At 68.1% G+C, this 56,863-nt stretch carries 52 protein-coding genes and 4 pseudogenes (1 of these 56 running past the window's edge); 16 read left to right on the forward strand and 40 right to left on the reverse strand.

What is annotated here, in order from left to right; translation table 11 throughout:
- A pseudogene (locus tag H7I57_RS30460) lies at positions 1 to 309 on the forward strand (hypothetical protein); the annotation flags it as partial.
- A 17-nt stretch (positions 310 to 326) separates the two neighbouring features.
- On the opposite strand, the gene H7I57_RS30465 reads toward H7I57_RS30460, so the two are convergent.
- Positions 327 to 1,340 carry a uroporphyrinogen decarboxylase/cobalamine-independent methonine synthase family protein gene (locus tag H7I57_RS30465; RefSeq protein WP_264028267.1) on the reverse strand — a complete coding sequence of 338 codons (1,014 nt, stop codon included), beginning with the start codon at positions 1,338 to 1,340 and terminating at the stop codon, positions 327 to 329.
- Positions 1,341 to 1,376: 36 nt separating this feature from the next.
- On the opposite strand from H7I57_RS30465, the gene H7I57_RS30470 reads away from it, so the two are divergent.
- On the forward strand, positions 1,377 to 2,015 hold the full coding sequence (locus H7I57_RS30470; RefSeq protein WP_264028268.1) for a sensor domain-containing protein: 639 nt from the start codon (positions 1,377 to 1,379) through the stop codon (positions 2,013 to 2,015).
- A gap of 12 nt (positions 2,016 to 2,027) precedes the next feature.
- Here H7I57_RS30470 and mnmA read toward each other — a convergent pair whose 3' ends face one another.
- The 6 genes from mnmA to H7I57_RS30500 all read right to left on the reverse strand — a co-directional run bounded on the left by mnmA (position 2,028) and on the right by H7I57_RS30500 (position 8,158).
- Positions 2,028 to 3,101: a tRNA 2-thiouridine(34) synthase MnmA gene (gene mnmA / locus H7I57_RS30475; protein WP_264028269.1), complete on the reverse strand. Its 1,074-nt coding sequence runs from the start codon at positions 3,099 to 3,101 to the stop codon at positions 2,028 to 2,030.
- 154 nt (positions 3,102 to 3,255) lie between these two features.
- Positions 3,256 to 4,446: a cysteine desulfurase family protein gene (locus H7I57_RS30480; protein ID WP_264028270.1), complete on the reverse strand. Its 1,191-nt coding sequence runs from the start codon at positions 4,444 to 4,446 to the stop codon at positions 3,256 to 3,258.
- Positions 4,447 to 4,490: 44 nt separating this feature from the next.
- A complete protein-coding gene (locus tag H7I57_RS30485; RefSeq protein WP_264028271.1) occupies positions 4,491 to 5,357 on the reverse strand; it encodes a lysophospholipid acyltransferase family protein in 867 nt (288 codons plus the stop codon).
- Complete coding sequence (locus tag H7I57_RS30490) at positions 5,354 to 6,199, reverse strand: GNAT family N-acetyltransferase (protein ID WP_264028272.1); 846 nt, start codon at positions 6,197 to 6,199, stop codon at positions 5,354 to 5,356. The genes H7I57_RS30485 and H7I57_RS30490 overlap by 4 nt, the downstream gene beginning before the upstream one ends.
- Positions 6,200 to 6,354: 155 nt before the next feature.
- Positions 6,355 to 7,311: an electron transfer flavoprotein subunit alpha/FixB family protein gene (locus tag H7I57_RS30495; protein WP_264028273.1), complete on the reverse strand. Its 957-nt coding sequence runs from the start codon at positions 7,309 to 7,311 to the stop codon at positions 6,355 to 6,357.
- Positions 7,312 to 7,366: 55 nt separating this feature from the next.
- Positions 7,367 to 8,158 (reverse strand): electron transfer flavoprotein subunit beta/FixA family protein, encoded by a 792-nt coding sequence (locus H7I57_RS30500; RefSeq protein WP_264028274.1) that lies wholly within the window; start codon positions 8,156 to 8,158, stop codon positions 7,367 to 7,369.
- Between the two features lie 207 nt (positions 8,159 to 8,365).
- On the opposite strand from H7I57_RS30500, the gene H7I57_RS30505 reads away from it, so the two are divergent.
- From H7I57_RS30505 to H7I57_RS30515, 3 genes are read left to right on the forward strand one after another with little or no spacing between them, the layout of a single operon-like run.
- Positions 8,366 to 9,175: a class I SAM-dependent methyltransferase gene (locus H7I57_RS30505; RefSeq protein ID WP_264028275.1), complete on the forward strand. Its 810-nt coding sequence runs from the start codon at positions 8,366 to 8,368 to the stop codon at positions 9,173 to 9,175.
- Entirely contained in the window at positions 9,172 to 10,767 is a 1,596-nt protein-coding gene (locus H7I57_RS30510) for a 1,4-alpha-glucan branching protein domain-containing protein (RefSeq protein WP_264028277.1), read from the forward strand. Before H7I57_RS30505 ends, H7I57_RS30510 begins: the two co-directional genes overlap by 4 nt.
- Positions 10,768 to 10,769: 2 nt before the next feature.
- Entirely contained in the window at positions 10,770 to 11,996 is a 1,227-nt protein-coding gene (locus H7I57_RS30515) for a glycosyltransferase family 4 protein (RefSeq protein ID WP_264028337.1), read from the forward strand.
- A gap of 27 nt (positions 11,997 to 12,023) precedes the next feature.
- On the opposite strand, the gene H7I57_RS30520 is transcribed toward H7I57_RS30515, so the two are convergent.
- Positions 12,024 to 12,761 carry an acyltransferase gene (locus H7I57_RS30520; RefSeq protein ID WP_264028278.1) on the reverse strand — a complete coding sequence of 246 codons (738 nt, stop codon included), beginning with the start codon at positions 12,759 to 12,761 and terminating at the stop codon, positions 12,024 to 12,026.
- A 105-nt stretch (positions 12,762 to 12,866) separates the two neighbouring features.
- Between H7I57_RS30520 and H7I57_RS30525 the strand changes: the two genes are divergently transcribed.
- Both H7I57_RS30525 and H7I57_RS30530 read left to right on the forward strand, forming a co-directional pair.
- Positions 12,867 to 14,156: a BamB-related PQQ repeat family beta-propellar protein gene (locus H7I57_RS30525; protein WP_264028280.1), complete on the forward strand. Its 1,290-nt coding sequence runs from the start codon at positions 12,867 to 12,869 to the stop codon at positions 14,154 to 14,156.
- A 127-nt stretch (positions 14,157 to 14,283) separates the two neighbouring features.
- Complete coding sequence (locus H7I57_RS30530; RefSeq protein WP_264028281.1) at positions 14,284 to 15,831, forward strand: alanine/glycine:cation symporter family protein; 1,548 nt, start codon at positions 14,284 to 14,286, stop codon at positions 15,829 to 15,831.
- Between the two features lie 11 nt (positions 15,832 to 15,842).
- On the opposite strand, the gene H7I57_RS30535 is transcribed toward H7I57_RS30530, so the two are convergent.
- The 9 genes from H7I57_RS30535 to H7I57_RS30575 form a co-directional block, all read right to left on the reverse strand.
- Complete coding sequence (locus H7I57_RS30535; RefSeq protein ID WP_264028282.1) at positions 15,843 to 16,547, reverse strand: esterase; 705 nt, start codon at positions 16,545 to 16,547, stop codon at positions 15,843 to 15,845.
- Between the two features lie 67 nt (positions 16,548 to 16,614).
- Positions 16,615 to 17,817: a THUMP-like domain-containing protein gene (locus H7I57_RS30540; RefSeq protein ID WP_275081928.1), complete on the reverse strand. Its 1,203-nt coding sequence runs from the start codon at positions 17,815 to 17,817 to the stop codon at positions 16,615 to 16,617.
- Complete coding sequence (locus H7I57_RS30545) at positions 17,775 to 18,773, reverse strand: class I SAM-dependent methyltransferase (RefSeq protein WP_264028284.1); 999 nt, start codon at positions 18,771 to 18,773, stop codon at positions 17,775 to 17,777. Before H7I57_RS30545 ends, H7I57_RS30540 begins: the two co-directional genes overlap by 43 nt.
- A 48-nt stretch (positions 18,774 to 18,821) precedes the next feature.
- Positions 18,822 to 19,475: an enoyl-CoA hydratase gene (locus H7I57_RS30550; protein WP_264028285.1), complete on the reverse strand. Its 654-nt coding sequence runs from the start codon at positions 19,473 to 19,475 to the stop codon at positions 18,822 to 18,824.
- Positions 19,472 to 20,317 (reverse strand): NUDIX hydrolase, encoded by an 846-nt coding sequence (locus tag H7I57_RS30555; protein ID WP_264028286.1) that lies wholly within the window; start codon positions 20,315 to 20,317, stop codon positions 19,472 to 19,474. Before H7I57_RS30555 ends, H7I57_RS30550 begins: the two co-directional genes overlap by 4 nt.
- Positions 20,314 to 21,168, reverse strand: coding sequence for an ABC transporter ATP-binding protein (locus H7I57_RS30560; protein ID WP_264028287.1), 855 nt, complete (start codon positions 21,166 to 21,168; stop codon positions 20,314 to 20,316). The genes H7I57_RS30555 and H7I57_RS30560 overlap by 4 nt, the downstream gene beginning before the upstream one ends.
- Positions 21,169 to 21,224: 56 nt before the next feature.
- The gene (locus H7I57_RS30565; protein WP_264028338.1) at positions 21,225 to 21,899 is read right to left on the reverse strand and encodes a nucleoside/nucleotide kinase family protein; all 675 of its coding nucleotides are present in this window, start codon (positions 21,897 to 21,899) and stop codon (positions 21,225 to 21,227) included.
- Complete coding sequence (yczE, locus tag H7I57_RS30570; RefSeq protein WP_264028288.1) at positions 21,853 to 22,542, reverse strand: membrane protein YczE; 690 nt, start codon at positions 22,540 to 22,542, stop codon at positions 21,853 to 21,855. Before yczE ends, H7I57_RS30565 begins: the two co-directional genes overlap by 47 nt.
- Positions 22,539 to 22,688, reverse strand: a complete 150-nt coding sequence (locus H7I57_RS30575) for a hypothetical protein (protein ID WP_264028289.1) — start codon at positions 22,686 to 22,688, stop codon at positions 22,539 to 22,541. The genes yczE and H7I57_RS30575 overlap by 4 nt, the downstream gene beginning before the upstream one ends.
- A gap of 62 nt (positions 22,689 to 22,750) precedes the next feature.
- Here H7I57_RS30575 and yczR point away from each other — a divergent pair, with 62 nt between their 5' ends.
- Positions 22,751 to 24,193 carry a MocR-like transcription factor YczR gene (gene yczR / locus H7I57_RS30580; RefSeq protein WP_264028290.1) on the forward strand — a complete coding sequence of 481 codons (1,443 nt, stop codon included), beginning with the start codon at positions 22,751 to 22,753 and terminating at the stop codon, positions 24,191 to 24,193.
- Between the two features lie 82 nt (positions 24,194 to 24,275).
- Here the strand turns inward: yczR and serB are convergent, their stop codons facing one another.
- Positions 24,276 to 25,481, reverse strand: a complete 1,206-nt coding sequence (gene serB, locus H7I57_RS30585; protein ID WP_264028339.1) for a phosphoserine phosphatase SerB — start codon at positions 25,479 to 25,481, stop codon at positions 24,276 to 24,278.
- A gap of 101 nt (positions 25,482 to 25,582) precedes the next feature.
- A complete protein-coding gene (locus H7I57_RS30590) occupies positions 25,583 to 27,412 on the reverse strand; it encodes a cytochrome c oxidase subunit I (RefSeq protein ID WP_264028291.1) in 1,830 nt (609 codons plus the stop codon).
- A 222-nt stretch (positions 27,413 to 27,634) separates the two neighbouring features.
- Between H7I57_RS30590 and H7I57_RS30595 the strand changes: the two genes are divergently transcribed.
- Positions 27,635 to 28,780 carry an iron-siderophore ABC transporter substrate-binding protein gene (locus tag H7I57_RS30595; protein ID WP_264028292.1) on the forward strand — a complete coding sequence of 382 codons (1,146 nt, stop codon included), beginning with the start codon at positions 27,635 to 27,637 and terminating at the stop codon, positions 28,778 to 28,780.
- A gap of 115 nt (positions 28,781 to 28,895) precedes the next feature.
- Positions 28,896 to 29,942, forward strand: a complete 1,047-nt coding sequence (locus tag H7I57_RS30600; protein WP_264028340.1) for an NAD(P)-dependent alcohol dehydrogenase — start codon at positions 28,896 to 28,898, stop codon at positions 29,940 to 29,942.
- Positions 29,943 to 29,975: 33 nt separating this feature from the next.
- Here the strand turns inward: H7I57_RS30600 and nrdF are convergent, their stop codons facing one another.
- From nrdF to H7I57_RS30615, 3 genes are all read right to left on the reverse strand, one after another.
- Positions 29,976 to 30,938 carry a class 1b ribonucleoside-diphosphate reductase subunit beta gene (nrdF, locus tag H7I57_RS30605; protein ID WP_275081933.1) on the reverse strand — a complete coding sequence of 321 codons (963 nt, stop codon included), beginning with the start codon at positions 30,936 to 30,938 and terminating at the stop codon, positions 29,976 to 29,978.
- 73 nt (positions 30,939 to 31,011) lie between these two features.
- The gene (locus tag H7I57_RS30610; RefSeq protein ID WP_264028294.1) at positions 31,012 to 32,586 is read right to left on the reverse strand and encodes a flavin-containing monooxygenase; all 1,575 of its coding nucleotides are present in this window, start codon (positions 32,584 to 32,586) and stop codon (positions 31,012 to 31,014) included.
- A 46-nt stretch (positions 32,587 to 32,632) separates the two neighbouring features.
- Positions 32,633 to 33,373 carry a TetR/AcrR family transcriptional regulator gene (locus H7I57_RS30615; RefSeq protein WP_264028295.1) on the reverse strand — a complete coding sequence of 247 codons (741 nt, stop codon included), beginning with the start codon at positions 33,371 to 33,373 and terminating at the stop codon, positions 32,633 to 32,635.
- 152 nt (positions 33,374 to 33,525) lie between these two features.
- On the opposite strand from H7I57_RS30615, the gene H7I57_RS30620 reads away from it, so the two are divergent.
- Together H7I57_RS30620 and H7I57_RS30625 are read left to right on the forward strand one after the other, a co-directional pair.
- Positions 33,526 to 34,710, forward strand: a complete 1,185-nt coding sequence (locus tag H7I57_RS30620; protein ID WP_264028296.1) for an NAD(P)/FAD-dependent oxidoreductase — start codon at positions 33,526 to 33,528, stop codon at positions 34,708 to 34,710.
- A 114-nt stretch (positions 34,711 to 34,824) separates the two neighbouring features.
- The gene (locus H7I57_RS30625) at positions 34,825 to 37,179 is read left to right on the forward strand and encodes a hypothetical protein (protein ID WP_264028297.1); all 2,355 of its coding nucleotides are present in this window, start codon (positions 34,825 to 34,827) and stop codon (positions 37,177 to 37,179) included.
- Here H7I57_RS30625 and H7I57_RS30630 read toward each other — a convergent pair.
- Positions 37,176 to 38,321 (reverse strand): patatin-like phospholipase family protein, encoded by a 1,146-nt coding sequence (locus tag H7I57_RS30630; RefSeq protein ID WP_264028299.1) that lies wholly within the window; start codon positions 38,319 to 38,321, stop codon positions 37,176 to 37,178. The genes H7I57_RS30625 and H7I57_RS30630 overlap by 4 nt on opposite strands.
- Positions 38,318 to 42,496, reverse strand: a complete 4,179-nt coding sequence (locus H7I57_RS30635) for an nSTAND1 domain-containing NTPase (RefSeq protein WP_264028300.1) — start codon at positions 42,494 to 42,496, stop codon at positions 38,318 to 38,320. The genes H7I57_RS30630 and H7I57_RS30635 overlap by 4 nt, the downstream gene beginning before the upstream one ends.
- 236 nt (positions 42,497 to 42,732) lie before the next feature.
- Between H7I57_RS30635 and H7I57_RS30640 the strand changes: the two genes are divergently transcribed.
- Complete coding sequence (locus H7I57_RS30640; RefSeq protein WP_264028301.1) at positions 42,733 to 43,053, forward strand: DUF732 domain-containing protein; 321 nt, start codon at positions 42,733 to 42,735, stop codon at positions 43,051 to 43,053.
- Positions 43,054 to 43,095: 42 nt separating this feature from the next.
- Positions 43,096 to 43,512: a VOC family protein gene (locus H7I57_RS30645; protein ID WP_264028302.1), complete on the forward strand. Its 417-nt coding sequence runs from the start codon at positions 43,096 to 43,098 to the stop codon at positions 43,510 to 43,512.
- Positions 43,513 to 43,535: 23 nt separating this feature from the next.
- Here H7I57_RS30645 and H7I57_RS30650 read toward each other — a convergent pair whose 3' ends face one another.
- The 6 genes from H7I57_RS30650 to H7I57_RS30675 form a co-directional block, all read right to left on the reverse strand.
- On the reverse strand, positions 43,536 to 44,210 hold the full coding sequence (locus H7I57_RS30650; RefSeq protein ID WP_264028303.1) for a helix-turn-helix transcriptional regulator: 675 nt from the start codon (positions 44,208 to 44,210) through the stop codon (positions 43,536 to 43,538).
- Between the two features lie 12 nt (positions 44,211 to 44,222).
- A complete protein-coding gene (locus H7I57_RS30655; protein ID WP_264028304.1) occupies positions 44,223 to 45,041 on the reverse strand; it encodes a class I SAM-dependent methyltransferase in 819 nt (272 codons plus the stop codon).
- Positions 45,034 to 45,846, reverse strand: coding sequence for an ABC transporter permease (locus tag H7I57_RS30660; protein WP_275081912.1), 813 nt, complete (start codon positions 45,844 to 45,846; stop codon positions 45,034 to 45,036). Before H7I57_RS30660 ends, H7I57_RS30655 begins: the two co-directional genes overlap by 8 nt.
- Complete coding sequence (locus tag H7I57_RS30665) at positions 45,813 to 46,505, reverse strand: ABC transporter ATP-binding protein (RefSeq protein WP_264028306.1); 693 nt, start codon at positions 46,503 to 46,505, stop codon at positions 45,813 to 45,815. The genes H7I57_RS30660 and H7I57_RS30665 overlap by 34 nt, the downstream gene beginning before the upstream one ends.
- Complete coding sequence (locus H7I57_RS30670; protein WP_264028307.1) at positions 46,502 to 46,990, reverse strand: MTB12 C-terminal domain-containing protein; 489 nt, start codon at positions 46,988 to 46,990, stop codon at positions 46,502 to 46,504. The genes H7I57_RS30665 and H7I57_RS30670 overlap by 4 nt, the downstream gene beginning before the upstream one ends.
- Before the next feature lie 67 nt (positions 46,991 to 47,057).
- A complete protein-coding gene (locus H7I57_RS30675; RefSeq protein WP_264028308.1) occupies positions 47,058 to 47,696 on the reverse strand; it encodes a TetR-like C-terminal domain-containing protein in 639 nt (212 codons plus the stop codon).
- Positions 47,697 to 47,828: 132 nt separating this feature from the next.
- On the opposite strand from H7I57_RS30675, the gene H7I57_RS30680 reads away from it, so the two are divergent.
- Positions 47,829 to 48,209, forward strand: coding sequence for a DUF4267 domain-containing protein (locus H7I57_RS30680; RefSeq protein ID WP_264028309.1), 381 nt, complete (start codon positions 47,829 to 47,831; stop codon positions 48,207 to 48,209).
- 12 nt (positions 48,210 to 48,221) lie between these two features.
- On the opposite strand, the gene H7I57_RS30685 is transcribed toward H7I57_RS30680, so the two are convergent.
- Positions 48,222 to 48,944: a LysR family substrate-binding domain-containing protein gene (locus H7I57_RS30685; RefSeq protein WP_264028310.1), complete on the reverse strand. Its 723-nt coding sequence runs from the start codon at positions 48,942 to 48,944 to the stop codon at positions 48,222 to 48,224.
- A 28-nt stretch (positions 48,945 to 48,972) separates the two neighbouring features.
- Between H7I57_RS30685 and H7I57_RS30690 the strand changes: the two genes are divergently transcribed.
- Entirely contained in the window at positions 48,973 to 49,359 is a 387-nt protein-coding gene (locus H7I57_RS30690; protein ID WP_264028311.1) for a DUF5997 family protein, read from the forward strand.
- Between the two features lie 16 nt (positions 49,360 to 49,375).
- On the opposite strand, the gene H7I57_RS30695 is transcribed toward H7I57_RS30690, so the two are convergent.
- From H7I57_RS30695 to H7I57_RS30725, 9 genes and pseudogenes are all read right to left on the reverse strand, one after another.
- Positions 49,376 to 49,627, reverse strand: a complete 252-nt coding sequence (locus tag H7I57_RS30695; RefSeq protein ID WP_264028312.1) for a hypothetical protein — start codon at positions 49,625 to 49,627, stop codon at positions 49,376 to 49,378.
- Between the two features lie 55 nt (positions 49,628 to 49,682).
- The gene (locus H7I57_RS30700; RefSeq protein ID WP_264028313.1) at positions 49,683 to 49,847 is read right to left on the reverse strand and encodes a hypothetical protein; all 165 of its coding nucleotides are present in this window, start codon (positions 49,845 to 49,847) and stop codon (positions 49,683 to 49,685) included.
- Positions 49,848 to 49,891: 44 nt separating this feature from the next.
- Positions 49,892 to 51,465: pseudogene (gene nrdE, locus H7I57_RS33650) on the reverse strand (class 1b ribonucleoside-diphosphate reductase subunit alpha); the annotation flags it as partial.
- A gap of 24 nt (positions 51,466 to 51,489) precedes the next feature.
- Positions 51,490 to 52,698: pseudogene (locus H7I57_RS33655) on the reverse strand (LAGLIDADG family homing endonuclease); the annotation flags it as partial.
- Positions 52,687 to 53,247 (reverse strand): annotated as a pseudogene (locus tag H7I57_RS33660) (ribonucleotide reductase N-terminal alpha domain-containing protein); the annotation flags it as partial. The pseudogenes H7I57_RS33660 and H7I57_RS33655, both read right to left, overlap by 12 nt.
- Entirely contained in the window at positions 53,214 to 53,672 is a 459-nt protein-coding gene (nrdI, locus tag H7I57_RS30710) for a class Ib ribonucleoside-diphosphate reductase assembly flavoprotein NrdI (RefSeq protein WP_264028314.1), read from the reverse strand. The gene nrdI and the pseudogene H7I57_RS33660, both read right to left, overlap by 34 nt.
- 174 nt (positions 53,673 to 53,846) lie before the next feature.
- Positions 53,847 to 55,277 carry a hypothetical protein gene (locus tag H7I57_RS30715; RefSeq protein ID WP_264028315.1) on the reverse strand — a complete coding sequence of 477 codons (1,431 nt, stop codon included), beginning with the start codon at positions 55,275 to 55,277 and terminating at the stop codon, positions 53,847 to 53,849.
- Between the two features lie 752 nt (positions 55,278 to 56,029).
- Entirely contained in the window at positions 56,030 to 56,362 is a 333-nt protein-coding gene (locus tag H7I57_RS30720) for a helix-turn-helix domain-containing protein (RefSeq protein ID WP_264028316.1), read from the reverse strand.
- A protein-coding gene (locus H7I57_RS30725; RefSeq protein WP_264028341.1) for a tyrosine-type recombinase/integrase crosses the window boundary here: on the reverse strand, positions 56,359 to 56,863 show its 3' end. The gene runs 581 nt beyond the window's last position; the window shows 505 of its 1,086 coding nt (coding positions 582-1,086); the start codon falls outside the window, past its right edge; its stop codon occupies positions 56,359 to 56,361. The genes H7I57_RS30720 and H7I57_RS30725 overlap by 4 nt, the downstream gene beginning before the upstream one ends.

The raw sequence follows: 56,863 nt of genomic DNA on the forward strand, positions 1-56,863 counted from the left end.
GGGCCGACCAGCGCACTCAACGGGTTGGGTGATTGCGAAGCCTGCAACTACACCAAAGAAGCCCCCGGCTGGACCGTCACCACCACCGACACCGACGGCGNACANNNCGCCGAATACCGCACCCCCACCGGAGCGGTCTACCACTCCACCGCCCCACCACTACCCGGACCACCAATCCGACGACGAGTCAGCCTCATCGAAGGCCGACTCTCCACCGCCCCACCACTACCCGGACCACCAATCCGACGACGAGTCAGCCTCATCGAAGGCCGACTCAGCATCGACCTCGTCACCTTCGACGCCGCCTAGCGTCGCCGAAGGGATCGTCAGACGGCCTCCGGATCGTCGGCGAACGCGTCGGCTGCCCGCTGCGCCAACTCGATCGCTGTGCGCGCCCACGCCGACGTTGCCGCGGCCAGCCCGCAGCTCGGGGTGACACCGATGCGGTCACGAAGGACCGAACGCGCGAACCCGAGCCGATCGGTCACCCCCGCCACCGTCGCCGCGATCTGTTCGGCCGTCGGAGGTGTCCCCGGTGGCGGCGTGGTCGGCACGGCGCCAAGCAGGACGGTTCGTCCCGACTCGACGAACTCGCCGACCCCGTCCAGATCGGCGGCGGTCAGGGTGTGCACATCCACCGAAACCGCGGCGATAGTGCTGCGCTGCAACAACTTCCACGGCAACCCAGCAGCGCAACTGTGCACCGCGACGTCCCCACCCACCACGGCGGCACACTCGCCGAGGAGTTCGGTGACCACCGCCTCGTCCACCGGATGCACCGGGGACAGACTCGTCACGCCCGTCAGCCGGCCCGCCAGCGCCGCCTGCAGCGACGGCTCGTCCAATTGGACGACCACCGGCGTGTCCAACCGTCGGGCCAGTTCCGCGCGGTGTGCTGCCAGTCCCTCGGCCAAAGACCTCGCCAGGTCCCGTACCGCCCCGGGGTCGGTGATCGCGCGATGCCCGCCGGGCAACTCCAGGTGCGCGGCCAGCGTGACCGGGCCGGGGGCCTGCACCTTGACGGTGCGGCCGCCGCCGCGCAGTCCGGCGGTCTCCCAGGCCTCCTCGAGTGCGTCGATGTCCTCGTCGAGCAGGCTGACCGCCCTCAGGGTCGCCGACCTCCTGCCGGTCGCGATGCGGTATCCGCGAGGGACCGTGTCGATGGCGATGTCCACCAGAAGCGCACCGGCACGGCCGATCATGTCGGCACCGACACCACGGTCGGGTAGCTCGACGAGATGTGGCAGGCGGTGCAATTCGCCGACCACCACTTCGGCGGCCTCGCGCGCGGACGAACCCGGCCAGGATCCGACGCCGGTGGCGGTGGCGAAAGCAGTCACTCGATCGACCCTATTCGACGGTCTAGTGTCGTGCCTATGACGGCCCGGCTGTGCACGTCGGCTCTGTGCGCCGCAGCGATGCTGGTCGCCGGGTGTGCGCACAGCGTCGACGGCACCGCGGTCCGCACCCCGGCAGGCATCGACGAGGACTCCCGTTCACCGGTCGACGTCGACACCGTCCTGCTGGAGCGGGCGCAGATGCAGGCCATCACCGGGGCGGGCGCGGACCTCACCGTCGTACCGGGAATGGAGAGCAAGACGCCCGTCGACATCGAATTGCTGCTGGAATCCGTTCCGCCGCAGTGTCAGTGGGTTTTCGCGGAGACGCAGGTCTTCGGCACCGAGGTCGAGGAGTTTCACAAGTCGACGTTTCAGAACCCGCCGAAAGGTGGCCTGATCTCGCAGGCGGCCGCCGGCTACCGCGACAGCGATGTTGCGCGAGGGGCGTTCGACAACCTCGTCAGCCTGATCGAGGGATGCGGTGCGACCGGTTCGGGCCCCGCGATCGTGGGCGACGTGACGACCACGACGGACGCCGTCCACACCAGGCCCGGAAGCTGCGGCCGCGACTACCGGGTGAAGTCGGCTGTGCTGGTCGAGGTGACGTTCTGCGCCTTCCCCGATTCGGTTCCCGACATCGTCATGTCGAACATCCTCGCCAACGTGCCGGGCTGACTCGACGGTCCGCTAGTACGCCTGCCGGATCGTGGCGCTGCCCACGACCTCGTCGCCGGCGGGGTCGGGTCGGTAGAGGACCAGGGTCTGGCCCGGGGCCACTCCGCGCAGCGGGTTGCGCAACTCGACCGTCAACGTGTCGTCGCGCAGTTCGGCGACCGCGTCGGCGATCCCGCCGTGGGCCCGCACCTGGACCACGCATTCCACCGGGCCGCCGGGTGCGGCGCCCGACGTGAACACCGGCGCCTCGCCGAGCAATGTGGTGACCTCGAGGTCGGTGAGGTCGCCCACGTGCACGGTGCCGGTCTCGGCGTCGATCCCCGTCACATACCTCGGACGCCCGTCCGGGCCCGGACCGGCGATGCCGAGCCCCTTCCGCTGGCCGATGGTGAAGCCGTGCACGCCGTCATGCTCGGCCAGCACCGTCCCGGTGCCATCGACCACAGTGCCTCGGCGCACCCCGATGCGCGCCCCCAGGAATGCCCTGGTGTCGCCCGACGGGATGAAGCAGATGTCGTGGCTGTCGGCCTTCTGCGCCACCGACAGTCCGCGGCGGGCGGCCTCCTGCCGGATCTGCGACTTCGGGGTGTCACCGATGGGGAACACCGCGTGCCGCAGCTGCTCGGCGGTGAGCACCGCCAGCACATAGGACTGGTCCTTGTCGCGGTCGACGGCCCGGCGCAGCCGGCCGTCGGACAACCGGGCGTAGTGGCCGGTGGCGAGTGCGTCGAAACCCAGAGCCAACGCGCGAGCGGCCAGGGCGGAGAACTTGATTCGTTCATTGCAGCGCACGCAGGGGTTCGGCGTCTCCCCGCGGGCATAGGAGTCCACGAAGTCGTCGATCACGTCCTCTTGGAAGCGATCGGCGAAATCCCATACGTAGAAAGGGATGTCGAGCACATCGGCCACGCGGCGTGCGTCACCGGCATCCTCCTTCGAGCAGCACCCGCGAGATCCGGTGCGCAGCGTCCCTGGTGCCGAGGACAACGCCAGATGCACTCCCACGACGTCGTGTCCGGCGTCGACCATCCGTGCGGCGGCGACCGACGAATCCACGCCACCGCTCATCGCGACCAGCACCCGCATGGCTACCGCAACCCTCTGCTCTTCGCGCGAGCGCTCATCGTGCCCTTGCTCTTCGCGCGAGCGCTCATCGTGCCCTTGCTCTTCGCGCGAGCGCTCATCGTGCTCATGCTCTTCGCGCGAGCGCTCATCGTGCCCTTGCTCTTCGCGCGAGCGCTCATCGGCCCGAACTCGCGAGCGCCGCCTGCCGGGCCCGCTCCACGGCCGCCGGAAGGACCTCGAGGACGGCGTCGACATCGGCGTCCGTACTGGTGTGGCCCAGCGACAGCCGCAGCGATCCGCGGGCGCTGACCGGGTCGGCGCCCATCGCGATCAGCACATGCGAGGGCTGCGCCATCCCGGCCGTACAGGCCGAGCCAGTCGAGCACTCGATCCCCTTGGCGTCCAACAACATCAGCAGGGAGTCGCCCTCGCATCCGCGGAACGTGAAATGTGTGTTGCCGGGCAGCCTGTCGGCCCCCGGTGCGCCGTTGAGGTAGACGTCGTCGATGGCTTCCAGCACACCGTCGATCAGCCGGTCGCGCAGCGCCCGCAGACGCGTCCCGGTCGGTTCCATGGCCTCGACCGCGTCCCGGGCCGCGGCGGCCATTCCGACGACACCCGCAACATCCTGTGTGCCCGAACGCACATCACGTTCCTGGCCGCCGCCGTGCAGTTGCGGCACGCAGGCGGTGTCGCGACGCAGCAGCAGCGCACCCGCGGCGGTGGGGCCGCCGAACTTGTGGGCGGCGATGCTCATCGCCGCCAGGCCGCTGGCGGCGAAGTCGACAGGGATCTGGCCGACGGCCTGGATCGCATCGCTGTGCATCGGGATTCCGAACTCGGCCGCGACCGCGGTCAGTTCGGCGATCGGCATGATCGTGCCGACCTCGTTGTTGGCCCACATCACCGAGATCAGCGCGACGTCGGACGGGTCGCCGACGGCGGCGCGCAGCGCGGCAGGACTGACCGAGCCGACCTCGTCGACCTGCAGCCACGTCACCTCGGCGCCCTCGTGCTCGACGAGCCACTCCACGGCGTCGAGGACCGCGTGATGTTCCACCGGGGTGGTGACGATACGACGCCGTTGCGGCGATGCATCGCGGCGCGCCCAGAAGATGCCCTTGACCGCGAGGTTGTCGCTTTCGGTGCCACCCGCGGTGAAGATCACCTCCGAGGGGCGCGCGCCGAGCAGGTTCGCCACCGTCTCCCGCGATTCCTCCAGCCTGCGCCGGGCCACTCGGCCCGAACCGTGCAGCGAGGAGGCGTTACCGACGGTGGCCAGCACAGCCGTCATCGCCTCGATCGCGGCGGGGCGCATCGGGGTGGTGGCGGCGTGGTCGAGATAGACCGGCGCGAGCGCAGACATAACCGTTCCACAATAGCCGTCGCGACCCGGCCGACCCCATTCGCTCAGGCCACCAGCACGTGACCCTCACCGCAGCCGCCACCCGCCGCCCGCAGCGTCGGGGTGGTGTCGCCGCGCACGGCGGCCTCGCAGCGCGCCGCCAGCTCACGGCGATCCGACCCCGGCAGCTGCAACGACTCGACCCGGACATGGACCACGGTGCGCCGCGCGGTGACGATCCTGCGCAGCGACGACAGCAGCGTGTCCTCGCCGATGTAGGCCGCCACCGTCGACCGGCTGCCGTCGCGGTGGTGATAGCTCAGCCGCAACGGTTGCACGGGCCGACCTGCGTCGATGGCCGCCTGGAACATCGCGGGGCGGAATGGTCCGAACGCCAGCCCGCACCACGTCGTGCCCTCCGGGAAGGCCACCACGGTGCGTCCGGCCCGCAGCCGGTCCGCAACGGCGCCCACGACCTCGGGAAGCCTGCGCAGGCTGCCGCGGTCGATCGGGATGACCTTCATCAACCTCGCGAGGGCGCCCAGGCCCGGCCAGCCGACCATCTCCGACTTCGCGACGAAGGAGCCCGGCATCACCGCACCGATGACGAAGATGTCCACCCAGGACACATGGCCGCTGACCACGAGCACTCCCGGCACGTTGCGAATGGGCCCGCCGGACACGGTGATCCGGATTCCCAGGCTCGCCAGCACGAGCCGGCAACAGCCGCGTTGAAAGTGGGACCGTGCGGGCACCGGGAGGGCGAGCAGCGGAAGCACCGGCAGCAGCAGCACTGCCAGGACGGTGCGCACCACGACACGAAGCGCGACGGCCATCCGCCGTCCCGGCGACGCGTCGCCTGCCCGGATGCATCCGGACCCGCAGGAAGCCCGGGGCAGCCAGGCGTGCTCGGGCGCCTCGGTGACGGTCACGAGACAGCCCTGTCGACGATCGCGGCGGCGGCGCCCGCCGACCGCAGCCTGCGCAGGTAGCGGGTGTCGGCGTGGCGCTTGTCCAGCAGTGCCGGGAAGTCGCCGACTCCGAAATCCGGGTCGTGGGCGGGTTCTCCGCAGACCTGAGCCCCGAGCCGCAGATAGCCACGCATCAGCGGTGGTATCGAGACGCGCGGCGGCGGGTCGATGTCGTCGAGGCCGCGACCGTCGACGACGACGGGCCGGTAGGGATGGACCGTGTACTCGGCGGGGGCCGCGTGACGTCGCATGACGAAGTCGCGAACACCCCGCAACCGGCTGCCCGGACCGCTCCCGCCCTCCGGATCCAGGACGGGCACCGAGACGCACCCGGTCACGTAGTCGTAGCCGCTGTGGTCGAGGTAGGCGAGAATCCCGGCCCACATCAGCAGCACCACGGCACCGTTGCGGTGGCCGTCGCGCACGACGGCGCGGCCCATCTCCACCAGTGAGGGCCGCAGCGGGTCGAGTGCGGAGACCTCGAATTCGGTTGCCGTGTAGAGACCCCCGGCGGCGATCGCCCCGGGCGGCGGCAGCATCCGGTAACAACCCACCAGTTCGCCGGTGTCGTCGTCGCGGACAAGCAGGTGATCGCAGAACTCGTCGAAGCGGTCGGCGTCCAGGCCATCCGATCGGTTGTCGCTGCTCAATGCGAAGCCCGGCTCCGAGGTGAACACGTCGTAGCGCAGGCGCTGCGCCGCCTCGATCGATTCGGCGTCGGTGCACAGCAGCATGGAATACCGGGGGGCCGAGCCCGCCGGAGCAGAGGTGTCGGCTGGGATGAGTACAGAAGCAGTGCTCATAGCCTGCACGTTCGCTGAGCCGGTCGGCGGGCCGGCAATCGGTGCGTGACGTGTTCGTGAGCGCTGGGTGACGGTTCGGGGCCGACCGATGCGCGAAGGCCCCCATCCCGGTGCTTGGGGATGGAGGCCTTCGGCGTCTGGTTACCTGGCGGCGATCAGCCCTTGCGCTTCTTGACCGCCTCGGTCAGCTGCGGGGTCACCTTGAACAGGTCGCCCACGATGCCGAGGTCGGCGATCTCGAAGATCGGCGCCTCTTCATCCTTGTTGACCGCGATGATCGTCTTGGACGTCTGCATGCCCGCGCGGTGCTGGATCGCCCCGGAGATACCCAGCGCGATGTAGAGCTGCGGGGACACGGTCTTACCGGTCTGACCGACCTGGAACTGGCCCGGGTAGTAGCCGGAGTCGACCGCGGCGCGGGATGCGCCGACTGCGGCGCCGAGGGAGTCCGCCAACTCTTCGACGATGCCGAAGTTGTCGGCGCTGCCGACACCGCGGCCACCGGACACGACGACCGTCGCCTCGGTCAGCTCGGGGCGGTCACCGGCGACGGCCGGCTCACGCGAGGTGATCTTGGTCGCATTCTCGGCCTGCGCCGGCACCTCGACGGAGACGACCTCACCGGCACCGTCAGCGGGCTCGGCTTCGATGGCACCGGGGCGCACCGTGATGATCGGGGCGTCACCGACGGTCTCGGCCTCCACGGTGTAGGCGCCACCGAAGATCGAGTGGATGCCCTTGGGGCCCGCCTGGACCTCGACGACGTCGCCGAGCAGCCCGGAGCCGATGCGGGCGGCCAGCCGACCGGCGATCTCCTTGCCGTCGGCGCTGGCGGCGAGGATCACACCAGCGGGGCTGGCGGACTCGGCCAGCGAGCCCAGCACGTCCACGTAGGGGGTGATCAGGTAGTTCTCTGCGTCGTCGGACTCTGCGACGTAGATCTTCGCGGCGCCGGCCGCCTTGAGCCCTTCGGTGAGCGGTTCGGCCGTGCCCGGCTTGCCCACCACCACGGCGGAGGGCTCACCCAGCGCACGGGCGGCGGTGATCAGTTCTGCGGTGACCTTTTTCAGCGCACCTTCGGCGTGCTCGACGAGCACGAGTACTTCAGCCATGGGTTTCGTTTGCCTCTATGTCTGTCAGTGGATGGGAGATCAATCGAATGATCTGCTAGATGATTTTCTGAGCGACCAGGTACTCGGCGATCTTGGTGCCGCCGTCGCCTTCGTCGGTGACCTTCTCGCCCGCGGTCTTGGGCGGCTTGGGGGTCGAGGTCAGCACCTTGGAACCGGCGTTCGCGACGCCGACCTCGTCAGCCTCGACACCGATCTCGGCCAGTGTCAGGGTGGTGACTTCCTTCTTCTTGGCGGCCATGATGCCCTTGAAGGACGGGAAGCGGGGCTCGTTGATCTTCTCGTTGACGCTCACCACTGCGGGCAGTGAGGCCTCGAGCGTGAACACGCCGTCGTCGGTCTCGCGCTCGCCGGTGACCTTGCCGTTCTCGACGGTCAGCTTGCGCACGTGCGTCAACTGGGGCAGACCGAGGTACTCGGCGATGATGGCCGGCACCGCGCCGCCGGTGCCGTCGGTGGCCTCGTTGCCGGCGATGACCAATTCGGTGCCCTCGATGGTGCCCAGCGCGCGGGCCAGGGCCCAGCCGGTCTGCACCATGTCGGAGCCGTGCATGCCCTCGTCGACCAGGTGCACGGCCTTGTCGGCACCCATCGACAGGGCCTTGCGGATCGCCTCGGTGGCGCGCTCGGGACCGGCGGTCAGGACCGTCACGGTGCTGTCGCCGCCTTCACGCTCCTTGATGAGCAGCGCCTCCTCGACCGCGCGCTCGTTGATCTCGTCGAGCACGGCGTCGGCGGCCTCGCGGTCGAGGGTCCAATCACCCTCGGACAGCTTGCGCTCCGACCACGTGTCTGGGACCTGTTTGATCAGGACCACGATGTTCGTCATGAGTCTGGTTCGTCCTCCTCGAAGGGGCCGGTGACCGGCCTGCAATACCACGTTTCAAGCAACCACCACCATGTTACCCGTGGGTAACTTATGCTGGCTCGCAGAAACACCATAGCTGGTCGAAGTTTGTGATTCGTCAACCCTGCGGACAGCCCGGGTCCGACGAACAGTTCGCCTCCGGACGGTTACGGGTTAGCCTGCCTTCCAATGAGCGCATCTGTTACCGGATCGACGGAGCCCGGCCAGGCTTGCGCGGCAGCCCCCATGGCGCTGACCGGCGAGCGGACCGTGCCCGGACTGGCCGAGGAGAACTACTGGTTCCGCCGCCACGAGGTGGTCTACCGGCGCCTCGTCGACCGCTGCATCGACCGCGACGTGCTGGAGGCCGGTTCCGGTGAGGGCTACGGCGCCGATCTGATCGCCGACGTGGCCCGCCACGTGATCGGCCTCGACTACGACGAGTCCGCGGTCGCGCACGTCCGCGCGCGCTATCCCCGCGTCGACATGCGCCAGGGAAATCTCGCTCAGCTCCCGCTGTCGGACGGCGCTGTTGATGTGGTGGTCAACTTCCAGGTGATCGAACACCTGTGGGACCAGGGGCAGTTCGTCGCCGAATGCCTGCGGGTGCTCCGGCCCGGCGGGGTGCTGCTGATGTCGACCCCCAACCGCATCACCTTCTCCCCCGGCCGCGACACCCCCGTCAACCCGTTCCACACCCGCGAGCTCAACGCCGCGGAGCTCACCGAGTTGCTGGAGTCGGCGGGCTTCGACATCGACGGGGTATACGGGGTGTTCCATGGGGAGCGGCTCGCCGAGATCGACGCCCGTCACGGCGGATCGATCATCGACGCCCAGATCGCCCGGGCACTGGCAGACGCACCGTGGCCGGCCGACCTGCTCGCCGACGTCGCGTCGGTCGGCATCGACGACTTCGACCTCGTCGCGGCCGGGGACGGCAGGGACAGCAGGACTATCGATGACAGCCTGGACCTGGTCGCGATCGCGGTGCGCCCGTGACGGAGGTCGGTCCCGGGACGTCGACCGAGCCCGTCCCCGGCCTCTTCACCCTGGTCCTGCACACCCACCTGCCGTGGCTGGCGCATCACGGGCGGTGGCCGGTCGGCGAGGAATGGCTCTATCAGTCGTGGTCTGCCGCCTATCTGCCGCTGGTGCGGGTGCTCCGCACCCTTGCCGCCGAGAACCGCAGGCACCTGGTCACGCTCGGCGTCACGCCGGTGGTGGCCGCCCAGCTCGACGACCCGTACTGCCTGCAGGGCATGCATCACTGGCTGGCCAACTGGCAGCTTCGCGCGCTCGAGGCCGCAACCATCCGTACGACATCCACCGGGTCGCCGGCATCTGCACCGGAAGCCTTGAGGCAGTTCGGTTCTCGCGAGTACGCCGAGGCGGAACGCGAGCTGGCGGAGTTCGAGACGCTGTGGCGTCACGGCGCCAGCCCGGTACTGCGGGAGTTGCTCGACGGCGAGGTCATCGAGCTTCTCGGCGGACCACTGGCCCACCCGTTCCAACCGCTGCTGAACCCCCGGTTGCGGGAGTTCGCGCTGCGCGAGGGCCTGGCAGACGCGCAGCAGCGGTTCGCCCACACACCCGCGGGCATCTGGGCACCGGAGTGCGCGTATTCGCCCGGCATGGAGGTCGACTACGCCGCCGCCGGGGTCGGCCACTTCATGGTCGACGGACCGTCACTGCACGGGGACACCGCGCTCGGCCGGCCGGTCGCCGGTTCCGACGTCGTCGCGTTCGGCCGTGACCTGCAGGTCAGCTACCGCGTCTGGTCCCCCAGGTCCGGATATCCCGGCCATTCTGCCTATCGGGACTTCCACACCTACGACCACGTCACCGGGCTCAAACCCGCCCGGGTGACCGGACGCAACGTCGCCTCGGACGCCAAGGCGCCCTACGACCCGCAGCGCGCCGACGCCGCAGTGGACACCCACGTGGCCGATTTCGTCGAGACGGTGCGGCAGCGATTGACGGGCGAGAGCGCACGCATCGGCAGGCCCGCCCATGTCATCGCCGCGTTCGACACCGAGTTGTTCGGCCACTGGTGGTACGAGGGCCCGATCTGGCTGGAGCGGGTGCTGCGCGCGCTGCCGGCCGCCGGGGTGCGCGTCGGCACGCTGTCGGACGCGGCCGCCGGCGGCTACGTCGGCACGCCCGTCGAACTGCCGCCGAGCTCATGGGGTTCCGGCAAGGACTGGCAGGTGTGGGCGGGCGAGAAGGTGGCCGACCTCGTGCAGCTCAACAACGAGGTCGTCGACACGGCGCTGACAACCGTCGACAAAGCGCTGGCCCACACCGGGTCGTCGGGGTCGATGGGCTCACCGACGCCACGGGATTTCGTCGCCGACCAGATCCTGCGTGAGACGCTGCTCACGGTGTCGAGCGACTGGCCGTTCATGGTCAGCAAGGATTCGGCCGCCGACTACGCGCGCTACCGCGCGCACCTGCACGCGCACGCCACCCGCGAGATCGCCGGGGCGCAGGCGTCGGGCCGCCGCGATCACGCGCAGCGCCTGGCCGAGGGCTGGAACCACGCCGACGGACTGTTCGGCGCCCTCGACGCGCGCAGACTGCCGAGCGCATGACGATGAAGATCCTGCTGGTGTCCTGGGAGTATCCGCCGGTGGTGATCGGCGGGCTGGGTCGCCACGTGCACCATCTGGCCACCGAACTCGCCATGGCGGGCCATGACGTCGTCGTCCTGAGCCGCAGGCCGACCGCCACCGACCCGCACTCACATCCCACCACCGACGAGGTCACCGAGGGCGTGCGGGTGATCGCCGCCGCGGAGGACCCGCACGAGTTCACCTTCGGCACGGACATGATGGCGTGGACGCTCGCCATGGGTCATGCGATGGTCCGCGCCGGCCTCGGGCTTGCCGACTGGCAGCCCGACGTAGTCCACGCACACGACTGGCTGGTCGCCCATCCCGCCATCGCGTTGGCCCAATTCTTTGACGTACCACTGGTTTCCACCATTCATGCCACCGAGGCGGGCCGGCATTCGGGCTGGGTGTCTGGTGCGGTGAGCCGGCAGGTCCATGCCCTGGAATCGTGGCTGGTGCGCCAATCGGACTCGCTGATCGCATGTTCGTCGTCGATGCGCGACGAGATCAGCACGCTGTTCGGTCCGGAACTGGCCGACGTCTCGGTCATCCCGAACGGGATCGACACCGACGGTTGGCCGTTCGCCGTGCGTCGCCCCCGTTCCGGACCCGCCGAGTTGCTCTACTTCGGCCGCCTGGAGTACGAGAAAGGGGTGCACGACGCGATCGCCGCCCTGCCCCGGATCCGTCGCACGCACCCCGGCACCACCCTGACCGTCGCGGGCGACGGCACCCAGCTGGATTTCCTGAAAGCGCAGGCCCGCAGGCACAAGGTCCTCAAGGCCACCAATTTTGTTGGACGCGTAGATCATTCACAGCTGCTCACGCTGCTGCATCGCGCCGACGCCGCCGTGTTGCCGTCACACTACGAGCCGTTCGGCATCGTCGCGCTGGAGGCCGCCGCCGCCGGAGCGCCCCTGGTCACCTCCAGTGCCGGCGGGCTCGGCGAAGCCGTCATCGACGGTGTGACCGGATTGTCCCATCCCCCCAGCGATGTGGCCGCGCTGTCGGCGGCGGCGCGGGCGGTACTCGACTCACCCGCGGCGGCTCAGCAGCGGGCCAGGGCCGCGCGCGAGCGGCTCACATCCGACTTCGCCTGGCAGACGGTGGCCGCGGAGACCTCGCAGGTGTACCTGGCCGCCAAGCGCGCCGAGCGCCGACCACATCCGCGCCGACCCATTGTCGAGCGCCCGCTTCCGGACCGCTGACCCGCGCCGAACCTGCCTTCCCCGGTGTCAGCGGGCGGCCTTCTTCCGTTCGATGTCGGCCAGCGCCGCGGCCAGTTCGGCCCGCTGGGCGGCCGACGTCTCCCATGACAGCTTGCGGTTCTTGACCACCTTGGCCGGCGAACCGACGGCGATCGAGAAGTCCGGGATGTCCCCCTTGACCACCGCGTGGGCGCCCAGCACGCAGCCGCGGCCGACGCTGGTCCCCCGCAGCACCGTCACCTTGGTGGCCACCCAGGTGTCCGGACCGATCTGCACCGGGCTCTTGACGATGCCCTGATCCTTGATCGGCAGTTCGATGCTGTCCATCCGGTGGTCGAAGTCGCACACGTAGCACCAGTCGGCCATCAGCACCGAGTCGCCGAGTTCGATGTCGAGGTAGGTGTTGATGACGTTGTCGCGCCCGAGCACCACCTTGTCGCCGATGCGCAGCGACCCCTCGTGGCAGCGGATGGTGTTCTTGTCACCGATGTGGACCCAGCGGCCGATCTCCATCTGCGACAACTCCGGGGTCGCCTGAATCTCGACGTCCTTGCCGAGGAACACCATGCCGCGGGTGATGATGTGCGGGTTGGCCAACTTGAACCGCAGCAACCGCCAGTACCGGACCAGATACCACGGCGTGTACGCACGATTGGCCAGCACCCACTTCAGCGAGGCCATGGTGAGGAAGTCGGCTTGACGCGGATCCCGCAAGCGCGAGCCTCGCCAGCGTTTGTGCAACGGTGCACCCCACATCGTCGTCATGGCCGGAAAGCCTACGCGAGCGCAGCAGGGGTGAGCGGTTACCCTCACGTGGGCTCGAAGTACATGCGGACGTAGTCGAGCGCTCCGAATACCAGAAGGGATCCCGTGCTCCGGCGAATCACCGCGTTGGCCGCGACGGCGCTGATCACCGGTGTGATCGCCGGCTGCGGCACCACCGATTCCTGGGTCGAGGCTCGGGCGGCGACGGGCTGGTCCGCCCAGTACGGGGACGCCGCGAACAGCAGCCACTCCCCCGTCAACGGTGCCGACTCGCTGCGCCTGGAGTGGATCCGGTCGGTCAAGGGTGACCTCGCGGCGCAGGTGGCGCTCGGCTCCGGCAACTACCTGGCCGTCAACAGTCAGACCGCCGGGGGCTGCTCGCTGATGGTCTGGGAGGCCAACAACCGGGCACGGCAGCGCTGGTGCACCAGGCTCGTCCAGGGCGGCGGCATCGCCGGCCCCCTTCTCGACGGCTTCGACAATGTCTACATCGGTCAGCCCGGAGCGGTGTTGGCGTTTCCGTCGACCCAGTGGATCCGGTGGCGCAAGCCGGTGATCGGGCTGCCGATGACGATGCGCATGCTGTCGCCGGGCAATCTGCTCGTCGTCACCCATCTCGGCCAGGTGCTGGTGTTCGACGCCCACCGCGGCACCGTGGTCGGCACCTCGCTGGACCTGGTTGCCGGTGTGGATCCCACCGACTCCGAACGTGGGCTCGACGACTGCCGCCTCGCACGTCGGGAGTGCCCTGTCGCCGCGGCGCCTGCCTTCTCCGAGTCGACCGGCATCGTGGTGCTGACGCTGTGGGAACCGGGCGCGGACCGGCCCGTGCTGGTGGGCCTGCGGTACCGCCCCGGGCAGACGCCGGTACTCACCCGTGAGTGGACCAGCGAAGCCGTCGGCGAGGGGCCACTGGCCAGCCCGGTGCTGTCCGCGGACGGGTCGACGGTCTACGTCAACGGTCGCGACGAGCGGTTGTGGGCACTCGACAGCGAGGACGGCAGCGAGAAGTGGTCGGTCCCGCTGGACTACCTCGCCCAGACGCCACCGTCGGTCACCCCCGACGGGTTGGTCGTCGCCGGTGGCGGGCCGGGAGCCCGCCTCGTGGCGGTACGCGACACGGGTGAGCAGGGCGAGGAGGCCTGGAGCCGCGAGGCCACGTCACCGCTGTCGACCTCCAGCGTCGCCGGGGTCGGCTACACCGTGGTGCGCGACGACGGACAAGACCCGGCCGGGATGTCGCTCGTGGTCTTCGACCTCGGCGACGGCCGCACCCTGAACAGCTATCCCCTCCCCGGCGCCACCGGGTGGCCGGTCGGGGTGTCGATCGGCCACGACCGTCGCGTCGTCGCCGCCACCAGCGACGGGCGGGTCTACGGCTTCACCCCGGCCTGACATTCGTCCCGGCTTGTCAGCAGGCACCTAACAGCCAGTTCACGACTTTGCAACACAACCCTTGCGTGCCGATGCCAACATGCAATGTGCAACGCGGGGCCGCCGCAGGTGACGAAGGAGAGCGACGTTGTCGGAATTCCTCAACGAGGTGAACAGCTATGTGTGGAGCAACGCACTGGTCTACCTGTGCCTGGCCGCAGGGGTGTACTTCTCCATCCGATCGCGGTTCGTCCAGATCCGCCAAGTCCCCGAGATGATCCGGCTGATGTTCAAGGGCGAGACGTCGCCCTCGGGCATCTCCAGCTTCCAGGCACTGACGATGTCGCTGGCGGGGCGGGTGGGCACCGGCAACATCGCCGGTGTCGCCACCGCCATCGCGTTCGGCGGCCCCGGCGCACTGTTCTGGATGTGGACGGTGGCGTTCCTCGGTGCGTCCACGTCGTTCGTCGAATGCACCCTCGGCCAGATCTACAAGGACCGCGACAAGCTGACCGGTGAGTACCGGGGCGGCCCGGCGTATTACCTCAGCCGCGCCTTCGCCCACACCGCGGCCGCCCCGGCGATGAAGGTCTACGGGTACGTCTTCGCCGCGGTCACCATCCTGGCGATGGGTCTGCTGCTGCCCAGCGTGCAGTCCAACTCGATGGCCTCGGCGATGAACTCGGCGTGGGGCTTCTCGAAGTGGTGGGTGGCCGTCGGCACCGTGATCGTGCTGGCGTTCGTCATCATCGGCGGGGTCAAGCGCATCGCCACCTTCGCGTCCATCGTGGTGCCGTTCATGGCGGTGGTCTACATCGTTCTCGCACTGGTGGTGGTGCTGATGAACGCCGGCGAGGTCCCCGGCATCCTGCAGATGATCTTCGCCAGCGCGTTCGGACTCGACTCGGCGTTCGGCGCCATTCTCGGCGCCGCGGTGATGTGGGGCGTCAAGCGCGGCATCTACTCCAACGAGGCAGGCCAGGGCACCGGCCCGCACGCCGCGGCCGCGGCCGAGGTGTCGCATCCCGCCAAGCAGGGTCTCGTTCAGGCGTTCGCCGTCTACGTCGACACGCTGTTCATCTGCTCGGCGACCGGTTTCCTGATCCTGTCGACGGGCGCCTACCGGGTGTTCGAAGGCGAGAGCGCCGACGGCGCGGTGATCCGCGAGGGTGGCAACATCCTCCCCGCCGATGCCGAGGTCGGTCCGGCGTTCGCCCAGACCGGATTCGACACGTTGTGGAACGGCGCCGGGTCCACCTTCATCGCCATCTCGCTGGCATTCTTCTGCATCACGACGATCATCGCCTACTACTACATGGCGGAGACCAACCTGCGCTTCATCCTCGGCAAGGCCTCCACCATCGACGTCCCCTACCTGCGGGGCACGGTCGGCTCCAACGCCACCATGGTGCTGCAGGCGCTGATCCTGGTGTCGGTCACCCTCGGTGCGGTGTCCACCGCGTCCGAAGCGTGGACGCTGGGCGACATCGGCGTCGGCCTGATGGCGTGGCTCAACATCGTTGGGATCATCATCCTGCAGCAGCCCGCCTACAAGGCCCTGTGGGACTACGAGAAGCAGAAGAAACAGGGGCTTGACCCGACATTCGACCCGGTCGCGCTGGGGATCACGGGCGCCACGTTCTGGGAGAACTACGACCCGGTCACCGGCAAGGACAAGGTCGTCAGCACGACCTGACGGATCTCCCGTCAGGCCAGCATGGGAGCGATCGCGCTGCGTGGCACCGTCGCCTGCAGCGCGCCTCCGGCACCGGGCATCAACTGGCCCTGGCCGAAGAAGAAGATCACCGAATCGTCGGTGAGCGCGAACTCCTGGTACTTCGCGGGGTCCAGCCCGTCGGCGGGTGAGATCGGCACGTCCACGCCGAGTTGCCGGTTCACCTCTGCCCGCACGAGCGGGAAGATCACGTCCAACGGCCGGGAGTCGGGCTTGAACAACGTGTCGAAGGTGATCGGCGCCTTCTCGGCGACGTCCCAGTTGAACGCCTTGTACCACGTCTGCGGATGGGCCCCGCCGACGTTCTCGTACACCTCGAACACCACGCTGCGTGTTCCGCCGTCGTCGGGCCCGGAACGGTAGGACGTCGCCTTGGCGTCCAGGACGTACGGCAGGTTCCACGACCCCGGCATCTCGGCGACGTTGATGAAACCGTCGCGGGTCTGCCTCAGATAGGCGGTCAGCGCCTGCTGGTCGGGGTAGTCGGTGGGAAAGGTGTAGTCGAGCCGGTAGGTCGGGTTCTCGACGTGCACGCGACAGACCTGGTCGGGGTCGACGGCGCCTCCCAGCTCTGCACACGCCGTCTGACCCCCCGCCGGGGCGGACGCCAATCCCGCCATCACAGTGGCAGCCAGCACAACAGCGGCGGCCCGCACAGCAGCGGTGAATGGGCGCATCGACGACCGTCCTCGTGGTCGGCGCCGATCGGGGCACGGCGCGGATGATGCCAGGGTACGTGTCCGATCACCGCGACGGACGACAGAGGAATGCGGTCACCCGGCTCGCCGCCCCGGATCCCAGGCGGGTGATGACCACCGACAGGTGCGCCGAGCCGCGCAACCGAAGCCGCGACCGCAGAGCATCGGGGTCGACGTCGACGCCACGGACGAGGATCTCGACCGCTCCGACGCCTCGCGCCGAAAGCGCCTGACGCAGGTGCCGTTCACTGAACGCCACCTGATCGAGGACCTCGAAACCGCGCACGCCGTCGGGCAGTCGGTCACCCGACAGGTAGGCGATGTCGGCGTCGAGCTGCCACATGCCGTGCCGCGCCGCGTAGTGACGCACCAGCCCGGCACGGACCACCGCGCCGTCGGGGTCGACGATCCAGCGACCGGCCGCGGCCACCGGGCAATCGTCCGGGTCGGCGTCGGTGACCTGTTCTGCGGTGTCGAGCATCGTGGCCCGGCGGCGCACTAGGGCCTCGGTGAACCGCCGCGACCACAAGCAGGCTTCGCGGACACTGCCCGCAAGCGAGGTGATCTCCACCTCGCCCTCGAACCCGAGTTCGCCCAGTACACCGAAATCGACTCCGGGAGCGCACTTCACGACGTGGTCGCGATCCCGCAGCACCTCGAGCAGCTCGTCCAGCGGCGGCAGGTAGGCGCGGGGATCGAACCGGCGCCGCGAACCACTGCGCCGCGCCGGGTCGACGACGACGACCGCGTCGGCGGTGACGGGCCGCAGCGCATCCGCACGGCAGAGGGGCACGTCGGGCACGTTATGGCGGGCCATCGCCAGGCGCACCGGGTCGAGGTCACTGCCCACCACGTAAGCAGCCCGATTCCGCAGCGCCGCAAGCTCCGTGCCGATCGAGCACGTCGCGTCGTGGACGACGGCACCGGCCAGACGCTGCGCACGATGCTCGGCGACGGGCCCGGCGGTCGCCTGCTGCAGCGCCTCGTCGGTGAACAACCAGCCCGCGGCGTCGGCGAACTTCGCGGCCGCTTTCCGGCGCAACATCACCGTCTCCACCAGGACAGCAGAGCGCTCACCGAATTGTGCTCTCGCCGAGGCGATGTCAGCGATCAGAGTCGGACCGGCCAAGCGGTGCCGCGCGACCTCGTCCAGCGCGAGCCGTCCCGCATCGCTGCGGAGATACCTCACATCGTCGAGGCCGAACGCTACGACGGCTTGACCCCCGTCACCATGACGTTGTAGAACCAGCCCTTCGGCACGACGCGACGCCACACGTTGGCGTCCACCCACGACAGCGTCGTCCAGCTGCCGAACGCGAATTTCGCCCAGCCCCAACCGAGTTTGCCCGGGGGCACGGTCGACTCGAAGGTGCGCACCGGCCAGCCCAGCATCGCCGCGGTGAATTCCTCACTGGCCGTCTGCACCTCGACCGCTCCGGCGTTGGCCGCCATCTTCTCCAGGTCGGCCGGTTCGAACGTGTGCAGGTCGACGATCCACTCCAGCGCAGCGGCCCTGGAGTTCTCGTCGAGCTCCGCCTGGGGCCGGCGCCAGGAACCCAACCCGGGCAGCTTCATCGCCGCCACCGTCGTCTTCCAGGTCAGATCGGCGAGCCGGCGAGCGTAGGCGTTGCCGACGGCGGTGGGCTCGCCCGCGAAGAGGAACCGGCCACCCGGCTTGAGCACCCGCACCACCTCGCGCAGCGACAGCTCCACGTCGGGGATGTGATGCAGCACGGCGTGCCCGACCACCAGGTCGAACGTGTTGTCCTCGTACGGGATGCCCTCGGCGTCGGCGACCCGGCCGTCGATGTCGAGGCCGAGCGAGAGGCCGTTGCGGGTGGCCACCTTGACCATGCCCGGGGACAGATCCGTCACCGATCCACGTCGGGCCACCCCGGCCTGGATCAGGTTGAGCAGGAAGAACCCGGTGCCACAGCCCAGCTCCAGCGCGCGGTCGTAGGGCAGCTCGCGCTGGACCTCATCGGGGACGATGGCGTCGAAGCGGCCGCGCGCGTAGTCGATGCAGCGCTGGTCGTAGGAGATCGACCATTTCTCGTCGTAGGACTCGGCTTCCCAGTCGTGGTAGAGCACCTGGGCGAGCTTGGTGTCGTGGCGGGCAGCCTCGACCTGCTCCTCGGTCGCATGCGGCGTCGGAGCCGGCACGGCGACATCGGGGTAGGCGCCGGGTTCCTTCGTTTCCGTCATGCAGGGCAGCCTAACGTCCGTTGCCACCCCCGCTTGAAGCGGAGAGCCTCAATCGCGCCGGAACGACGCCTTCGCCGCGGAAAGACTCTCCGGCGAATAGTCCAGGAACCGCCTCGTCCAGGTGACCGCCGCGTCGTACACCGCGTCCGGTGCCACCATCTCGTCGATCAGGCCCAGCTCGAGAGCTTCCCGCGCGTCGACGAAGCGTCCGCTGAACACCAGGTCCTTGGCCTTGCTGTCGCCCACCGCACCGGCCAGCCGGGTCGCCCCGCCGCCGACCGGCGCCAGGCCGGCCAGGATCTCGGTCGCACCGAACTTCACGTTGTCCCCGCTGATCCGCCAGTCCGCCGCCAGCGCCAGCGTCATGCCGGCGCCGAGCGCGTAGCCGGTGATGGCGGCGACGGTGGGCTTGGGCACCGCGGCGAGCGCATCGACCGCCTGCTCACACACCCGCGCCGCCTCCTGCGCCTCGGCGGCGTTCAGCGTCTGCAGCTCGGGCATGTCCGCCCCGGCTGAGAAGATCTCGTGGCCCCCGAACACGATGACCGCGGCGACGTCGTCGAGCCGCCCCACGTGCGCGGCGGCCTCGCTGAGCTCCCGGCACACCTGCCGGGTCAGGGCGTTGGTGGGCGGCCGCGACACCAGTAGCGTCGCGATGCGTGCCTGCCCCTCGCCCACAACGACGCTGACGTACTCCGTCACGCGAGCGGCGCCCCGTCGGTGTACCCCTGGGGAGCCCGCCGGTTGCGCGCTTCGTTGTAGCGGTCGCTGTTGAAGAACTCGATCTCCCAGTTGCCGCCCTTCGCAGCGGACAGGTGGGGTTCGACGGCCACGATCTGACGTTCGACGGCGAGCACCTCGGCGACGGTTCGCCCGTTGAGCGCATCGAGCTGGGTCCACGTCGGGGGCAGCAGGAAAGTGCGGCCGTGGGCGAAGTCGTCGAGGGCCGCCTGCGGCGTCACCCAAGCGGCTTCGTCGGTCTCGGTGTTGTCGCCGTCGGCGAGCTGGCCCTGCGGGAGCGCCCCGACGAAGAAGTAGGTGTCGTAGCGGCGGGTGCGCTCCTCTTTCGGGGTCACCCAGTTGGCCCACGGACGCAACAGGTCGGCCCGCAGCATCAGCTTCTCGGAGCGCAGGAACTCTCCGAACGACAACGTCTTGTTCTCCAGGGCCGCGCGCTGCTCGCGATACACCGAGGCGTCATCGACGAGCAGGTCCGGATCGTCGGCAGCGCCCGCGAACAGCACACCGGATTCCTCGAAGGTCTCCCGCGCCGCGGCGCACACCAACGCCTCGGCGAGCTCCACGTCCACGCCGAACCGGTCGGCCCACCACTGCCGATCCGGCCCGTGCCAGGCCACGTCGGCGTTGCGATCCCGGTCGTCGACACCGCCGCCGGGGAACACCATCACCCCGGCCACAAAATCCATCGCCGAGTGCCGCCGCATGAGAAACACCTCGAGGCCGTCGGCAGCACCGTGGGCACCGTCACGGATCAGCATCACGGTGGCGGCGGGCCGCGGCGTCAACGGTTCGGGGGTGGTCATATCCGTCTCCTGTGTGCGGCGCGGCTTCTGGTGCGGCGCGCGAAATAGCGGCCGTCGATGACGTCGAGGGCGATGGACTGCCCGAACGCCTTCGAGAGGTTCTCCGCGGTCATCACGTCGGCCAGCAGGCCGGAGTCCACCACCTCACCCTCGGACAGGATCAGGCAGTGGGAGAAACCGTGGGGGATCTCCTCGACGTGGTGGGTCACCAGGACCATCGCCGGAGCATCCGCGTCCGAGGCCAGATCACTGAGCCGCGCGACGAGTTCCTCGCGGCCGCCCAGGTCGAGGCCGGCGGCGGGCTCGTCGAGCAGCAGCAGCTCCGGGTCGGTCATCAGCGACCGCGCGATCAGCACCCGCTTGCGTTCACCTTCGGACAGGGTGTCGAAGGTCCGCTCGGCGAGATGTTCGGCACCGACGCTTTCCAGCATTTCGAGTGCCTGGTTGTAGTCGATGTCGTCGTAGCGCTCGCGCCACCGGCCCAGAACGGCATAGCCGGCCGAGACGACCAGGTCCCGCACGACCTCGTCGTCGGGCACCCGCTGGGAAAGAGCCGCACTGCTGAGCCCGACACGCGACCGCAACTCGGACATGTCGACCCGACCGAGCCGCTCGCCGAGCACGTACGCGGTGCCCGATGACGGATGCTCCATCGCGGCGGCGATGCGCAGCAGCGAGGTCTTGCCCGCGCCGTTGGGGCCGACGATCACCCACCGCTCGTCGAGCTCGACCGACCAGGTCACGGGACCGACCAGCAGCCGGCCGTTGCGGCGCAGCGTGACCTTGGCGAAGTCGATCAGCAGGTCGGGGTCGGCTGCGTCTTCCTCTGTTCCGGGGCTGTCGACTGGCACCCGCTCATCGTAGTCAGCCGGCTTCGGCGTGTTCCGGCGCGCTCACCGCCGATCGGTCACGCCGAAATCGCCCAGCCGCTCGCGCCGTTGAGGATGACCCGGTCAGCGGCACCGGCCGTCGCCGACACCCGCGCGGCGTTGCGGCCGTCGACCTCGGTGACCCAGGCCAGCGCCTGCGCCGCGCTCTTGCCGAACTCGACGTGGCGCGCGACCAGCCGGCCGAGTCGGGTGTCCTCGTCCGCGGCGACGAACCACACCTCGTCCATCGCACGGCGCGCCCGCGCCCAGTCCGGTTCGTCGAGCAGCAGGTAGTTGCCTTCGGTGATGACCAGCCGAGCCGTGGGCGGGACCACCAGCGCGCCGGCCAGTGGCTGCTCGAGCGCCCGGTCGAATCCCGGCGCGTAGACGTCGATTCCGGTTTCGGTCCGCACCCGCTCGAGAAGGTGCGCATATCCCACGGGATCGAAGGTTTCCGGCGCACCCTTGCGATCCAGCAGCCCGAGCCGACGCAGTTGGGCGTCGGCCAAGTGGAACCCGTCCATCGGCACGTGCGCGGCCCATCCGGCGCCACAGCGCTCGCCGATGCGCGTCAGCAACGCCGCCACCAGGGTCGACTTGCCCGCTCCCGGGCTCCCGGCGACTCCGAGGACGGCCCGCGGCCTGCCGCGCCCCAGCGCGACGGCGTCAGCCGCCAGCGACTCCAGCGTGTGTCGACCGCTCACCCGCACCATCATCAGCCCCGCGCTGCGCCGAATCCACCCGGGCCCACCCGCTGACGGCCAGTACCCGGGCGGGCGTCAGCCGCACGAACAGCTGCACCAGCGGGCCGATGCCGAACGCGTAGACCACGGTGCCGGTGCCGACGGTCCCGCCGAGCAGCCAGCCGACGGACAGCACGGTGGCCTCGATTGCCGTGCGCACCAAGCGAACCGAACGGCCGCTGCGTATCACCAAACCGGTCATCAAGCCGTCGCGCGGGCCCGGTCCGAGGCCGGCGCCGATGTAGAGGACCGTGCTGAAGGCGTTGAGCACCACCGCGGCGAGCATCATCGAAACCCGCACCGTCATCGAGGCCGGCGCCGGTATCAGCCACAGCGCGACGTCGACGGTGACCGCGATGACCACGACGTTGGCGACCGTGCCGACCCCCGGGCGGTTACGCAGCGGAATCCACGCCAGCAGGACGGCGACGCCGACCACGGCCGAGGCCAGCCCGATCGTCATCCCGGTCCGCAGTGCCAGACCCTGGTGGAAGACGTCCCAGGGGTCCAGACCCAACCCGGCGCGCACCATCATCGCCATCGACGTGCCGTAGCCGAGCAGCCCGGCCAGCAGCGCCGTGCCGCGCACCGTGGCGCGGCCGGAGTGCGTCACGCGTGGTCCGGGAAGTGCATCCGGATGGCGTCCAGTTCACAGCGCATGCGGCGGGCGTCCGCGTCGCGCTCATAGCTGATGGGGTCCATCGGCAGGTAATAGAGGTCCGCCAGCCGACGGGCCAGACGAGATATCCAGTGCGTCATGTGGACATGTTCTTCGCCAACTGGCTTGCACTTCAATAGCCAGTTAGCGAATACTGGCCTCAATGACTGGCGTAACGGCGGCGCGCACGCTCGGTGTGGACCTTCTGGCTCGCGAGCTGGGAAACTGGCGCACGTCCAGTCGAAGCGGTCCGGCATACCACGGGCTTGCCGACGCCGTCCGATTGTTGATCGTCGACGGCCGGCTTCCCGTGGGCGCCCGGTTGCCCAGCGAACGCGCGCTGGCCGAAGCGCTGCACGTCTCGCGCACCACGGTCACCGCCGCGTACACCCAGTTGCGCGAGGACGGCTACCTCAACGCCCGCCGCGGGGCCCGCAGCACCACGGCGCTGCCTGTCACCCCCGGTGGTCCCCCGCTCTCCGCGCCTCCGACGCTCAGCCTGGCGGCGGCGGCGCTGTCCGCCCCGGCGTCCGCGGTGATGACCGCCTTCGCGGAGGCGGCCGACGACATGACGCCCTACCTGCACGGGATGGGCCACGAGCTAGTCGGCGCCCTCGCTCTGCGGCAGGCAATCGCCGAAAGATATTGCGAGCGAGGACTTCCCACCGAGCCCGACGAGATCATGGTGACCACCGGTGCGCTGCACGCCATCGGGCTGATCCTCACCACCTACATTCAGCCCGGAGACCGTGTCCTCGTCGAGCAACCCACCTATCACGGTGCGTTGTCGGCGATCACCACCGCGGGCGCTCGTCCGGTGCCCGTCTCGATGACCGAGGACGGCTGGGACCTCGACGCTCTGGAGGCCGCCGTGCACCAGTTGGCGCCCAACCTGGCCTACCTGATTCCCGACAACCACAACCCGACCGGCCACACCATGCCTGCCACGGATCGAAAGCGCCTGGCGCACATCATCACCGAGACGCGGACGCGGACCATCATCGACGAGACGATCAGCGACATCTGGCTCGACGAACCGGCACCGCCCCCGCTGGCCGCCGACGTCACCAGTCGGCGCGACCTGGTTCTGACGGTCGGTTCGATGTCGAAGTCCTTCTGGGGTGGGCTGAGGATCGGCTGGATTCGCGCCGAGCGGAACACCATAGCGACCCTGGCCGCGATGCGACCGTCTGTCGACATGGGAACCGCCGTGCTCGAACAGCTCGCGGCGGCAAGGCTTCTCGCACGCCGCGCCGAGCTGATGCCGGAGCGTCGGGAGATCCTGAGGGCACGGAGGGCGTTCCTGCGGTCGCTGCTGCAACGGCAGCTACCAGACTGGCAGCCCGGCCCCGGCGCCGGGGGCATGTCGCTGTGGGTCCGGCTACCTGCCCCGATGAGCACCGCACTGTCGGCCGCGGCGTCGCGAATCGGCCTCGAGTTGCCCGCGGGACCCCGTTTCGGCGTCGACGGAACTTTGGAGCGCTTCGTGCGCGTCCCCTACGCGCTGCCCGAGGACCAACTCTCCGAAGCGGTGGTCCTGCTCGCGCGGGCCTGGCACAGCGTCACCGGTTCTGCGGCACCTGAACCCACGACGGTGGTGGTGTAGGCGCCTTCTCGCCGGAATTGCATTCCGGCAGAGAAAGTTCGAGAAAAGGCCTGCCGGAATGCAATTCCGGCGAGAAGTGGTCTCAGTCGGGGATGTCGACCCGCCGCACGACCCCGTCGAGCGCGTCGGCGGCCTCGATCTCGCCCCGGGTGACACCGAGGATGAACAGCACCGTGTCGAGGTACGGATGGTTCAACGACGCGTCGGCCACCTCCCGCAGCGCGGGCTTGGCGTTGAAGGCCACGCCAAGCCCCGCCGCCGAGAGCATGTCGATGTCGTTCGCGCCGTCGCCGACGGCCACCGTCTGCTCCATCGGCACCCCGGCCTGTTGCGCGAAATCCCGCAGCGCCTTGGCCTTTCCCGGCCGGTCGACCACATCGCCGATGACGCGGCCGGTGAGCTTTCCGTCGACGATCTCCAGCTCGTTGGCCGCGACGAAGTCCATCATCAGCTCATGTGCGAGTGGCTCGATGACCTGGCGGAAGCCGCCGGAGACGATGCCGCAGTGGTAGCCGAGCCGGCGTAGCGTCCGCAGCGTCGTCCTGGCGCCCGGGGTGAGTTCGATCTGATCGGCCACCTCGTCGAGCACCTCGGCGGGCAGCCCCGCGAGCGTGGCGACCCGGCGGTGCAGCGACTCGGCGAAGTCGATCTCGCCGCGCATCGCCGCCGCCGTGACCTCCGCGACCGCGGCCTCGGCGCCGGCATGTGCGGCCAGCATCTCGATGACCTCGCCCTGGATCAGCGTGGAGTCGACGTCGAACACGATGAGCCGCTTGGCCCGCCGCGAGAGGCTGTAGTCCTCGACCGCGATGTCCACGCTTTCCTCGACGGCCACCCGGGCCAGCACCGCCTGCAACTGGCCGTAGACGCCGGGTGGGACCGACACCCGCAGCTCGAGGCCCGTCACCGGATAGTCCGACACCCCGCGGATGAAATCGATGTTCACGCCGAGGGCGGCCGCTTCCCTGGCCACCACCCCGAACGCCTCCGCAGTGATCGGACGGCCCAGCACCACGATGGTGTGCGTCGACGGCTCCCGCATCACCGGCAGCCGGTCGCTGCTCTCGATGGTGACCTCGAGACCCACGCCGTGGATGGCGGCCTCCACCTCGGCGTGCAGTTCGGGACCACCGCAGACCTCGGCCGGGCCCGCGACGAGCACTCCGAGCGTCAGGCGCCCGCGGATGACCACCTGTTCGACGTTGAGAAGCTCAACCCGGTGCCTGGACAGCACCTCGAACAGCGCCGACGTGACACCCGGCTGGTCGCGGCCGGTGACCGTGATCAGTAGCGATGAGCGCTCGCGCGAAGAGCCGACCGGCTCCGATGAGCGCTCGCGCGAAGAGCCGGCCGCTGCACTCACTCCTTGTTGCCGCGACACGCGCCTATCTAGCTACGGACTTCGACGTCGTCGATCCTGGTGACGTCGCCGTCCTCGGGACCGTGCGCACGTCCGACGTGGGCCTCCCGGCGCATCCGGTCGACCATGTGCGGATAGTGCAGCTCGAAAGCCGGTCGCTCCGAACGGATCCGGGGCAACTCGGTGAAGTTGTGCCGCGGCGGCGGGCAACTGGTGGCCCACTCCAGCGAGTTGCCGTAACCCCACGGGTCATCGACCGTGACGACCTCGCCGTAGCGCCAGCTCTTGAAGATGTTCCACAGGAACGGCAGGGTCGACGCACCGAGGATGAACGCGCCGATCGTCGAGACGATGTTCAGCGTGGTGAATCCGTCGCTGGGCAGGTAGTCGGCGTAGCGCCGCGGCATGCCCTCGTCACCGAGCCAGTGCTGCACCAGGAACGTGGTGTGGAAGCCGATGAACGTCAGCCAGAAGTGCAGCTTGCCCAGCATGCCCTCGTCACCGAGCCAGTGCTGCACCAGGAACGTGGTGTGGAAGCCGATGAACGTCAGCCAGAAGTGCAGCTTGCCCAGCCGCTCGTCGAGCAGTCGGCCGGTCATCTTCGGGAACCAGAAGTAGATGCCCGCATAGGTGGCGAACACGATGGTGCCGAACAGCACGTAGTGGAAGTGCGCAATCACGAAGTAGCTGTCGGTGACGTGGAAGTCCAGCGGCGGGCTGGCCAGCAGCACGCCCGACAGGCCGCCGAGCAGGAACGTCACGATGAAGCCGACGGAGAACAGCATCGGCGTCTCGAACGTCAACTGGCCCTTCCACATCGTGCCGATCCAGTTGAAGAACTTGATGCCGGTGGGGACCGCGATCAGGAACGTCATGAACGAGAAGAACGGCAGCAGCACCGCACCGGTGGCGTACATGTGGTGCGCCCACACCGCGACAGACAGCGCAGCGATACCGAGCGTGGCGTAGATCAGCGTGGTGTAGCCGAAGATCGGCTTGCGGCTGAACACCGGGAAGATCTCGGACACGATGCCGAAGAACGGCAGCGCGATGATGTACACCTCGGGGTGACCGAAGAACCAGAACAGGTGTTGCCACAGCAGCACACCGCCGTTGGCGGGGTCGTAGACGTGCGCGCCGAGGTGGCGGTCAGCGGCCAGGCCGAACAGCGCGGCGGTCAGGATCGGGAACGCCAGCAGCACCAGGATCGACGTCACGAGGATGTTCCAGGTGAAGATCGGCATCCGGAACATGGTCATGCCTGGCGCGCGCATGCAGACCACCGTGGTGATCATGTTGACGCCGCCCAGGATGGTGCCGAGACCGCCAACGGCCAGACCCATGATCCACAGGTCGCCACCGGCGCCGGGCGAATGGATGGCGTCGGTCAGCGGCGAGTACGCGGTCCAGCCGAAGTCGGCGGCTCCGCCGGGAGTGATGAAGCCCGCGGTGGCGATCAGCGCGCCGAACAGGAACAGCCAGAACGAGAACGCGTTCAAGCGCGGGAACGCCACGTCGGGCGCGCCGATCTGCAGCGGCAGCACCAGGTTGGCGAACCCGAACACGATCGGGGTGGCATAGAACAGCAGCATCACCGTGCCGTGCATGGTGAACAGCTGGTTGTACTGCTCGTTGGACAGGAACTGCAGTCCGGGGACGGCGAGCTCGGTGCGCATGAACAACGCCATCAGGCCGCCGATGAGGAAGAAGGCGAAGCAGGCGACGCAGTACATGATGCCGATCAGCTTGTGATCGGTGGTGGTCAGCACCTTGTAGAGCAAGTTGCCCTTGGGACCGAGCCGCTCCGGGAAGGGACGCCGAGCCTCGAGTTCTCCGATCGGGGGCGCTTCGGCTACCAACAGGTCCTCCAACGTTTCGCATACACCGGGTGCGTACCGGGGCTATTCCCGACGACTTCCAACAGTCGGCTCGCCGACCGTTCGCTATGAATCCTAGCCTCCGGATTCGTCGGCGGTCGGGGTGGTCCTACAAACCGTCGTATTCGATGTCGGAGCGAGGCCGCCTCGGCTCTCCGACGATGGTTGACCAGGCGCGAGCACCCGGATGTTACCGTCGGCGACGTGCTGTTCAGGCGAGTGCAGGCAGGCCGCGGGGTGGTCTTCCGGTCAGCTGGGCTGGCGGCCGTCGCGACCGCCGTCGGTGTGACGGTGTTCACCGGTTGCGGGACGTCTGGCGAGGCCCCGTCGACCGCCCCCGGCGAAGGCTCGGTGGTCACCAGCACCACCCGGGTCGCCGGCGCGGGGGTGCTGGGCAACGACCGCAGACCCGACGAGTCGTGTGCAGCCGAGCCCGCCGCACTCGACGACGGCCCTCCCGAGCGCGAGGTCCGCAACGCGGCCGGGCACGGGGTGACACCGCCGTTGCCGGAGACGACGCTGGTGCGCGCCGATCCGCAGCGCATCGTCGTGCTCTCCGGTGACCACCTCGACGCGCTGTGCGCACTGGGCCTGCAGTCACGCATCGTGGCCGCAGCCCTGCCCGACGGGTCGCAAGACCAGCCGGCCTACCTCGGCACCGTGATCCACGAACTGCCCGCCGCCGGGAGCCGAAGCGACCCCGACATCGCCGCCATCAGGGCCGCGGCACCCGACCTGATCCTGGGCTCTGCGGCGCTGACCCCCGAGGACTATCCGGAGCTGTCGAAGGTCGCGCCCACGGTGTTCAGCGGGGCGCCGGGAGTGGCGTGGAAGGACAACCTGCGCACGGTCGGCGCGGCGACCGGTCGGCTCGAGGCGGCCAACGCCGTGATCGACGACTTCGAGCGCGCCGCGCAGCGGACCGGCGCGGACAACGACGCGACCCATTTCCAGGCCTCGGTGGTCCAGTTCACCGACACCACGATGCGCGTCTTCGGCGTCGACAACTTCCCGGGCGGCGTCCTCGCCGATGTCGGCGTGGATCGCCCTGCGGCGCAACGGTTCACCGACAAGCCCTACGTCGAGATCGGCATCTCCGAGGCCGACCTGGGTGACTCGCCTGACTTCTCCATCGCCGACGGCGACATCCTGTACGTCTCCTTCGCCACGGCGGAGGCCAGGGAACGCGCTCCCGAGGTGATGGGCAGCGATGCGTTCCGGCGGCTGTCGGCCAACCGCGACAACCGGGTCTTCGCGGTGAACAATGAGGTGTGGCAGACCGGCGACGGTGTCGTCGCCGCGCGTGGCATTCTCGCCGATCTGAGATGGGTGAACGCACCGATCAACTGATCGCGACCTCGCCTTCAGCCGTTGACCCGGCATGCCGCACCGTCGCGGCAGGTTCCTGTTTTGCCGCTGCGTCGACGCAGCCGGCATCCCCGATACGAGACACCTTTAGGACATGATGAGCACCGTTTCCGCGTATGCAGCCACCTCGGCGGCCGACCCGCTGACCAGAACCACGATCACACGGCGTGACGTCGGGCCCCACGATGTGGCCTTCGACATCCACTTCGCCGGCATCTGCCACTCCGACATCCACACGGTGCGCGGCGAGTGGGGCCGGGTGCGGTACCCGATCGTGCCGGGCCACGAGATCGCCGGCGTCGTCACCGAGGTCGGCTCCGAGGTGACGAAGTTCACGGTCGGTGACCGGGTCGGGGTCGGCTGTTTCGTGGACTCCTGCCGCGAGTGCACGCAGTGTCTCGCCGGAGAGGAACAGTACTGCGACAACCCCGGCATGGTCGGCACCTACAACGGTGTCGGTCGCGACGGGCAACCGACGCAGGGCGGCTACAGCGGCGCGATCGTCGTCGACGAGAACTATGTGCTGACGATCCCGGACGCCCTCCCACTGGACGAGGCCGCTCCCCTGCTGTGCGCGGGCATCACCACCTATTCGCCGTTGCGGCACTGGAACGCCGGCCCCGGAGAACGTGTCGCCGTCATCGGCCTGGGCGGGCTCGGGCATGTGGCCGTCAAGCTCGCGGTCGCGATGGGAGCCGAGGTCACGGTGCTCAGCCAGTCGTTGAAGAAGATGGAGGACGGCCTGCGCCTGGGCGCCGGCGAATACCGGGCGACGAGCGACCCCGACACCTTTCGCGAACTGGCGGGCAGCTTCGGTCTGATCCTCAACACCGTCTCGGCCAATCTCGACCTCGGCGACTACCTCGGCCTGCTCAAGGTCGACGGCACTCTCGTCGAACTTGGCATGCCCGAGCACCCGATGGAGGTTCCCGCGGGTTCGTTGATCATGGGGCGGCGCAGCATCGCGGGTTCCTTGATCGGCGGCATCGCCGAGACGCAGGAGATGCTGGAGTTCTGCGCCGAACACGGGGTGACGCCCGAGATCGAGGTCATCGAGCCCGATTACATCAACGATGCCTACGAGCGCGTGCTCGCCAGCGACGTGCGCTACCGCTTCGTCATCGACACCCGGTCACTCCGGTAGGCCGGGACACGGCCACCGTCGCGCCGGGGACCGCTAGAAGGCCCAGTCCTCGTCCTCGGTGTTGACGGCCTTGCCGATGACGTAGCTCGAACCCGAGCCGGAGAAGAAGTCGTGGTTCTCATCGGCGTTGGGGCTCAGTGCGGACAGGATCGCCGGGTTGACGTCGGTCTCGTCCTTGGGGAACAACGCCTCGTACCCGAGGTTCATCAGCGCCTTGTTGGCGTTGTACCGCAGGAACTTCTTGACGTCCTCGGTCAGCCCCACCCCGTCGTAGAGGTCCTGGGTGTACTCGACCTCGTTGTCGTAGAGCTCGAAGAGCAGTTCGTAGGTGTAGTCCTTGAGCTCGGCCCTGCGCGCCTCGCTCTCGAGCGCCAGCCCCTTCTGGAACTTGTAGCCGATGTAGTAGCCGTGGACGGCCTCGTCGCGGATGATCAGCCGGATCATGTCGGCGGTGTTGGTCAGCTTGGCGCGGCTGCTCCAGTACATCGGCAGATAGAAGCCGGAGTAGAACAGGAAGCTCTCCAGCAGCGTGGAGGCGACCTTGCGCTTGAGCGGGTCGTCGCCCTTGTAGAAGTTCATGACGATCTCGGCCTTGCGCTGCAGGTTCGGATTCTCCTCCGACCAGCGGAACGCCTCGTCGATCTCGACCGTCGAGCACAGCGTGGAGAAGATGTTGCTGTAGCTCTTGGCGTGCACCGACTCCATGAACGCGATGTTGGTGTAGACGGCCTCCTCGTGCGGGGTCAGCGCGTCGGGGATGAGGCTGACCGCACCGACGGTGCCCTGGATCGTGTCCAGCAGCGTCAGACCGGTGAACACCCGCATCGTGAGCTGCTTCTCGTGGGCGTTGAGCGTGCCCCATGACGGGATGTCGTTGGAGACCGGGACCTTTTCCGGCAGCCAGAAGTTGCCCGTAAGCCGCTCCCAGACCTCGGCATCCTTGTCGTCCTGCAGACGATTCCAGTTGATGGCCGACACACGATCGATCAGCTTCATTCCGTCGGACACCAGGACCCCATTTCGCCGGATTTTCCAGAGGCAGTAACTGTTCTACACGCCGATACCGACACTACAACTTGTTGGGGCTCAGAACGTGTGACGCCGCAACATCTTGTGTTGGCGTGTCGCGCATTCTTCCGAAGAACGTGTACTCGGAGGCCTTGAAGCGGCGCGTCGCCAACCAGTACTGCCACGTCATGCCGCTCCACAGGGTGCGGTTCACGCCGTGCTCGTCGAGGTACCAGCTTCGGCAGCCGCCGGTGCTCCAGACGGTACCGCCCAGGTCGTGTTGCAATTCGTCGTTGTAGCGATCCTGCGCGGCCCGTGTCGGCGCGAGCGCGCGGACGCCGGCGCGGTCCACCGCGGCGATGGCGTGGGCGGCGTAGCGGATCTGCGACTCGATCATGAAGACCACCGAGTTGTGCCCCAGCGCGGTGTTCGGGCCGAGCAGGAAGAACAGGTTGGGCATGTCGGCGACGGTGATCCCGCGCAGCGCCGCGATCCCCTCTCGGTTCCATCGGTCGACGAGGTCCACGCCGCCCGGGCCCTTGACGTCGACGTAGGTGTAGGAGTCGGTGACGTGGAAGCCGGTCGCGAAGACCACCACGTCGACATCTCTTTCGGTGCCGTCGGCGGTGACGATGCCCTGCGGGGTGAACCGCGCGATCCGGTCGGTGATCACGTCGGTCTTCGGGTCGGCGATGCCGCGATAGTAGGTGTCGGAGTTCAGGATTCGCTTGCAGCCGGCCCGGTAGTCCGGGGTGAGCTTGCGGCGAAGCTCCCGGTCCTCGATCGAACGCCGGATGTTCCATTTGCCGAGCATCTCGCCGATCTTGAGCAACCGCGGCTGCTTGGTCATCGCGAACCCGACCGCCTCGTGTATCCAGTAGATTCCCGCGCGCATGGCGGCCCGCGTCCCCGGCACGTTGGCGAACAGATGTTGGACGCCCTCGGGGATCGGATTGTTCGGCCTCGGCATCACCCATGCCGGCGTGCGCTGGTAGAGCTGCAACGACGCGACGTCTTTGACGATCTCGGGCACGATCTGGATGGCGCTGGCGCCGGTGCCGATCACCGCGACCCGCTTTCCGGCGATGTCGACGCCGTGGTCCCACTGCGCGGAGTGGAACGCAGCCCGGCCGGAGGCGACGTAATCGTCGAGACCCTCGAACTCCGGGATCAGCGGGATGTGCAGACCGCCTGCCCCCGAGATCAGGAACTGCGCGATGAACTCCCCCCCGTCCTTGGTGAACACGTGCCAGACGAGCTCGTCGTCGTCCCACTGGGCGCGGTCGACGTTCGCACCGAAGTGGACGTAGCGGCGCAGCCCGTATTTGGCGGTGATGCCGAGCAGGTAGTCCTGGATCTCCGGCTGGAACGCCCACATGTGGGTCCAGTCGGCCTTGGGCTCGAAGGAGAAGGAATACATGTGTGCCGGGATGTCGCAGGCGCAGCCCGGATAGGTGTTGTCGCGCCAGGTGCCACCGATCTCGTCGGCCTTCTCCAGGATCTCGAACGGGACACCACGGCGCTGCAGCTCGATGCCCATTCCGAGACCGGAGAAGCCGGAGCCGATGATCAGGGCGCGGGTGCGCACCGGGGCGCGGTCGACCGAGATGTTCTCGGTGTGTTCAGCGACGCTCATGACCCGACTGTACCTGGGAACGCCGGTACCGGATAAACCCGCGGCGTCAGGCGACCTGCTCGCGGCGCTGAACGCCTTCGTGCAGGGGCAGATCCGGGTCGATTCGGATGCCGAGCACCTCACAGGTGCCGTTGATCGAGCCCATCATGATCGTGGTCAGGTACTCGACGAACTTCTCCGGCGGCAGCCGTCGCGGAGTGTCGCCCTCGGAGCCCAGCCACCAGTCGGTGGCCGACGCCGCGGCACCGAAGGTCGCGAACCCGGCCAACTCGAAGGCTGCGCCGTCGAGTTCCATCTCGCGAAGCTCGTTGCTGAACATGTCCGCCATCGCCAGGGTGATGTCGCGGCCCTCGTTCAGCGCCCGCATCGTCGACTCGCTCTGCTCGGCGAAGCGGCCCAGCATCAGGAAACGCACGACGTTGGGGTGTTCGTGGACCAGCCGGACGTACTGCTCGACAGCGCGGTGGATCACCGCGCGTGCCGGATCCTTCGAGATGTCGATCGACGGGAAGATCGCGGCCCACAGCATGTCCCTCATCCGCTGGCCGATCGCCTGGAAGAGGTCCGACTTGTCGGTGAAGTGCCGGTAGATCTTCGGCTTGGCGGTGCCTGCCTCCTCGGCGATCTCCCGCAGGGACACCTCCGGCCCCAGCCGGTCGATGGCACGGAACGCGGCGTCGACGATCTCGGAGCGCACCTTCTTGCGGTGCTCGCGCCAACGCTCACTGCGGGCGTCCACCTTGACGCCCGCCTCTTCGCCCACGCGTGCCCTCGACCCTCGTCGCACCCCGATCACTGTACCCGGATCGACGCCGCTGACCTGCCCAGACCCTCGTTCGGTGAGAATGATTACCGAACTATTAGGGAATCTTCCCGGCGCGATGGGTGACGTCAGCTTGGGTACTATCTCTGCGACAACCGATCGACGAGACGAGATTCATGACGCAGCGATACGACCTGGTCATCGCCGGTGGCGGACCTTCGGGTTCGGCCGCCGCATGGCAGGCCGCGCAGACCGGCGCGAAAGTCGTGGTCCTGGACAAGGCACAGTTCCCCCGCGACAAGCCCTGCGGAGACGGTCTGACCGCTCGCGCGGTCAGCTATCTGCAGAAGATGGGCCTGGCCGACGAGGTCGCCACGTTCCACCGGGTGAACAGGGTGACGGTGTTCAGTCCGAGCGAGTGGGAGCTGTCGTTCCCGAAGCGTCCGGGCATGCCCGACCACGGCCACACCGTCAGCCGCACCCACCTGGACACGGTGCTGCTCAAGCACGCCGAGTCCGCCGGCGCCGAGGTGCGCCAGGGCGCCGAGGTCACCGGACCGGAACTGGATGCCACCGGACGGGTGATCGGTGTGACGCTCAAGGGTGGAGAGAAGGTCTACGGCGACGCGGTGATCGCCGCCGACGGCGCCTACTCCCCCATCAAGCGCGCGCTGAAGATCGACTCGGAATACAACGGCTACCAGGCGATCGCGATCCGCTCGGAGATGCACGCCAATCGGCCCGACTCCGACAGCCTCGACATCTACCTCAAGCTGGTGTTCCAGGGTGATCAGCTGCCCGGCTACGGCTGGGTCTTCCCGATGGGCAACGGTGTCTTCAACATCGGCCTCGGCTACGTGAACAGCTACAAGAACTGGCAGTCGATCAACGCCACCCAATTCCTCGGCGAGTTCCTGCGCACGCTGCCGGGTGACTGGGAGTTGCCGCCGATCGAGGAACTCAAGAAGAACAAGAGCGTGCGCGCCTGGCGGCTGCCGATGGGCTTCACGGCGTGGCCGCCGTGGCGGCCGGGTGTGCTGTTCACCGGCGACGCACTCGGTGCCGGCAAGCCGGCCTCGGGCGCAGGCATCTCCAAGGCGCTCGAATCCGGTCTGGCCGCAGGGGAATGCGCCATCGCCGCGTTGACCAACGGTGGTCCGGATGACTTCACCAACTACGCGCAGCGCATGGAAGCCGCCTGGGGCCGCGAGTACAGGCGCGGCCGCTACATGCACAAGTTGATCGGTCAACCGAAGCTGGCCAACGCCGGGGTCAAGCTGATCGACAACGCCGCGTTCCGCGACCGGATGCTCAAGGCGCTCTACAAGAAGGCGCAGGGCCCGCAGCACAAGGTGAAGTAGCAGTCCCCGCCGGGCCGGTGCCCGGTGTCGGGATTCCGCGCCGATCCCGTGCACAACCCCCACGCTCGAAGCCCTTCGGTGGAATCATCTGGAGGTCGGAGAACGGGGGGCGGCGTGCGCGACGGGGTCAGCGGGTCGACGGTGGCCCGCGGCTCCCTGTCGGTCGTCGCGGTCCTGCTGCTGGCCTATCTGGCGGTGCTGTCGCTGTTTCCCGATGTGCGCGACAGCCTCCCACCAGGCCTGCAATGGTTCGGCAGGCCCAACTCGGCGCTGACGATCGGCATCGTGGTGGCCGTGCTCATCGCCGTCGGCGCGATGTTGTTCCGGTCGGGACGGGTCGGCAAGGCCGGCGCGCCGGTTGCCGTGGTCGCCGGGCTGGCGCTGATCAGCCTGGTGCTCGGCCTGACGTCCTACTGGAACTGCCACGACGCGACCCATCCCCGGTTCTTCACGCCGCTGATGTGGACAGCCGGCGTGGTCAAGGGCGGCACCGGCTCACAGTCCCTGGCCGCGGGGCCGTGCCCGGCACCCATCCCGGTGGCGCTCGAGGTCGCCCGGTTGTCGGCTCTGGCGGCGGTCTTCCTCGGCGTGGTCGGCATCGTGGTCGCGCTCATGCAGTCGCGAGTGGATGTCTTGCGGGTCCGGTTCGCCCACTCCGTGACCGTCGTCGTCGGCATCGACGAGGACGCGCAGTCGATGGTGGAAGCCATTGCCCGCAGCAAGCATCGCCGGGAGACGCTGGTGGTGGTGACCGCGCTGCCGGAACGGCAGTGCGTCCGCTTGGCGCGCCGCCAGGGGGCGAGGATCGTCACCGCCGACCTCAACCGGTCCGGCGCACTGGCGTCACTTCCGTTCTGGCGCAAGCTCGACCGGCTGTACCTGTTGTCGCTGGATCCGTCGACGAACCTCCGGCGCCTCGACGAGATCAGTCGCCGACTCTCCGAAATCGATGACCGGCAACGTATTCCGCTGATCGTGCGGATCGACGACCCGTGGCAGGCGATGGCGTGGCGGGCCCAGCACTTCGGCGGCGCCGAGAACCGCTGGGCGGCGGACGCGGTCGGCAAATACGAGGTGACGGCCCGCCGGCTGCTCGGCGACATCGTCGCCGACGGGTCGATCGACCGGCTACTGGTCTGCGGCGCTTCGCAACTCACGCTGGCGCTGTGCGCGGACATGGCGCAGCGCCAGCTGGAGCAGGACTACTACGCCTCACCGGACGATTCGCCACTGCCGCGGGTCACGCTGGTCGACGCCCGCGCGGACGAATACAAGGCCGACCACGAGTTCCTGTGCCGACAACTCGGCTTGCCGTCGGACCGGCCCGAGGTGGCGGCGGTGACCGCGTCACCGACGGTGGCCCAGATCGTCTCGCTCATCACCCGGTCCGACCCGGCCCGGACCGCGGTCGTGCTCGTCGATTCGGGCGATGTGGACTCCGCCATCGGCACTCGTCTCGCGGCCCGGCTGCCGGCCACGCCGATCTGGGCGTGGGACCCGGACGCGGAAGTCGACGACGACAGGGTGTCGCTGCTCGGGCGTCTGCGGACGTTCCGATTGAGCATGGATCTGCCCGGCGGGCAGGCCCAGGACGCGTGGGAACGCGCGGCGCGGCTCATCCACGACCGCTACGCCGCCGAGAGCGCCGATCGGACTCCGGCCACGGTGCCCTGGTCGGAACTCGACGAGTTCTACCGCGGGTCGAATCGCCGCCAGGTGCAGAACGCGCTGTGGATGGTCGAGAAGATCGGCGGCCACACCTGGAACACGTTCGGCAGCCCGCCGGATTCGTTGTCGACCGCCACGTTGCGTGGCAAGCCGCCGTTGGAGCAGCTACGTCTGATGGGCTTCGACACCGACACGGCGCTGGCGATGGCGCGCGCCGAACACGAGGACTGGTGCCGGTACCTGCGCGGCCACGGATGGAGGTCGGGGCCGGTCCGAGACGACGCCCGCAAGGTCCATGACGGCCTTGTCGACTGGGGCGATGTCGCGGCCGACCCGGTGCGGCGGGACAGGGCGCTGTCGAGCCTGGCGGCCACCCTGTCGAAACTGCGCGAGCTCGGTTACCGGTCGCGTCCCCGCGACGCCGGGTGGCAGCTGTTTCACCGCGCGGGCACCGTGATCGCCGAACGCCGTGATGTCCCGTGGACGTGGACCACCCGCTCGGGCGCGAGCATGCGGGGCGGCGCCGGTGACTGGGCGGTGCGCGACCCCGACGGCGACCACTGGTGGTCGGTGCGGGACGACATCTTCCGGGCGCGCTACGAGCATCTCGAGGGTTCCCTCTGGCGGCGCCACGGTACGGTGCAGGCCCGTCCCGCCTCCGACGGCGAGGTCGTGTCCACGCTCGAGGGACCGGTCACCGCGTCAGCGGGCGACTGGGTGGTACAGGGCGGGGCCGGCGAACAGTGGCCGGTGCCGGGCGACGAATTCGCCCGCCGTTACCGGCATGGCGAGGCCGGCTAGAGGTCGAACGCTGCCGGGAAGTGTTCTTCGCGGACCTGCACCGCCGCCGCGGTCCGCCCCAGGCTCGAGAGCAGGCCTACGTTCTCGGCCCGATCCATCGCACACAACGCGGCACACTGCTCGTCGGACAGGTTGACACCGAGAACATCACGCAGCCAACGGGTTTCGAACTGCACCTCGTAGCGAAGGTAGGAGATCAACGCCGCTCCCCCGCCCAGGGAATCCGACCCGAGGTCGCCGACCTCGCTGTCGATGGTCCATGCCGTCGGGCTGTCGGCCATCCACTGCAGGACCGCCTGGCCGAGCCAGTTCGCATCCTCCATGATCGACAGCATCGACTCCGCGGCCAGCCGGACCGCCGGCATCCCGATCACCTTCTCGGCGGGCTCCGCGACGGTGCGAAATCCCGTGCCTGCCGAGACGAGCAGCAACCTGTCCGCGCCGAACGGCCAGCTCAGCCCGTAACCGCGGCACGTCGCGAGCATCAGCATCTGCATCGCCGGGTTGTTGTACGGGCTGACCCCGCCGTCGACGAACGCCCCGGAAAGCCCCGGTGCGATGTCGATCAGCTCGGGATCGAAGTAGTGCGGCGCCGCGGTGCTGGCCCGGACGATGTTGCGCAGCAACAGGTCACGATTGCCACCCGCGTCGGGCGCTGCGCCGAAGAACTCGCCGCGGGGGTTGTTGTGGAAGAGCCACGGACTGCCGGTGTCGAGCCGCTTCGTCATCACCATCAGGCCGGTACGCAGCTGCTCGCTGCCCAGCGTCTGGTCGCCGAAATATGTCCGAAGCGCCTCCTGCAGCGGCTCTTTCGGAAACTTGGCTCCGATCACCCCGATCCGCCAGAAGCCCGCTTCGAAGACCTCCTCGCCCAGCGCGAGGTAGATCTCTGACAGCTTGTCCACCGAGAATCCGAGCGCCAGACCGGTGGCGATGATCGATCCGGTCGACGTGCCGCCGATGAGGTCGAAGTAGTCACACAGCCGGAAATCGGGGTCGCCGCCGTGGCGTTGCCGCAAGAGCGCCTCGATCCTGCCGAGGTAGCCGAGGGTGAGGGCGCCGCGGATGCCGCCGCCGTCGAGGGCGAGGATGCGTTTGGGCCCGGCACCGAACAGATGCTCGTCGCGCGACCTGCCGTTCACAGGACCGGAAGACCCGGACACGTCGCCACGTAGTCGATGTCGGGCGAGACCCACCGATCCCACTCGTCCTCGCTCATGTTGGCGGTGAGCTTCGCGCACAGATCCTCCGGCTCGGCCCCGGTGCGCCACAACCGAAGGGTGCCGTCCATCCCACCGGACACGATGGTGCCGATCCCGTCGCCCGCGACGGCCACGCCGCGCACCACGGCGCTGTGGCCGGCCAGCGGCTCTCCCACTGCGGCAAGCCTTGTCAGGTCCCACTGGCGCACCGTACGGTCGGCGCTGCCGGTGACGGCCCGGGCCCCGTCTTCGGTGACGGCGACGGACGTCACGGAGTCGGTGTGGCCGCGCAACGGCTCACCGATCTGTTCGCCGGTCTCGGCGTCCCACACCCGCACCCGCCCGTCACCGGTGCCGGTGACGAACCGGTCGCCGTCGGGCGTGTACGCGATGCTGTTCACCCAGTCGAGCGTGCCGCCGAGCGGATCACCCACGGCCTCACCGGTCTCGCCGTCCCAGACCCGAATCGTCTGGTCGGCACTGCCCGACGCGATACGCGTGCCGTCGGGACTGAACGCCACCGCGAGCACCACCGCGGTGTGACCGGTGAGTGGGCCGCCGATCTGCTCTGCGGAGTCGACGTCCCAGATGCGGACGGTGTTGTCGTCGGCACCGGAGACGATACGGGTCCCGTCGGGGCTGAACGCGACCCCGTACGGCGCGCCCTGGTGCCCGGTGAACGGCCGCCCGACCTGTTCTCCGGTGGCGGCGTCCCACAGCCGCAGCGTGCGGTCGTCGGATCCGGAGACCAGCAGGCTGCCGTCGGGACTGAACGCCACCGGGCCGATGCTGTTCTGGTGACCGGTCAGCCGATCACCTTGGGGTTCACCGTTTTCGAGGTTCCACAGCCGGACGGTGCCGTCGATGCCGCCGCTGGCGGCACGCGTGCCGTCGGGGTTCGTCGCCACGCTCCACACCCCGTTCTGTTGGGCGGGCAGGACGTGGCTGGTCGTCCAGACCCGAACCGTCTGGTCGTAGCTCGTCGTGACGACAGTCCGGCTGTCGGGGGCGAAGGCCACACCGAACACCTCGAACTGGTGGCCCGAAAGTGGTTGTCCCAGAGGCGTCATCGTCTGCGTGTCCCACAACCTGACGACGTTGTCTCCGCCTCCGGTCGCGAGCATCGCTCCGTCCGGGCTGAACGCCACGCTGTACACGCCGTCGCGGTGGTCCGTCAGCGGTGTCAACACCGCGTCGCCGGTGCCCGGATCCCAGATCCGCACGGTGCCGTCGAGGCTGCCCGACGCCAGCAGCGCGCCGTCGGGACTGAACGCCACGGACCTGATCTGTGCCCGGTGGCCGGTGAACGGCTGACCCACCTGCCTGCCGGTTGCCGCGTCCCAGATCCGCACGGTGTCGTCAGCGGAACCGGAGGCCAGGTGCCGCCCGTCGGGACTGAACGCCACCGCGTACACGCCGTCTTCGTGACCGAGGAGGGGTTCGCCCACCGCGGCGCCGGTGCGGCTGTCCCACAGCCGCACGGCCCGGTCCCAGCCCGCGGTCGCGATCCGCCTGCCGTCGGGGCTGAATGCGACCGCGCCGACAGCGCCCGTCCGACCCCGCACACGGGTGCCGGCCGAGCCCGGATCGTTGACGTCCCAGAGAAATACGGTGTCGCGGCCGGCCGTGGCCAGCCGCTGCCCGTCCGGACTGAACGCGACGCTGAGGACGTCGTCGTCATGCGCATCGAGCATCTCGGCGACGACGTCGCCGGATTCCAGGTCCCACAGCCGGACGCCGTCGTCCCGGCCGCCCGTCGCGATCAGACGACCGTCCGGGCTGACCGCGACGGTGTCCATCGGAGTCGATGTCGGGGTGATCCGCACGGTGTCGTCCCGGCTGACCGCAGCGTGGTAGACCACCGCGTCGCCGACGTCTCGATCGAGAGTGCGGGCGGCCAGGATCTGTTGCAGGGCCTGCACATCACCGCCGAACCGCGAGCCGGCGAGCATGCCGTCGGCCTCGGAGACCAACCGGACGGCGGTCGCCTGCCGGAATCGGCTCTGTGCCTGCCCGCGCGCCGTCCATGCCAGCACGGAGGCGATCACGGCGACGACCGCGACGACGGCGGTGCCCGCAAGCACCGCCCGCATGATGCGCGAGCGCTTCCGCAGCGTCGCGGTGTGCGCCTCGGCGGTGGCCTGCCGTTCCTGGGCGTGCCGGGCGCGTTCCTCGGCGGCCTGCAGTTCGGCCTGGCGCTGCTGCTCCTCGTCGGCGCGGCGCCTGCTCTCACGCTGATGGGAAGCGTTGAGGTAGTTGTGTGTCGCCGCGAGTCTTTCGCGGAAGCCGGGCTCGTTGGCCAGTTTCGTGGCCTCCGCCAGGCGGCTGCCCTCGAGCAGCCAGGCCGGGTTGTGATCGTTGGTGGTCCAGGCGATCGCGGCGCGTTCGAGGTCGTCGGCATCCTTGAGGTCCTTGCGCTCCTCGCGCAGCCAGCCGGCCAGCTCGTCCCACTGGCGCAGCAGGCTCTCGAGCGCCACCTCGACGACGATCTGGCCGTCGCGGTTGTCCTTGACCATCAAGCGCTTCGCGACAAGTGCGTCGATGAGCGGGCGGCTCGGCTCCGGCAGGTCCGACCAGCGGGCGACGCGTCGCATCGGTTGGTCGTTGTCGGCGTTGATCGTGGCCAGCCACGGGATGAAGGCTGCCCGCAGCGCGGCCAACTGGGTGGCGCGCCGGTGCGGGTCGGTGGAGAGCACCTCGTCGATCTCGGTCTGCACGACGCGGCGCATTCCGCCCAGCGCCTCATAGTTGGCCAGGGTGAGCTCGCCGGTGGTGCCGTAGTCGGTGTACAGCCGTGACAACGTCAACGCCAGGATCGGGAGCGTATCGGCACCGCCGGACGCGTCGGCGAGCAGCCGGTCGACCAGGTCCGGCGCCACCCGTAGCGGGCGGCCCGCCTCGGACGCGCGCTCCGCGGGTCCGGTGATGACCTCTTTGAACTGGGTCGGCGGCATCGGCTTGAGCTCGTCGAAGAGCACGGTGCCGAGGCCGGCGAGGCTCGGGTGGGTCTGCATGAGCTCGTAGCGATCGGTGCGGATGGTGGCCGCGACGACGATGCCGAGATCCTCGGCGTTGAGCGTCTCGATGACCCCGGCGAGCAGGCGCAGGAAGTCCGTCGCCGGTTCTCCGGCGTCGGCGGCGAACAGCTCTTCGGCCTGATCGAGCGGAAGCACCAGTGTCGGCGCGGATCCGGTCGCGCCGTCGTCCCCGCGCTCGAGCAACCGGCGCGCGGCCTCGCGGCGGATCCCGGTGAGCCAGTCCGCCATCGCGGCCACGTCCCCGTCCGCGCACACGCGTTTGATGTCGCCGAGGCTCGTCTGGCTCATGCCGAACGCCTGGCGGGTCGCGGCCACCGCGGCGGCCAACCCGGAGGTGCCGATGAGCGCGTTGCGTTCGGGCCGCACGATGTCCATCAGGACGAACCGCCGGTCCTCGCGCCGTAGGCGGGGCAGTAGACCGGCGCGCAGAAACGACGACTTGCCGGTGCCTGACGGCCCGAGCACCACGAACAACGAGTTCACCCCGGACAACCGCATGCCCCGGATGGCGTCGAGCGCCCGCACGATCTGCGCGTCGCGCCCGAAGAACACGGCGGCGTCGGCCTCGTCGAGCGGTTCCCAGCCGCGGTAGGGCGCGCGGTCGGGATCGCCCGGCGGCGGCCAGACGAACGACTCGGCACCGATGCCCGCGCCCCGGATGCCGTCACGCAGCCGATACAGGCCTTCGGTGGCGAACTCGACGGGCGGTCCGCCGCCGATGTCGATGCGGGTCCTCGGCCCGTCGCCGAAGAGGTCGCAACGCTGCCATTCGGAGGTCAGGTCGTCACCCGTCGATGCTTCCAGGCGCGCACAGAAGATTTGCTTGTTCAAGTTCTCGGCAGTGCGGTACTCGACCTTGCACTCGTGGGATTTCTCCCAGTTCGGCGACAGCAGGCAGATGACCGCCTCACAGCGGGCGTTCGCCCGCCGCAGCGCGTCCTTCCAGCGGGTGCCGGTACGCAGCCCTGATTCGGGGTCCACGTCGAGGAAGATCTCGTTGGCCAGCGGCGGATCCTGCTCGGCGAGCCACTGTTTCAGCGCGACGGCTTCGCGCATGTCCCGACTCGAGTGGCTCATGAAGATCCGCGACACAGCCTCACCCCTACCCGGACACCGCACACACGTGCTTCACACCGGTCAAACCGATTTCAGCAAACAGAGTCGATGCCAGTCACCGTATGACACCGTCGTCGACCGCGCAGAGCATTCGTCGAGCCCGGCGCGTGCACCATTCGACGTTCGGCGAGATCCCGGGCCGGTTAGTATTCGCAACATCTGCGCCGTTGCTCAGAGAGACTCGCGAGAGGGGGCCGATGAGAAGGATCGTAGGGGTCACTCTCGCAACGCTCTGCGCCGCGGGAACTGTTGGCGCCGCGGCGCTGACGTGCGCACCTGCCGCGCTCGCCACCGAGGACGAAGAGTTCTACCTGGAGTACATCGACCTCTTCGGCGAATTCGCCGAGTCGCCGGAGATCGATGAACAGAAGCTCCTCGCCGAGGGGTATGCCGCGTGCGAGGGCGAACGCACCGGCATCCCCGAAGACTTCGCGGTCAATTTCATCGCCACGGCCCTGAACTTCGGACCGGCCGATGCGCAGTTGGTGTACGACGCCGCGACGGAATTTCTCTGCTGACCGCGCCGGCTCACGTCGGTGGCCGTGGGTAGCCTCGCCGACATGGAACAGCGGATCAGCCTCATCACCCTCGGTGTCGACGATCTCGAGCGTGCCCGCACTTTTTACGAGCAGGGCCTGGGGTGGGTACCGACGCAGGCACCCGAGGGCGTCGTCTTCTACCAACTGCCCGGCATCGCGCTGGCGTTGTTCGGCCGCGGTGACCTCGCCGAGGATTGCCGGCGTCCGATCGACGGCCGGTTCAGCGGCATCACCATCGCCATCAACCAGCGCTCCGAGGCCGACGTCGACGCGGTGCTCGACCAGGCCGCAGCGGCGGGTGCGACGATCCTCAAGCCCGCCGAAAAGGTTTTCTGGGGTGGGTATTCGGGCTACTTCGCCGATCCGGACGGCCATGTCTGGGAGGTCGCGCTGAATCCGGGCTGGACGATCAACGACGACGGGACGCTGACCATCTAGACGTCAGCTCCGCCCGGTCACCGTCAGCGGGTGGCCGGGCGCAGGACCAGACCCACTTCGCACGAGCCTCCGTGCGGATCCGGCGTCACCAGGACGCCGTAGTGCCCGCCGAGCGACTCGGCGTTCAGGTCGATCACCTCCTGGATGAGCCCCTGCTGGATACCGCGGACCACTTCTGGGGCTGTCTGCGCGACCTCGGCCAGAGGACACGTGCAGATCTGGATGGTCACCTCGCCGAAGGACGTCAGTACCGAGCGGACCTGAAATCCGAGATCCGCGAGCGTCGCCACCACCAGGTCGCTGACCGAGGTCTCCGCGCGCGACCTGGCCAGCCTGACCCGATGAGCCAGATCGGCGCCGATCCGCTGCGCCCGTTCCTGGCGTTCCTGCGGCGTCCCGCCGAGGTGCGCGGCGAACAGCGACACGATGTCGGCGTAGTCCAGTCGCGGGGTGAGCTCGTAGGTGAGCTTGGGCCTGCCCGCACCGCTCGACCGGCTGCTGCCGCGTCGGATGTATCCCTGAGATTCCAACGCCGACAGGTGGAATCGCGCCGTCGTGACGTGAATCCGCAGTGTGTCGGCGACGAGCTGGACATCGACGGGGCGGGTCGCTTCGCGCAGCAGATCCAGCACCTTCTGCCGCTGTCGACCCGCCGCGCGGTCCGACCGCGCGGCGGCGTCGTGACGCTGCACTGACATGCGACGAGTCTGTCACGAGCCGGGGACGACGCCGACGACCGCGACGGCGGTGAGCGAACGCCGGTAACGCTGGAAGGTCCGCCGCATTCCGATGACCCGGCGCCGCGCGGCGGGGCGCCTGATCAGGTTGCCGACGATGCGCAACGCGCCGAGCGGTCCCTCGTCGGCCAGCACGCGGGCCGGGTTGAGCAGCGCCATCGGTGCGTGGTCGACGCTGACGATCTCGAAACCCGCGTCGCTGAGCACCTGTGTCCACTCCGCCGTCGTCAAGGGGCGCGCGTTGACCTTGATCGCCCGGGCCATATCGCGCCGGATCTCGTCCTTGGCCTCCTGCGGCAGCGTGTCCGGTTCGAGCCCGAGTTCGTGGATGGCGTAGCGCCCACCGGGGCGCAGCACCCGGAACGCCTCGGCGACGATCGCCCGCTTGGCCTTGTCACCCTGCATCGTCAGCATCGCCTCGCCGACGACCACATCGGCGCTGCCGCTGGGCAGTCCGGTCTCGGCGGCGTCGGCGACGACCACCGACCCGCCGACCGGTGAGACGACCGCGCGGACGGATTCGGTCGCCGCCGCGGTGTCGTCCACCCCGACGTAGGACCGCGGATGCAGGGCGACGATGTCGCTGGCGGTGCGGCCGAGGCCGGGGCCCAGTTCGACGACATCGGCCCCTTCGAGGCGGGCAGCCGCCAACAGCCGGGTGGTCAGCGCGAGGCCGCCGGGTCGCAGCACTCGCTTGCCGAGGCGGGCCAGCAACCAGTGGCCGGGAAGGTCGGCGTCCGACCGTTCGGCGAGCGGAAGGGATTGGGGGCCGGTCGCTCTCGAATCAGCCATGTCGGACAGTCCTTTCGACGGCGGCGATCAGGAAGATCGCCGTGAACAGGGAGCACACATAGAGCAGCGCGACGTTCTGGCCCCACGGTGGCACCAGCACGGTGTCCTGACCGGTGGCGTACCCGCCGTTGAGGAGCGGCATGAACCGCTGCAGCGCCGCCCCGCTGGGCAGGTAGCCCGCTGCGGATTCGATCACGAAGGCCCACAACAGGATTGCGCCGGCGGCCCCCAGAGGAGACCTGACGAGGGCACCGGTGCCGACACCTGCGCCCGCGGCGAAGAACGCGAACACGGGCACCGTCCACACCAGCCTCAGCGCAACGCCGTCGGTGACCGCCACCGTGCCGTACACCGAAGGCGACACCAGGGGCAGCGCGACCAGCACGATGACCAGGGTCACGGCGGCCGTCACCGCGGCGAGCGTCCCGTAGAACACCCAGCGTCCGGCCAGCACGGGCCACTGCCGCGGGAACGCCAGGCGCACGTATTCGGTGCTGCGGTAGCGGTTTTCCGAGGATTGTCCGTCCGCGGCGGCGACGGCGACCAGGGTGACGGTGATGGTGATGACCCAGTAAGCGGCGTTGGACGTCGACACCTGCAACACCGATATCTGCCCCGGGATGCGCGCGAAGGATTCGGCGACCAGCGCGATGCCGAACGTTATCGCCAGCGGCACCGTGGCCGCGGCGGGGATCAGGACGGTCCACAGTCGGCTGCGGCCACCGGTGCGGATGCGTTCGGCGCGCACGCTGCGGGCGATGAGCGCGATACTCACGCGCACCCCATCAGGGTGGACTCGAGCCATTGCTGCGCCGCGGCGTCGGCGGGGACAGCGTCGTCGAGAGCGCCCGCCACGCGCAGCCGTCCCCGGTCGAGGACCGTGATGCGATCCGCGCTCAACACCACCTCGCCGAGCATGTGTGTCGCCACCACCACCGTGCATCCCCGGTCGGCGAGCCGACGCAGGAGGCCACGGAACCAGATGATGCCGGGAACGTCGAGGCCGTTGAGAGGCTCGTCGAACAGCAGCGCCCGCGGTGCGCCCAGCAGGGCTCCGGCGATCGCGAGCCGTTGTCGGGCGCCCAGGGACAGCGACCCGATGCGTTCCGCGCGGCCGCCGGACAGCCCGGTCTCCACGAGTGCCTCCGTGACGCGCGCGGTGTCGATTCCGGCGAGTGCGGCCACCCAGCACAGATGCCGCCACACGGTGTGCCGCGGGTTGAGGGCACCGGGACCGAGGTGCACACCCACCAGCCGTGGATCGCCGCACGGTTGCTGACCGCAGACGGTGACCGTGCCACCGTCGGGCCGGTCGAGGCCGGCGATCCCGCGCAGCAGGGTGGTCTTGCCTGCGCCGTTGAGGCCGAGCAGAGCAGTCACCGAGCTGGCGGGAAACGTGACCGTCACATCGTCGACGGCCGGGCTGCCGCCGAATGTCTTTGTGAGACCTATAATCTCGATCATTGAAAATTGCACGGGATCGGTAGGCCGAGCGTGGTGATGCCATTGCACAGCGACTTGCTCGCCAGCTTCCACCGGCCGTCGATACGGCGCCATTCGGCGGTGACCTGAACGGTCGGGACGCCCTGGCGGCTGGCGTTGATCACCGCGGTGTGGGTGTCGCCGTCGTGAGTCTCCGGACCGGTCACCAGGCTCGAACCGCGCGGGGGACGGAAGAACCCGATGCGGTAGACCATCTTCGGCACGACGACCGCGCGGCTGCCGCCCTCCAACTGCGCCGCCTTCACCGCGTCGGGGGCGGGCGTGCCGACCAGCAACCGGATCTGCGCGTCGAGTTCGGCCAGCGTCGGCACCTCGGAGGTGATCGCGAACTCGCCCTGGGGCGGTGGATCTGCGTCGGGATCGGCGAAGGCCGGCGGCGCGACGCCGGCGAGCAGCGCTGTGGCGGCGCCTGCCGTGGCGACCAGAACGCGGAACCGTGCCACCATCAACTGCTCCTCATTTACCGGAAACTTGTCCGGTTAATGTAGGAGGTCCTCTCGGATAAGGCAAGCCTTACCTGATTGAGGGGGTCAGCGCTCCCGCGGGACGCAGCGTCGGTGCCGAGCGCATCGTTTCCCGTCTGTTGGTGAACTCGTCGACGAGCAGTTGAAGACGTTCCGAGTCATGGCCGTCGCGTAGTCGGCCGGCCCGGCTGAGGGTGACCAGTCCGTGCAGCGCGGCCCAGAACACCTCGGTGAGTGCGTCCGCGTCCTGCTCGTCGGCGACCATGTCGACCGCTTGGCGCAGCTCGGCGAAGGCCGCGGTCAGCTGAGGTGGAGTGTCCCGGGCGGCGAAGCGCAAGGTGGTCGCGCGGGTGAACATCGCGTCGTAAACGGCCGGGTTGTCGCGCGCAAAGTCGAGGTAGGCGTGTGCGATTCGGGTCAGGGCGTCACCGGCCGCGCTGGCGTCGGAGCGGGCGGCCCGAATCACCTCCGCGAACTCGCCGAACCCGTCGATGGCGACGGCCTCTGAGATTTGTTCCATGCCGGCGAAGTGCTTGTACAACACCGGCTGGCTGTATTCGATCTCGGTGGACAGCCGACGCGTGGTGACGGCATCCCAGCCTTCGGCCTCGGCCACCTTGCGGGCCGTGGTGATGATCAGCCGTCGCCGGGCGGTCCGTTCACGCTCGCGGCGATCCTCGATGGCCATACCGCACGATAGCACCGATAGAACTACTAGCACTGCTATTGCCACAGGATGGGGTAGGGGTTAGCGTTGCTAGCAGTTCGCTGGAAGGGGGTCACATCATGCGATCCGCTGACAAACCCAGGAGTGTTCGACATGACCGTCACCACCAGCGCCTACACGCTCGCCGGACTGATCGGCGCGGGCATCATCTTCATCGGAGCACGGTTCCTCGTCGCGCCGCGCGCCGCGGCCGCCGGCTACGGTGTGCAACCGGATCTCAGCCAGCGATCCGCCGGCGCCTATTTGAGCGTCAAGGGCGTCCGCGACATTGCATCGGGGCTGTTCGTCTTCATTCTCATGGCCGCGGGTGCCACCCACCTGCTCGGCTGGGTGATATTGGCCGCCACGATCATTCCGGTCGCCGACGCGGCCATCGTGCTCGGCAACGGCGGCCCGAAGTCGATCGCCTGGGGAGTCCATGGCCTCACCGCCGCCGTCATGCTCGTGACTGCCGCGCTTCTGCTCATCTCCTAGGAAGGAGTCACGTCAGCGTCGACCGCGCCCGGGCCGTCCCGGCTTGCGGGCGACCTTTCCCGCAGCGGCGCGGGCGGCCTGCTTCGCGAGGGTCTTCTCCCGGGCGGTGCGTTTCGGTGCCGCCTGGACCTGCGCCCGCGACGAACCGGGTTTGCGGCCCCGCACAATCCCGATGAACTCCTCGACCAGCGCCGACTGCGGCCCTTCCGGGACGGCGAGCGCCACCGGGCAGGTGGGCGCGTCGGTGATCGGGCGATACGTGAGGTCTTTGCGGTGATACAGCCGCGCCAGCGACTGTGGAACGATGAGCGCGCCGACCCCTGCAGCGACGAGGTCTATTGCGGCCTCGGTGGTCTCGGGCCGGTGGTCGACCGGGGCGCCGGGGGCGCCAGCCCAGGAGACGACGTCGTCGAGTGGGAGCAGCATCGGCTCACCGTCGAGGTCCGCGGCGGTGATCTCGTCGACGGCGGTGAGAACGTGATCGGTCGGCACCACCGCTACCGTCGTCTCCTCGTAGAGCGGGATGACGGCAAGCCCGGACGTGTCGGCCGGCGGCCGGAGCACCGCCACGTCGACGGTGCCTGCCCGCACTTCGGCGACCGCGTCTGCGGCGGCGATCACGCGCAGCTCCAGAGGCGCCTCGGGGTGGCGCTCCGCCCAGATCCGGGCCCACTTCGCGGGCGTCCCGCCGGGGACGTACCCGAGGATGAGCGGGGGCAGCGACGACGAAGCCACCGCATCAGGCTACCGATAAGCTCTGGTCATGAGCAGGCCGAACGCGCAGTCCATGAAGCCCGCCACTGCGGCGAAGAAGCTGGACGTGTACTTGCCCGCGACGCCGGCCGAGTTCCAGGAGAGCCGGATCACCCGCACTGATCTGGCCGCCCTGCAGGCGGACCCGCCGCAGTGGCTCAAGGACCTCCGCAAGAACGGACCGCACCCGAAGAACCTGGTGGCCGCCAAGCTTGGCGTCTCGATCGCCGGTCTCGCACGCGGCGGCGTCACGGATGCGCTCACCACCGAGCAGATCGATCAGTTGCTCGTGGAGAAGCCTGAGTGGCTGGTCGCGGAACGCGAGAGCTACCAGACGGTGCTGCGCGAGGAGCGACGCCTGAAGGCGCTGCGTGCAGAGCAGGCTCGCGAAGGCTGATCGGCTGGACTGTCGACTACGCCTCGCTGGGTGACGAAGCAGTCGCAGGCTTGCGTCCACGCAGGAAGTACGCGGCCGGCAATACGCCCGACGAGGTCACCAGCCCCAGGGCCGCACCCCAGAACCATCGCGGACCGTTGACCTCACTGGCGTCGCGGCCAGCGAGATCACGCAACGCCCAGGCCCGCATCCCGGCATCGAGCGCGGTGATGGCGATGATCGTCGCCTTGCCCACCAGGTGTAGTTCCTTCCATGACCTGCCCACCACGGCCGCCCTGCCTTCCTCTAACAGATCCGCTGTTGCGATCCAATCTACTGACGGCTCAACGGTCGAACCTGTCGCTCAGACGATCGAAGATGCGGTCGATGCGCTGTTCCAGTCGCGTGCCTTTGCCCCACTTGTCCCACGCGTAGATCACTGCGAAAAGCGCAGCGACGATCCCGAGAACGAGCGCCGTGACGAGTACCGCCTCAACCGTTGTCGACATCGGACATTCTCGGGCACCGAAGCTCCGCTGTCAGCGACCAGTCGTCACAGCATGCAGGACACGCAACCCTCCACCTCAGTGCCCTCCAGGGCCATCTGTCGCAGGCGGATGTAATACAACGTCTTGATTCCCTTGCGCCAGGCGTAGATCTGCGCCTTGTTCACGTCACGGGTGGTGGCGGTGTCCTTGAAGAACAGCGTCAGGCTCAGCCCCTGGTCCACGTGCTGGGTGGCCGCGGCGTAGGTGTCGATGATCTTCTCGTAGCCGATCTCGTACGCGTCCTGGTAGTACTCCAGGTTGTCGTTCGTCAGATACGGAGCCGGGTAGTAGACGCGCCCGATCTTGCCTTCCTTGCGGATCTCGATCTTGCTCGCCACCGGGTGGATCGAGGACGTCGAGTGGTTGATGTAGGAGATCGACCCGGTCGGCGGCACCGCCTGCAGGTTCTGGTTGTAGATGCCGTGGGTCTGCACCGACTCCTTGAGTCGCTTCCAATCCTCTTGCGTCGGAATGCGAATCCCAGCGTCGGCGAACAACTGGCGCACCCGCTCGGTGGCCGGCTCCCACACCTGATCGGTGTACTTGTCGAAGAACTCTCCCGACTTGTACTTGGAGCGTTCGAAGCCACCGAAGGCCTTGCCCCGCTCGATCGCAATGCGATTGCTCGCCCGCAGCGCGTGATACAGCACGGTGTAGAAGTACATGTTGGTGAAGTCCACGCCCTCTTCGGATCCGTAGTGGATCCGCTCGCGGGCCAGATACCCGTGCAGGTTCATCTGCCCCAGGCCGATGGCGTGAGAGTCGTTGTTGCCCTGCTCGATCGACGGCACCGACCAGATGTGGGTCTGGTCGCTCACCGCGGTCAGCGCCCGGATCGACACCTCTATGGTCTGGGCAGGTTGCACGAGATGTCCTTGCCCACCTTGGCGTAGGTCAGGTCCTCGTTGAACAGCGACGGTGTCGACACCTGCAGGATCTCCGAGCACAGGTTGCTGTGCGTGATCTTGCCCTCGATCGGGTTCGACCGGTTCACCGTGTCCTCGTACATGATGTACGGGTAGCCGGACTCGAACTGCAGCTCGGCCAGCGTCTGGAAGAACTCCCGCGCCTTGATCTTGGTCTTGCGGATCCGCGCGTCGTCGACCATCTCGTAGTACTTCTCGGTGACCGAGATGTCGGCGAACGGCACCCCGTACACGCGTTCCACGTCGTACGGCGAGAACAGGTACATGTCCTCGTTCTTCTTGGCCAGCTCGAAGGTGATGTCCGGGATCACGACGCCGAGGCTGAGGGTCTTGATGCGGATCTTCTCGTCAGCGTTCTCACGCTTGGTGTCCAGGAATCGGTAGATGTCCGGGTGATGGGCGTGCAGGTACACCGCGCCTGCGCCCTGGCGGGCGCCGAGCTGGTTGGCGTAGGAGAACGAGTCCTCGAGCAGCTTCATGATCGGGATGACGCCCGAGCTCTGGTTCTCGATGTTCTTGATCGGGGCACCGTGCTCGCGAATGTTGGACAGCAGCAAGGCAACTCCGCCGCCACGCTTGGACAGCTGCAGTGCCGAGTTGATGGAGCGACCGATGGACTCCATGTTGTCCTCGATGCGCAACAGGAAGCAGTTGTGCACGACCGTGCCGCGAATCGTGTATGTATGTGTGCCCTCGACGTGGAGGTTGTAGACCTTGTCGGGCGTTTCCTGCGTCTGCGTGAGGTCGCGGACGCCGTACACGTGCCGACCATGCACCACCTGATAGGTTTTGCGCGATGCGCCCTTCTGCCCCACGTAGTTGTGCAGGTTCTTACCGACATCGAAGATGAAGTCCTCGTTGTGGCCGGGAAGCCCGGGCACGAACACCTGCCCCGTCACGTTGCCTGCCTGATTGACGTACTGGCGAACTCGGGACACGATGCCGACTCGGCGCAGGAGCAACTGCACTTGGTCGATGAGCTGCGGGTTCACCAAGTCGAGCACCATCCCACCGGTGGTCGAGCACCCGTCCCCGCGGAACAACCCGGCCAACAGACCACGCTGGAACTCTTCGTCGGCTGTCAGGACCTCGTGAGACAAGCGCTTCAGGTGGTATCCCGTGCCGACCATCGACAAGAAGAGCGACGCCACGACCTTGCTGTTACACACCATGCGCACCGACTGATCCGACACACTCTGATGGACGGAGAGGTCGGCCGCGAAGACTCGCTTGAAAGCTGCCGCCAACTCCTGCTGATACTCGAGTTCGTGTGCACAGACCGTGAAATGGATGCCATTGGGCGCGTTGGCGCTGTCAGGTCCCGATCGCTTGGAGATGTGGCCTTCGGCGACGTACCAGCCGAGGACGAGGCCGAGGTCGTAGGACTCCTCGACATAGCGGTTCACCGACACGAACTTCGTATGGTGGCGCTGCTTGTTGCGGTGCTTGAGGTCCGTGTTCACCTTGCGGATGAGCCCGTCGACTTCTTCGTACTCACCGGAGCCGACGTAATCCATCAAGTCGTGAATGCGCCGCGTCCGTCCTTCTAGCGGGGCTGCGGTGACGATGAAATCTGCGGGTTGGATGTCCTTGGCAGCCAGCCACACAAACCCGTTGAACGGGTCGGCACCGTCACCGTCGATGAGGGTGGACACCTCGCGTGTGGTCCACACCAGGATCGGATGCTCGGGAGTGCAGAGTATCGGCTCCTTGTGCCCGAAGTGCGAGATACGGATGAGCGCTTGCTCATTGGGGTTCTCGATGAGGTCCTCCACGACCGCAAAGGATCCGTCGTGCGAGAGCACACGGTCACCCTGCTGCAGGGTCTCGATCGCCTTCGGGCCGTCCGGAGTGTCCACAGGCGTCCCGGCGGGGAAGCAGGACACCGGCTCGCCGCGTTGCTTCTTGCCCGAGTTGAGGAATGTCGGGGTGGCCGGCTGGAAGCGGCCGTCGATGATCTCGTCGACGAGCTTCTCGGCCAGCACCGTGTCCCCGGCGGCCAGCGTCAGCGCCACCATCACCACGCGGTCCTCGAACCGCTCGAGGTAACGCTTACCGTCGAACGTCTTCAGCGTGTAGGACGTGTAGTACTTGAACGCGCCGAGGAACGTCGGGAAGCGGAACTTCTTGGCGTACGCGCGATCCAGCAGCGTCTTGACGAAGTTGCGCGAGTACTCGTCGAGCACCTCGCGCTCGTAGTACTCCTTCTGGATCAGGTAGTCGAGCTTCTCGTCCTGATTGTGGAAGAACACCGTGTTCTGATTGACGTGCTGCAGAAAGTACTGATGCGCGGCTTCCCGGTCCTTGTCGAACTGGATCTTGCCGTCCGCGTCGTACAGATTGAGCATCGCGTTGAGGGCGTGGTAATCCGTTTCGCCCGGCAGCGCGTGAACTCCGGTCGCTACAGGTTCTGCAGCTGTGACGGTTGGGGGCACGTCTGGTCCTTCCAGAAGTCAGAGAGGCCCGCGCGGACGGCGAAGACGTCGTCCGTGGTGCCCATCAATTCGAAGCGGTAAAGAAACGGAACGCCGCACTTGCGGGAGACGACGACCCCCGCGTAGCCGAACTCGGCGCCGAAGTTGCTGTTGCCCGCGGCGATGACGCCGCGCAGCAGCGCACGGTTGTGCTCGTTGTTGAGGAACGCGATCACCTGTTTGGGGACGTATCCCCCGGCGTCGGGATCAGGGCCGTTGGCGTGCCCACCACCGTAGGTGGGCAGTACCAGGACGTAGGGCTCTTGGACGAACTCCGGGTCCTCGATCCGTCCATGAACCGGGATACGAACGGCGGGGATCTCAAGCTTCTCGACGAAGCGGTGGGTGTTCTCGGACACGCTGGAGAAGTACACGAGATTGCTCATGGAAACCCCCTCGAGTCCTGTTCTGTCCGTCGGTCTGCGGGTACCCGTGCGGGCGGCGTCGTCAGGCGGATGCGGCGACCACGCCGGCCGGCGGAGTGTCGATATTCGGTGTGGCGATATTCATCTCTTGATTCCTCTCGGTTGGTGGTGGCGGTCATTAGGGGACGGTTGTTTTCATGCGGTTTCCTCTGTCTGTTCTGAGAGGCTTTCGAGGCGGCGGGCGGTGTAGGCGCTCCAGTCCCGTTGGGCGAATTTGGCCCAGCCGGATGTGGTTGTGGCGTGGAGGCCCAGCTGGGCTGCGAGGACCGCAGCGGGAACGTCGTTGGCCAGGGCCAGAAGTGCACGGTTGCGGCTGATTCGGTCCGGAATGTCGGCGTCGGTGAGTTTTCTGCTCAGTGTTGCCGTGTGAATCGGCATGCCGGGCTGACCGCCGGGGAACAGGTAGTGCTGCCCGTCGTGTGTGCGGGCCCGCCAGTTGTTGCGCGCGGCAGCGGCGAGCTCGTTGACGAGTGCGCCCACGGCGTCGGGTAGCTGCAGCGGATGTTGAGCCAGCTTGATCTGCGTGCTGGCAGCGCTGGTGGTGATGTCGCCAGTCGTGAGCTGTTGGATTTGGGTCAGCCGTGCGCCGTAGAGCAGCACGAGAAGTCCAGCGACGCGAGTTGACAGGTCCTCTGCGCCGTCGCCGTGCAGGAGCCTGTCGATCCGCGCGTGGTGAGCGTCTTCGCAGGCAATCTCACTCGGCATGGCTCGGCGCTGACGCACGACGCTCAGATCGCTTGCCGTGACGCCTCGTTGGGCAAGCCAGTGAATGAATCCGGTGATGTCGGCGCTTCGCTCGGCGTTTCCAGCGGTCCAACCATCGATCATGGGCTGTGTCAGGTCACCGATCGCAATGCCTTGCTGGTCAAGGTGATCAAGCAGTCGCACTGCAGTGCGGATCCGTTCGCGACCGGAATCAGCGGCCCCGTTGGTGTAGCCGCGGCGACGAGCGCGCCGACGCGCCGCCCGAAGCACCGCCCACCGCGCATACGGCCCGATCAGGCTGGACTGGTGGGCAGGCAACCCAGCGGTCAGCTCATTGACCCACGTCTCGAACCGCTCGATGGGTTCATCACGTCGCGGCAAAATGTTCGCCTCGACGAGCATCGCGCGCACCCAGTGGCGGGTGTTGGTCGGCGGGCATTGGTCCAGGGTGGCGTGTGTCAACGGCTCTGGATCCGAGGCCAGCGTATGCAGCACCGCTTCTGCGGCTGGCTTGCTCAGCCAGCGCAGCGTTGAGGCCGGCTGGCCCCGATCGGCCAGGACGGCAGGCAGCTGTTCAAGTTCGGGCCGGATCGTGCCGTCGACGGTGATGAGTCCTCGGGTGGCCTGTGCGACCGAGCAACGTAAGCACATGCCGGCGTAATGCTGCGGGCCGCTGTGACCGCAACGGTGGCACGCGTAGTCGAGCGAGGCACCCGAGCACGGTCCGCAGACCTGAGCTCCTGTCGCGTCTGCGGCGATGAGCACCTTGGTGTCACCACAGGCGGCGCAGGTCTGTGGGTGGGCAATGGTGCGTCGATAGCAGGGCAGGCATACCGGCCCCAGTGGCCACCGTGTGTGCACGGGCCGCTGATGAGTGCAGATAGCGCAGTGTTCGTGAGGCGTCTGCACGCAACGGAAACACAGATCCACCACACCGCGTTGGGCCCGAACCGCGACGGGGCCGATGGTGCCGCACTGGCCGCAGGCACGCGCCGGCGCCTGGTAGCAGCGCTGGCATAGCGGTCCCGCACTGGTGAGTTTCTTGGCGTGATCGACGCGGCCGCAACCAACGCACACATACTTGGGGCGAGCGCAGTTGCCGCACAATGACAAGCCCTCAGCGGTACGTGTCGACGGGACGTGACGTCGGCCGCATCCACTACACGGTTCCCGCCGGGCCGGGTCTTTCTGGTAGCAGCGGCTGCAAAGCCCACCTGTCTCGGTCGTGGTGACTCGGTAGCCCAGTTGCCCACACCGTTCACAGACATGCTCGGTGCGCCGAGATGCGCACCACCCGCAGCAGCGAGCACCCTCAATGACCCGATCGAGCTTCGGCGTGATGCGCCCGCATTGAGCACACGGCACCGGCTGCACCAGGTAACCCGACTGCCACAACAGATACGCCACGCGCGCAAACACGTAGGGGCAGTGCGGATTAGGCGTGGTCCACGGCGTATCCAGCTCAGCCAGATAGGCCGCCAGCGATTGCCGCGAACGTGGCTTGGCGGCCTCAGCGCGCTGCAGCAGTGTCTCGAGCTCGCTATCGGCAATGACGATGTCGGCAGCGGCCAGACTATCCGCGATCGCGGTGAGGGCAGTGGTGACAGCGGCGGTCATCGCTGCTGTCCTGGTCGCCGAATCTTGGTGCGTCGCGCCGAGGACATCGCGGTGACAGTGCTATTCGATTGTCCTGCTGCTTTTCTCGTTGCGACCTCGGTCACCTGAGGTTCAATCAGATCGTTCGGGGTGCACTCCAGGATGTCGCACAACGCGATAAGGGTGTGCATGCTCAACCGTTGCGGCTGCCCGGTCACCAACCGATAGACCTGCTCCCGCGAGAGGCTCACTCCACGATCGGCCAGGTGCGGCTGCAGATCGGTGGTCGAAAACATGCCCTTTTCAGCCATCTTCATGCGCAGATGCCACGCGTAGTCCATCTGCTTCATCGCGGCCCCCGATCGAAGTGGTGGCCATAACGCGACTGCATCGACTGGCTGATCAACCGATTGCGGTACTCGTTGGACACCCCGACGTAGATCGCAGTCGTCGAGGAGAACGAATGCCCGACTTGCTCCTGGATAAATCGCTCCGGATAGTCAAACTCCACCAGATGGGTGACAAAGGAATGACGCAACGAGTGCAGATCCAGAGTCGGATCGATGCCGGACTCATCGCGTACGGTCGCGAACGCCACATTGAGCATGCGCGTGCCGATTCGGGTGCCCCGCTCGGTCAACCACAACGCCTGGCTGTTGTCCGCGGGAAACAGTGGGCGCACCTCGGTGAGATAGTGATCGAGAACATCGACGATCCAGCTCATCTCCGGAACCGTTAACACAGTGCGCCGCTTGGGTGCGCCGCCCCGCGAAGCCTTGCCGTAACGGACCGACAGCGCACCGAACCTGCCGAACTCATCCATCTTCGAATTACGGCGCAGATCAACGACA

The sequence above is a fragment of the Mycolicibacterium pyrenivorans genome (assembly GCF_025821625.1).
GTDB lineage: Bacteria > Actinomycetota > Actinomycetes > Mycobacteriales > Mycobacteriaceae > Mycobacterium > Mycobacterium pyrenivorans.

Bases quoted from the DNA above. Each gene is read 5' to 3' on its own strand.
- H7I57_RS30470 (WP_264028268.1), top strand. From the start codon at position 1,377: ATGACGGCCCGGCTGTGCACGTCGGCTCTGTGCGCCGCAGCGATGCTG.
- H7I57_RS30720 (WP_264028316.1), bottom strand. From the start codon at position 56,362: ATGAAGCAGATGGACTACGCGTGGCATCTGCGCATGAAGATGGCTGAA.
- H7I57_RS30700 (WP_264028313.1), bottom strand. From the start codon at position 49,847: ATGTCGACAACGGTTGAGGCGGTACTCGTCACGGCGCTCGTTCTCGGG.
- H7I57_RS30555 (WP_264028286.1), bottom strand. From the start codon at position 20,317: ATGACCACCCCCGAACCGTTGACGCCGCGGCCCGCCGCCACCGTGATG.
- H7I57_RS30575 (WP_264028289.1), bottom strand. From the start codon at position 22,688: ATGACGCACTGGATATCTCGTCTGGCCCGTCGGCTGGCGGACCTCTAT.
- H7I57_RS30500 (WP_264028274.1), bottom strand. From the start codon at position 8,158: ATGACGAACATCGTGGTCCTGATCAAACAGGTCCCAGACACGTGGTCG.
- mnmA (WP_264028269.1), bottom strand. From the start codon at position 3,101: ATGCGGGTGCTGGTCGCGATGAGCGGTGGCGTGGATTCGTCGGTCGCC.
- H7I57_RS30650 (WP_264028303.1), bottom strand. From the start codon at position 44,210: ATGTCAGTGCAGCGTCACGACGCCGCCGCGCGGTCGGACCGCGCGGCG.
- H7I57_RS30690 (WP_264028311.1), top strand. From the start codon at position 48,973: ATGAGCAGGCCGAACGCGCAGTCCATGAAGCCCGCCACTGCGGCGAAG.
- H7I57_RS30665 (WP_264028306.1), bottom strand. From the start codon at position 46,505: ATGATCGAGATTATAGGTCTCACAAAGACATTCGGCGGCAGCCCGGCC.
- H7I57_RS30565 (WP_264028338.1), bottom strand. From the start codon at position 21,899: ATGGTGCGGGTGAGCGGTCGACACACGCTGGAGTCGCTGGCGGCTGAC.
- H7I57_RS30680 (WP_264028309.1), top strand. From the start codon at position 47,829: ATGACCGTCACCACCAGCGCCTACACGCTCGCCGGACTGATCGGCGCG.
- H7I57_RS30635 (WP_264028300.1), bottom strand. From the start codon at position 42,496: ATGAGCCACTCGAGTCGGGACATGCGCGAAGCCGTCGCGCTGAAACAG.
- H7I57_RS30520 (WP_264028278.1), bottom strand. From the start codon at position 12,761: ATGACGACGATGTGGGGTGCACCGTTGCACAAACGCTGGCGAGGCTCG.
- H7I57_RS30675 (WP_264028308.1), bottom strand. From the start codon at position 47,696: ATGGCCATCGAGGATCGCCGCGAGCGTGAACGGACCGCCCGGCGACGG.
- H7I57_RS30640 (WP_264028301.1), top strand. From the start codon at position 42,733: ATGAGAAGGATCGTAGGGGTCACTCTCGCAACGCTCTGCGCCGCGGGA.
- H7I57_RS30490 (WP_264028272.1), bottom strand. From the start codon at position 6,199: ATGAGCACTGCTTCTGTACTCATCCCAGCCGACACCTCTGCTCCGGCG.
- nrdI (WP_264028314.1), bottom strand. From the start codon at position 53,672: ATGAGCAATCTCGTGTACTTCTCCAGCGTGTCCGAGAACACCCACCGC.
- H7I57_RS30495 (WP_264028273.1), bottom strand. From the start codon at position 7,311: ATGGCTGAAGTACTCGTGCTCGTCGAGCACGCCGAAGGTGCGCTGAAA.
- H7I57_RS30535 (WP_264028282.1), bottom strand. From the start codon at position 16,547: ATGCGCCCATTCACCGCTGCTGTGCGGGCCGCCGCTGTTGTGCTGGCT.
- H7I57_RS30505 (WP_264028275.1), top strand. From the start codon at position 8,366: ATGAGCGCATCTGTTACCGGATCGACGGAGCCCGGCCAGGCTTGCGCG.
- yczR (WP_264028290.1), top strand. From the start codon at position 22,751: ATGACTGGCGTAACGGCGGCGCGCACGCTCGGTGTGGACCTTCTGGCT.
- H7I57_RS30545 (WP_264028284.1), bottom strand. From the start codon at position 18,773: ATGACGGAAACGAAGGAACCCGGCGCCTACCCCGATGTCGCCGTGCCG.
- H7I57_RS30610 (WP_264028294.1), bottom strand. From the start codon at position 32,586: ATGAGCGTCGCTGAACACACCGAGAACATCTCGGTCGACCGCGCCCCG.
- H7I57_RS30480 (WP_264028270.1), bottom strand. From the start codon at position 4,446: ATGTCTGCGCTCGCGCCGGTCTATCTCGACCACGCCGCCACCACCCCG.
- H7I57_RS30600 (WP_264028340.1), top strand. From the start codon at position 28,896: ATGAGCACCGTTTCCGCGTATGCAGCCACCTCGGCGGCCGACCCGCTG.
- H7I57_RS30670 (WP_264028307.1), bottom strand. From the start codon at position 46,990: ATGGTGGCACGGTTCCGCGTTCTGGTCGCCACGGCAGGCGCCGCCACA.
- H7I57_RS30620 (WP_264028296.1), top strand. From the start codon at position 33,526: ATGACGCAGCGATACGACCTGGTCATCGCCGGTGGCGGACCTTCGGGT.
- H7I57_RS30655 (WP_264028304.1), bottom strand. From the start codon at position 45,041: ATGGCTGATTCGAGAGCGACCGGCCCCCAATCCCTTCCGCTCGCCGAA.
- H7I57_RS30660 (WP_275081912.1), bottom strand. From the start codon at position 45,846: ATGGCTCGAGTCCACCCTGATGGGGTGCGCGTGAGTATCGCGCTCATC.
- H7I57_RS30515 (WP_264028337.1), top strand. From the start codon at position 10,770: ATGAAGATCCTGCTGGTGTCCTGGGAGTATCCGCCGGTGGTGATCGGC.
- nrdF (WP_275081933.1), bottom strand. From the start codon at position 30,938: ATGAAGCTGATCGATCGTGTGTCGGCCATCAACTGGAATCGTCTGCAG.
- H7I57_RS30645 (WP_264028302.1), top strand. From the start codon at position 43,096: ATGGAACAGCGGATCAGCCTCATCACCCTCGGTGTCGACGATCTCGAG.